The sequence below is a fragment of the Saccharopolyspora sp. NPDC000995 genome (assembly GCF_053599315.1).
Map to the genome: position 1 here is coordinate 1 of NZ_JBSFLZ010000051.1, position 43,047 is coordinate 43,047.

At 69.1% G+C, this 43,047-nt stretch carries 38 protein-coding genes and 3 pseudogenes; 17 read left to right on the forward strand and 24 right to left on the reverse strand.

Annotated features, from left to right (window positions below; genetic code table 11):
* Nucleotides 1–384, reverse strand: a 384-nt coding sequence (locus ACWDKQ_RS18210; RefSeq protein ID WP_450139911.1) for a superoxide dismutase, incomplete at its 3' end; no start/stop codon positions are given.
* A 479-nt stretch (nt 385–863) separates the two neighbouring features.
* On the opposite strand from ACWDKQ_RS18210, the gene ACWDKQ_RS18215 reads away from it, so the two are divergent.
* Both ACWDKQ_RS18215 and ACWDKQ_RS18220 read left to right on the forward strand, forming a co-directional pair.
* A complete protein-coding gene (locus ACWDKQ_RS18215) occupies nt 864–1,397 on the forward strand; it encodes a FecCD family ABC transporter permease (protein WP_450139912.1) in 534 nt (177 codons plus the stop codon).
* Nucleotides 1,340–2,092 carry an ATP-binding cassette domain-containing protein gene (locus ACWDKQ_RS18220; RefSeq protein WP_450139913.1) on the forward strand — a complete coding sequence of 251 codons (753 nt, stop codon included), beginning with the start codon at nt 1,340–1,342 and terminating at the stop codon, nt 2,090–2,092. Before ACWDKQ_RS18215 ends, ACWDKQ_RS18220 begins: the two co-directional genes overlap by 58 nt.
* 65 nt (nt 2,093–2,157) lie before the next feature.
* On the opposite strand, the gene ACWDKQ_RS18225 is transcribed toward ACWDKQ_RS18220, so the two are convergent.
* Nucleotides 2,158–3,654: a glutamate--cysteine ligase gene (locus tag ACWDKQ_RS18225; protein ID WP_450139914.1), complete on the reverse strand. Its 1,497-nt coding sequence runs from the start codon at nt 3,652–3,654 to the stop codon at nt 2,158–2,160.
* 119 nt (nt 3,655–3,773) lie between these two features.
* The gene (locus tag ACWDKQ_RS18230; RefSeq protein WP_450139915.1) at nt 3,774–4,712 is read right to left on the reverse strand and encodes an aldo/keto reductase; all 939 of its coding nucleotides are present in this window, start codon (nt 4,710–4,712) and stop codon (nt 3,774–3,776) included.
* A 226-nt stretch (nt 4,713–4,938) separates the two neighbouring features.
* Between ACWDKQ_RS18230 and ACWDKQ_RS18235 the strand changes: the two genes are divergently transcribed.
* Nucleotides 4,939–5,742 carry a TrmH family RNA methyltransferase gene (locus tag ACWDKQ_RS18235; RefSeq protein WP_450139916.1) on the forward strand — a complete coding sequence of 268 codons (804 nt, stop codon included), beginning with the start codon at nt 4,939–4,941 and terminating at the stop codon, nt 5,740–5,742.
* Nucleotides 5,742–6,353, forward strand: a complete 612-nt coding sequence (locus ACWDKQ_RS18240; protein WP_450139917.1) for a DUF2537 domain-containing protein — start codon at nt 5,742–5,744, stop codon at nt 6,351–6,353. The genes ACWDKQ_RS18235 and ACWDKQ_RS18240 overlap by 1 nt, the downstream gene beginning before the upstream one ends.
* 298 nt (nt 6,354–6,651) lie before the next feature.
* Here ACWDKQ_RS18240 and sepH read toward each other — a convergent pair whose 3' ends face one another.
* From sepH to ACWDKQ_RS18260, 4 genes are all read right to left on the reverse strand, one after another.
* A complete protein-coding gene (gene sepH, locus ACWDKQ_RS18245; protein ID WP_450139918.1) occupies nt 6,652–7,554 on the reverse strand; it encodes a septation protein SepH in 903 nt (300 codons plus the stop codon).
* A 274-nt stretch (nt 7,555–7,828) separates the two neighbouring features.
* Nucleotides 7,829–8,971, reverse strand: a complete 1,143-nt coding sequence (gene serC, locus ACWDKQ_RS18250; RefSeq protein ID WP_450139919.1) for a phosphoserine transaminase — start codon at nt 8,969–8,971, stop codon at nt 7,829–7,831.
* A gap of 258 nt (nt 8,972–9,229) precedes the next feature.
* Entirely contained in the window at nt 9,230–10,156 is a 927-nt protein-coding gene (locus tag ACWDKQ_RS18255; protein ID WP_450139920.1) for an SEC-C domain-containing protein, read from the reverse strand.
* Nucleotides 10,157–10,298: 142 nt separating this feature from the next.
* Nucleotides 10,299–11,426, reverse strand: a complete 1,128-nt coding sequence (locus ACWDKQ_RS18260) for a citrate synthase 2 (protein ID WP_450139921.1) — start codon at nt 11,424–11,426, stop codon at nt 10,299–10,301.
* Between the two features lie 896 nt (nt 11,427–12,322).
* On the opposite strand from ACWDKQ_RS18260, the gene pdxH reads away from it, so the two are divergent.
* The 4 genes from pdxH to ACWDKQ_RS18280 all read left to right on the forward strand — a co-directional run bounded on the left by pdxH (nt 12,323) and on the right by ACWDKQ_RS18280 (nt 17,051).
* The gene (gene pdxH, locus ACWDKQ_RS18265) at nt 12,323–12,976 is read left to right on the forward strand and encodes a pyridoxamine 5'-phosphate oxidase (RefSeq protein WP_450139922.1); all 654 of its coding nucleotides are present in this window, start codon (nt 12,323–12,325) and stop codon (nt 12,974–12,976) included.
* 296 nt (nt 12,977–13,272) lie between these two features.
* Nucleotides 13,273–14,571 (forward strand): MFS transporter, encoded by a 1,299-nt coding sequence (locus ACWDKQ_RS18270; protein ID WP_450139923.1) that lies wholly within the window; start codon nt 13,273–13,275, stop codon nt 14,569–14,571.
* Between the two features lie 105 nt (nt 14,572–14,676).
* Nucleotides 14,677–16,071, forward strand: coding sequence for an APC family permease (locus tag ACWDKQ_RS18275; RefSeq protein WP_450139924.1), 1,395 nt, complete (start codon nt 14,677–14,679; stop codon nt 16,069–16,071).
* 59 nt (nt 16,072–16,130) lie between these two features.
* Nucleotides 16,131–17,051 carry an aldose 1-epimerase family protein gene (locus ACWDKQ_RS18280; RefSeq protein WP_450139925.1) on the forward strand — a complete coding sequence of 307 codons (921 nt, stop codon included), beginning with the start codon at nt 16,131–16,133 and terminating at the stop codon, nt 17,049–17,051.
* A gap of 92 nt (nt 17,052–17,143) precedes the next feature.
* On the opposite strand, the gene ACWDKQ_RS18285 is transcribed toward ACWDKQ_RS18280, so the two are convergent.
* Entirely contained in the window at nt 17,144–18,289 is a 1,146-nt protein-coding gene (locus ACWDKQ_RS18285; RefSeq protein WP_450139926.1) for an acyl-CoA dehydrogenase family protein, read from the reverse strand.
* A gap of 138 nt (nt 18,290–18,427) precedes the next feature.
* On the opposite strand from ACWDKQ_RS18285, the gene ACWDKQ_RS18290 reads away from it, so the two are divergent.
* From ACWDKQ_RS18290 to ACWDKQ_RS18300, 3 genes are all read left to right on the forward strand, one after another.
* Nucleotides 18,428–19,027 carry a TetR/AcrR family transcriptional regulator gene (locus ACWDKQ_RS18290; protein WP_450139927.1) on the forward strand — a complete coding sequence of 200 codons (600 nt, stop codon included), beginning with the start codon at nt 18,428–18,430 and terminating at the stop codon, nt 19,025–19,027.
* Between the two features lie 16 nt (nt 19,028–19,043).
* Complete coding sequence (locus tag ACWDKQ_RS18295; protein WP_450139928.1) at nt 19,044–20,012, forward strand: carbohydrate kinase family protein; 969 nt, start codon at nt 19,044–19,046, stop codon at nt 20,010–20,012.
* 344 nt (nt 20,013–20,356) lie between these two features.
* Nucleotides 20,357–21,661 carry a citrate synthase gene (locus ACWDKQ_RS18300; protein WP_450139929.1) on the forward strand — a complete coding sequence of 435 codons (1,305 nt, stop codon included), beginning with the start codon at nt 20,357–20,359 and terminating at the stop codon, nt 21,659–21,661.
* 129 nt (nt 21,662–21,790) lie between these two features.
* Here ACWDKQ_RS18300 and ACWDKQ_RS18305 read toward each other — a convergent pair.
* The 3 genes and pseudogenes from ACWDKQ_RS18305 to ACWDKQ_RS18315 form a co-directional block, all read right to left on the reverse strand.
* Nucleotides 21,791–21,973 (reverse strand): annotated as a pseudogene (locus ACWDKQ_RS18305) (ABC transporter permease); the annotation flags it as partial.
* A 13-nt stretch (nt 21,974–21,986) separates the two neighbouring features.
* Nucleotides 21,987–23,561: a glycerol-3-phosphate dehydrogenase/oxidase gene (locus tag ACWDKQ_RS18310; protein ID WP_450139930.1), complete on the reverse strand. Its 1,575-nt coding sequence runs from the start codon at nt 23,559–23,561 to the stop codon at nt 21,987–21,989.
* Nucleotides 23,562–23,673: 112 nt separating this feature from the next.
* On the reverse strand, nt 23,674–24,342 hold the full coding sequence (locus tag ACWDKQ_RS18315) for a TetR/AcrR family transcriptional regulator (protein ID WP_450139931.1): 669 nt from the start codon (nt 24,340–24,342) through the stop codon (nt 23,674–23,676).
* Nucleotides 24,343–24,358: 16 nt separating this feature from the next.
* Here ACWDKQ_RS18315 and ACWDKQ_RS18320 point away from each other — a divergent pair.
* Nucleotides 24,359–25,999, forward strand: a pseudogene (locus ACWDKQ_RS18320) (FAD-binding oxidoreductase).
* A 7-nt stretch (nt 26,000–26,006) separates the two neighbouring features.
* Here the strand turns inward: ACWDKQ_RS18320 and ACWDKQ_RS18325 are convergent.
* Together ACWDKQ_RS18325 and ACWDKQ_RS18330 are read right to left on the reverse strand one after the other, a co-directional pair.
* Nucleotides 26,007–26,414, reverse strand: a complete 408-nt coding sequence (locus ACWDKQ_RS18325) for a GNAT family N-acetyltransferase (RefSeq protein ID WP_450139932.1) — start codon at nt 26,412–26,414, stop codon at nt 26,007–26,009.
* A 132-nt stretch (nt 26,415–26,546) separates the two neighbouring features.
* Nucleotides 26,547–26,723, reverse strand: a complete 177-nt coding sequence (locus ACWDKQ_RS18330; protein ID WP_450139933.1) for a hypothetical protein — start codon at nt 26,721–26,723, stop codon at nt 26,547–26,549.
* Between the two features lie 466 nt (nt 26,724–27,189).
* Here ACWDKQ_RS18330 and ACWDKQ_RS18335 point away from each other — a divergent pair, with 466 nt between their 5' ends.
* Complete coding sequence (locus ACWDKQ_RS18335; RefSeq protein ID WP_450139934.1) at nt 27,190–29,319, forward strand: AMP-binding protein; 2,130 nt, start codon at nt 27,190–27,192, stop codon at nt 29,317–29,319.
* 13 nt (nt 29,320–29,332) lie between these two features.
* Here the strand turns inward: ACWDKQ_RS18335 and ACWDKQ_RS18340 are convergent, their stop codons facing one another.
* The 10 genes and pseudogenes from ACWDKQ_RS18340 to ACWDKQ_RS18385 form a co-directional block, all read right to left on the reverse strand.
* On the reverse strand, nt 29,333–29,599 hold the full coding sequence (locus ACWDKQ_RS18340; protein ID WP_450139935.1) for a hypothetical protein: 267 nt from the start codon (nt 29,597–29,599) through the stop codon (nt 29,333–29,335).
* Between the two features lie 18 nt (nt 29,600–29,617).
* Nucleotides 29,618–29,929, reverse strand: a pseudogene (locus ACWDKQ_RS18345) (Tn3 family transposase); the annotation flags it as partial.
* A gap of 43 nt (nt 29,930–29,972) precedes the next feature.
* Entirely contained in the window at nt 29,973–30,365 is a 393-nt protein-coding gene (locus ACWDKQ_RS18350) for a hypothetical protein (protein WP_450139936.1), read from the reverse strand.
* Nucleotides 30,358–33,183 (reverse strand): FtsK/SpoIIIE domain-containing protein, encoded by a 2,826-nt coding sequence (locus ACWDKQ_RS18355; protein WP_450139937.1) that lies wholly within the window; start codon nt 33,181–33,183, stop codon nt 30,358–30,360. Before ACWDKQ_RS18355 ends, ACWDKQ_RS18350 begins: the two co-directional genes overlap by 8 nt.
* Before the next feature lie 136 nt (nt 33,184–33,319).
* Entirely contained in the window at nt 33,320–33,571 is a 252-nt protein-coding gene (locus ACWDKQ_RS18360; RefSeq protein WP_168586403.1) for a hypothetical protein, read from the reverse strand.
* Nucleotides 33,572–33,710: 139 nt separating this feature from the next.
* A complete protein-coding gene (locus ACWDKQ_RS18365; protein WP_450139938.1) occupies nt 33,711–33,971 on the reverse strand; it encodes a hypothetical protein in 261 nt (86 codons plus the stop codon).
* A gap of 236 nt (nt 33,972–34,207) precedes the next feature.
* Nucleotides 34,208–35,017 carry a hypothetical protein gene (locus tag ACWDKQ_RS18370; RefSeq protein WP_450139939.1) on the reverse strand — a complete coding sequence of 270 codons (810 nt, stop codon included), beginning with the start codon at nt 35,015–35,017 and terminating at the stop codon, nt 34,208–34,210.
* A gap of 83 nt (nt 35,018–35,100) precedes the next feature.
* Nucleotides 35,101–35,442 carry a PRC-barrel domain-containing protein gene (locus tag ACWDKQ_RS18375; RefSeq protein WP_450139940.1) on the reverse strand — a complete coding sequence of 114 codons (342 nt, stop codon included), beginning with the start codon at nt 35,440–35,442 and terminating at the stop codon, nt 35,101–35,103.
* 209 nt (nt 35,443–35,651) lie between these two features.
* On the reverse strand, nt 35,652–36,455 hold the full coding sequence (locus ACWDKQ_RS18380) for an alpha/beta hydrolase (RefSeq protein ID WP_450139941.1): 804 nt from the start codon (nt 36,453–36,455) through the stop codon (nt 35,652–35,654).
* 147 nt (nt 36,456–36,602) lie between these two features.
* A complete protein-coding gene (locus ACWDKQ_RS18385) occupies nt 36,603–37,295 on the reverse strand; it encodes a DUF4232 domain-containing protein (protein WP_450139942.1) in 693 nt (230 codons plus the stop codon).
* 372 nt (nt 37,296–37,667) lie between these two features.
* Between ACWDKQ_RS18385 and ACWDKQ_RS18390 the strand changes: the two genes are divergently transcribed.
* Nucleotides 37,668–38,450 (forward strand): GH25 family lysozyme, encoded by a 783-nt coding sequence (locus ACWDKQ_RS18390; protein ID WP_450139943.1) that lies wholly within the window; start codon nt 37,668–37,670, stop codon nt 38,448–38,450.
* Nucleotides 38,451–38,646: 196 nt separating this feature from the next.
* Nucleotides 38,647–39,798, forward strand: coding sequence for a hypothetical protein (locus ACWDKQ_RS18395; protein WP_450139944.1), 1,152 nt, complete (start codon nt 38,647–38,649; stop codon nt 39,796–39,798).
* On the opposite strand, the gene ACWDKQ_RS18400 is transcribed toward ACWDKQ_RS18395, so the two are convergent.
* The gene (locus tag ACWDKQ_RS18400) at nt 39,753–40,829 is read right to left on the reverse strand and encodes a copper resistance D family protein (protein WP_450139945.1); all 1,077 of its coding nucleotides are present in this window, start codon (nt 40,827–40,829) and stop codon (nt 39,753–39,755) included. The genes ACWDKQ_RS18395 and ACWDKQ_RS18400 overlap by 46 nt on opposite strands.
* A 951-nt stretch (nt 40,830–41,780) precedes the next feature.
* Here ACWDKQ_RS18400 and ACWDKQ_RS18405 point away from each other — a divergent pair.
* Nucleotides 41,781–42,821: a hypothetical protein gene (locus tag ACWDKQ_RS18405; RefSeq protein WP_450139946.1), complete on the forward strand. Its 1,041-nt coding sequence runs from the start codon at nt 41,781–41,783 to the stop codon at nt 42,819–42,821.
* The coding region (locus tag ACWDKQ_RS18410; RefSeq protein ID WP_450139947.1) for a glycosyltransferase at nt 42,818–43,047 on the forward strand (230 nt) is incomplete at its 3' end. The genes ACWDKQ_RS18405 and ACWDKQ_RS18410, both read left to right, overlap by 4 nt.

Genomic DNA, 43,047 nt, shown 5'->3' on the forward strand with positions numbered 1-43,047 from the left:
CAGCACGCCCCAGCCGTTGCCCTGGATCGTGGTCGACACGGCCTCCATCTGGGCGCGGAACCTGTCGAAGGAACCGAAGTCCTCGTCGATGGCCGCCGCCAGCTCGCCGGTCGGCTTGTCCCCGCCGCCCGGCGAGAGAATCTTCCACCACACCAGGTGCAGCGAGTGCCCCGCCAGGTTGAACGCCAGCGTGGTCTCCAACCCAACGATGGAGGAGAAGTCGCCCTTCTCCCGCGCCTCGGCGATCTTCTCCACCGCGTCGTTGGCGCCCTTGACGTACGCCGCGTGGTGCTTGCTGTGGTGCAGCTCGTTGATCTCACCGGCGATCGCCGGCTCCAACGCCGCGTAGTCGTAGTCCAACTCCGGCAACACGTACTGCGCCATTGAACATCTCCCTTCGCTGTCGACATAGTCTAGCTACTGCCACAGTATGGCAACTAGCCGTATGGAGGCGTTGATCTCGCCTGTCGGGCGAGTTGCGCCAACAGCCCCTGTGATCTGCGAAAACGTTGCGGTTCGGGAGGATTCGCCCGGTTGCCCCGGTTCGATGAGTCGGGCAGCGTCCTCGGCGGACCCCGCGAGTGGAAAAGCCGGTCGAAGTCCGGCGCTGACCCGCAACGGTAGGCCGCGCACCGCGCGGCGAGCCCGATCGCCCGCTCGCGAGGTATTACTCCAACGACCGCCGCGGTCTGCGCTCGGGGTCTGGGACTCGCGGCTTCCGGTGCGGTCCCGGCCTTCCCGCAGGCCGGCTCGGCCCTGGAAGGCACGATGCGTCGGTTGCTCGTCGCGTACGCCGAGGTGCCGCTGCTCGCCGACCAGTACCCGTCCTACGAGCGCGAAGGTGTGCAGCACAGACGAAGCAGGTGCTGTTCTGGATCACCGGCGGCCTCGGCGCCGCGCGGTGGGAGTCGCTGCCGGTGACGGCGTTGGTGCTCGCGATCGGACTGGTCGTGGCGGTCGCCGCAGGGCGCTGGATGAACGTGCTGCACGGCGGCGACGATGCGGCAGCGGCGTTTGGGCTCAAAACGCCCGGGCGTTGCGGATGGTGTGCCTGTTCGGGATCTCTGCTGGCCGGGACCGCGGTCGCCGTGGTAGGCGGCATCGTGTTCGCCGGGCTGTTGGTGCCGCACGCCGCGACCTTCCTGGTCGGTGCCGAAGCGCGGCGGATGCTGTCGGTGTCGGCGTTGTTGGGCGCGGTGTTCGTGGTGCTGGCGGATCTGGCTGCGCGGCTGGTCATCGCGCCGTCCGAACTGCCGGTGGGGGGTGCTCACGGCACTGGTGGGCGGGCCGGTGTTCGTGGTCATGTTGCGGCGGCAGCGGAGCGCCGCAGGAGGTGCGGGTGCGCGGGGCGCGCGTGGAGCTGGGCGGCCGGACGATCCTGTCCGATGTGGACATAGAGATGCGGGAGGGCGAGGTGTTCGGGCTCGTGGGGCCCGGCCCGAACTGCAGCGGGAAGACGACGCTGCGCACCCTGTACCGGGCGGTGGCGCCGGTGGCCGGGTTCGTCGAGGTCGCGGGTGAGACCAGTGCTGGGCGGCGTCGGCGGCCCCGGATTCTGGCCGCCACCACGCAGGAAGCCGAGAACCGCGCAGCGCTGACGGTTCGGGAGGTGGCGCAGGGCAGGCTGCCGCACCTGGGCCTGCTGGAGCGGATGCGGTCGGCGGGCCAGCACATCGTCGACGAATCCCTGCGATGCACAGTACTTCTGGACGCTGCGGAGCGAGACGTTTCGCAAGTGGTCCGGCGGTCAGCGGCAGCGAGCGGGAATTGCCCGTGCGCTGGCAGCAACTGGGGGCGATCGTCCTCGACGAGCCGACGAACCACCTCGACCTGCGGCACCAGTACAGCGTCGGTGTACCTCCTCCGCGACCTGGCGCGATCGGGTTTGACAGTGCTCTTGACGGTGCACGACCGCCGCCACGCGGCGGAGTTTTGCGACCGCCTCGCGGTCCTCCACGAGGGCCGAGTTGTCGCCAGCGGGGCTCCCGCCGAAGTCATCGACGAGCACCTCTTCGCCGAGGTATTCGGCATCCGAGCCCGTCTCACCAGCCACAACGACCGCCCGGTCCTCGACGTCGACGGAGCCCTCTGACGGCCCCAGCCCCGTGGGAGCTGCGCGATCTCGCCGTTGGGGGGATCGGCCCGTTCCAGGGAAAATCACCCCACCGGCCAGGTGTGGATCGGGTCTCCGTTGTCGGCGAGGTCGATGTAGCGGCGCAGCATGCCGGTCAGGGCGTCGTGCCGGTCCGCGCCGCGGTTTTCCAACTGCGCAACGGTTTCCCGCTGCCAGGTTGAACCGTTGCGCTTCGCCAGGCAGCGCTTCTCGATCACGCCCAGGTAGCGCTCGCATGCGCCATCCGACACCCCGCATGCCCGCAGGCCGTCGTGCGCCATCGGCAGCAGGCGTCGCAACACCAGCTCATCCGGCTTCACCCAGCCGATGCTCGGCCAGTAGAGGTGCGCGTCGAAGCCGTGCCGCGCCCCGGCGTAGAAGTTCTCCTCCGCCGCCGCGAACGACATCTGCGTCCATAGTGGACGATCTTGTTCAGTGAGCGCCCGTTGGGCGCCGTAGAAGAACGCGGCGTTGGCGACGATGTCCACCACCGACGGCCCGGACGGCAGCACGCGGTTCTCCACCCGCAGGTGCGGAACACCGCCCACCAGGTCGTAAACCGGACGGTTCCAGCGCCAGATGGTGCCGTTGTGCAACCGCAGCTCGGTCAGCGTCGGCGCCCGTCCGGCCTCCAGCGCGGCAACCGGGTCCTCTTCCTCCGGCTCCGGCAGCAACGCCGGGAAGTAACGGACGTTCTCCTCGAACAGGTCGAAGATCGACGTGATCCAACGCTCCCCGAACCACACCCGCGGTCGCACGCCCTGGTTCTTCAACTCCACCGGACGCGTGTCGGTGGCCTGCAAGAACAGCGGGATCCGCGTCTCGTGCCACAACGCCTTGCCCAACAGGAACGGGGAATTCGCGCCGATGGCCACCTGCACCCCGGCCAGGCATTGCGCGGCGTTCCAATGCGCCGCGAAGTCCTCAGGCGCCACCTGCAGGTGCAGCTGGACGGACGTGCACGCCGACTCCGGCAAGATCGAGTCCGCGTAGGAGCGCAGCTTCTCGGGCTGCGCATCGCCGAGCGGCACGCCCTCCATGTCCAGCAGCATTTCTTCGCCGCGCGCCAGGAAGATCTGCTCGTTGAGCAGCGAGTACCGCGGGTTGCGCGACAGCCAGTTCGGGTCGAAGTGCGCGCTGCGCAGCGTCGGCAGCGTGCCGATCATGGCGATCTTCGCCCCGGCGTCGTGCGCCCCGCAGTCCGCGCGCTGCAGCGCGGCCCGCATCCGGGCCTCCAGCTCTAAGGCGCTGTCCCCGGCCAGCACCTGCGGCTCGACGTTGAGCTCGATGTTCTGCTGGCCGAGTTCGGTGGTGAACACCGGCTCGCTGATCTTCTCCAGCACCACCGAGTTGGACATGGACGGCTCCATCTGGTCGTCCACCAGGCACAGCTCCATCTCCAGCCCCATCTGCTGGTGGGGGAAGGAGAAATTGCCTTCGGCGAGCATCCGGGCCAGGGCATCAAGGCCACGCTGCATCTTGCTCCGATACCGTTGCCGGTCCACTGGTTTGAAGGGTTGATCGTCCACGTGCCGTCTCATGCCGTCTCCCCGCTTGATCGGCAGCACGTCAGCGCGCAGCGCTGGGGAAACCACCGTGACACATCGGTACCCGGGGGGCCAGCGGCCAAAACGGTGTCACTGGGAGGTGCGCAGAGTGATCAACGGGAGGCGTCCGCAAGCCGCTCCAGCTCGGCGGAAGTGAGCGTGAGTTGAGCCGCCGGGAGCAGATCCGCTAGCTGTTCGGTGTTGCGGGCGCTGGCGATCGGCGCAGTAACACTGCGTTGCCCCAACAGCCACGCCAGTGCGACCGAAGGGATAGGCACGTTACGGAGTGTCGCGATTTCGTCCAGTCCAGCGAGTACTTTCACGCCACGCTCGTCCAGGTAGGCGCGGGCACCCTCGGCCCGCGGGCTTTCCGAGCTGTCGCCGCCCGGACGGTACTTGCCCGTCAGGAATCCCTTGGCCAGCGCGTAGTACGGCAGCACCGCGAGGTCTTCGCGAACGCAGAGTTCGGCGAGCTCGCCCTCGAAGTGACCGCGCTCCACCAGGTTGTAGTGCGGCTGCAAGGCGTCGAAGCGGGCAAGGCCCTCGCGGCGCGAGATCTCCAGCGCCTCGGCCAGGCGTGGTGCGGTGTAGTTCGACGCCGCGATGTAGCGGACCTTGCCCTCCCGCACCAGATCGTCGAACGCGCCAAGCGTCTCGGCCAGCGGCGTGGCCTCGTCGTCGCTGTGCGCGTAGTACAGGTCGAGGTGATCGATTCCTAGGCGCCGCAACGAATCTTCGGCTGCGGCCTTGATGTTCGCCGCCGACAGGCCGGGCCGCCGGTCCTGCCACCTGCCGACCTTGGTGGCGATCACGATGTCATCGCGGTTGCCCCGGGCGCGCAGCCACTCGCCGATCAGTGTTTCAGACTCGCCGCCCGAATTGCCCGGAGCGAAAAAGGAATAGCTGTCGGCGGTGTCGATGAAGTTGCCGCCCGCGGCGGAGTAGCGGTCCAGGACCTCGAAGGACTCATCGCGGTCGGCCGTCCAGCCGAACACGTTGCCACCGAGGCAAATGGGGAAGACGTCGAGTTCAGTGTTGCCGAGTCGAGCCATGCCGCGAACTTACCCCTCCTGGGGCACCTGATCCGGTGGCGGACGGCACAGTCGTCGATCTTCGCGCGTTTTGCCTGGAATCCCAGACGAATCGGGCTCAGGTCAACGGACGCACCTGCATCCCCGGCACCGCGGATCCCACTGGCCGAGAACGACAACGCGGTTCACCCGCAACGCGCCAGCCGGGGCGGCCAGCCCGATCGGCGGCGGGTGCGAGAATGCGGGCGTGGCGCACATTGTCGAGGTCAGCGATGCCGACGACCCGAGGGTCGACGACTTCCGCGATCTGTCCCGCGCGGACCGCCGCCCGGATCGCCCAGGCGGGCGCGGGCTGGTGATCGCCGAAGGCGTCGTAGTGGTTGAACGACTGCTCGCCTCGCCGTACCCGGTGCGGGCGCTGTTCGGGGGGCGCCGCCGGATCGAGGAGCTTGCCGAAGCCACCGCCGCCCTCGACGTGCCCGCCTACGCCACCGATGCCGACGTGATGGCGAGCGTGGTCGGCTTCCACCTGAATCGCGGCGTGCTGGCGGTCGCCGACCGAGCCCCGGTCATCGAGCCGGCGGAGCTCATCGGCCGGTCCCGCCGCCTGGCGGTGCTGGAAGGCATCGGCGACCACGAGAACCTCGGCGCGCTATTCCGCAACGCCGCCGCGCTCGGCATCGACGGCGTGCTGCTCGGCGCGGGATGCTCGGACCCGCTGTACCGGCGCAGCGTCCGGGTGTCGATGGGGCACGTGCTCCGGGTCCCGTTCGCCCACCTCACCTCCTGGCCAGAAGACCTCAAGCTGCTGCGCGACAACGGCTTCCGGATCGCCGCGCTCACCCCCCGAGCGGATTCGAAATCCCTTCGCGACGCTGAGCTGGACCGGGGCTCGGTGGCGGTGCTGCTCGGCTCGGAAGGCCCTGGGCTCACCGACGAGGCCATCGAGGCCGCGGACGTCGCGGTCCGGATCCCAATGGTCAGCGGGGTGGATTCGCTCAACGTCGCCACCGCCGGGGCGATCACCTTCCACGCGATGAGCGGAGCGTGATGGACGCCCGGGAATCCGGCTGGGAGCTGCACGCACGATCCGGTCGCGCGGTGCTGGTGCGCGGCGTCGGTCGCGAGGTTGACCCGGCCCGGCTGAGGCTGCCGGGTGCGCTGGTCGCTGCGCTGCATGAGTGGGCGCACGTGGTGGAGGCCGTGCAGGCTGAGCAAACCCCAGACAACGACGCGGAACTGGTGTCGCAGCGCGGTCGTCAGTTGGCGATGCGGCTCGCGGCGGAGACCGGCGGGCAGATCGGCTACGTCGACCCGCTCAGCGGTGAACTGAACCGCATCGGCCGACCCCGCTCGGCGCACGCGATACCTGGACGACGTAGCGGAACGCTCGCACCGGTTCCGCCTACACCGTGGGGTCCTGGCCTGGTGGTCAGCGCGATCATCGGGGCGATCGTGGCGGTGACCCTGGTGGTGGTGACGCAGGGGCTGGCGGACGTGAGCGGAATCCTCGCGGTGGTGGTCAACCTCGCGGTCGCGGCCGGGTTCACGCCGTCGATCTGGCTGGGCCGGTACGTCCCGGTCTGGCGCTGGGCGGCCTACGGAACGGCGGCGGGCATAGTCGCCGCCTGGATAGCGCTGACCCTCAGCCTCCTCGGCTGACGACCCGGCCGACTACGCAATTTCGATGAGCGTTTTCCAACCTTTTCTTGCGTTGTGGTGCGGTTACGAAACCCCAGGTCACTGAGAACCCGCGGCGGTGCAGGCTGTGAAGGTGCTCAATGGAAATCAGAACTCTGATTTCCATTTGAAATTGGGGGAGTTGTCCACACACCCGTCGGCGTGTTGTGGTCCGACACGGCGACGGAACGCAATTTCCATTGAAATCGACGTGACCGTGGAGATGCCAACGGGGCCGGGTGAGCTTGGTGTTCGCCCCGGCCCCGTTGGGTTTCTGTCGTCAGCGGTGGGACCGGACGCCGAGCAGTACGTCCTCCCACGACGGCACGATCGGATGACTCTTGCGCCCGCGCCGCGGCTCCGCCTTGCGCTGCGCGTCGTCCTCCGCCGCCTCGGTGGTCGCGCCTTCGGCGCTTTCCTCCGTCATCGGCTCCTCCACCGGCTCCGTCGGCGGGCCGGTGTCCAGGTCGAGGGGAGGAGCCTCCGGCCGCGCCGTGGCCACTGGCTCCTCCCCCCGCTCCTGCACCGGCTGCGCCTGCTGGTCGAGCTGCAGCGCTTCGCGCGCCAGCTCGGTGACCGGTCGAACCGTCCGCAGCGGGCGGTTCGGGGACGGGTCGAGCAGTTCGGCGGCGTGGTCGTCGAGCGCTGCGACGGTGCCGCCGTGCGCGCCCGGGTGGAAGACCCAGTGCGCGCGGTTTTCCGAGCGCCCGGCCTGCCAGGTCAGCTGCACGACCCACTTGCTGTCTTCGCCGCGCCAGGAGCCCCAGTTCGCTTCGGAGTACTCGTGGCCGCGCATGCCGAAGGTGTGCGCGACGACCTCGCCGAGTGTCTGGACGTCCGGGCCGTCTTCGCGGACTGGGTGAGCGCGCTGCGCCATCTCGGCGATCTGGGCGCGTTCGAGCAGTACGGGGTAGGCGTAGCGCTCGACCCGGTGCTCCGGGATGCCGGACGCCTCCGCGATCTGCGCCACGGACGCGCCGGAACGGATGCGGGCCTGGATCTCCCGGGGCCGCATCTGGGCTTCCATCTCGATCTGGACCTGGCCGAGCCTGGTGAGGTCACCGCGGGCTGCGGCACGCAGTCGTTCGTCGGCGGGCACGGTGAAGCGCTCGCCGTTCTCCGGGTCCTCGCAGATGACGGATTCACCGTCCTCGTCGAGCCCGACCACTCGCAGCGCTCGCATACGCCAGCCTCCCGCCGACCTACATGTCACCAAGCTGTGACAGTAACCCGGCGCGCCGCCTTGACGCGGGAGGCACGCCGGGCACGTCGTATCCTCGTTGGTCGCTCTCTCCGGCTCGATCTTGCCGGAAAGGTGGCACTTGAGCGAACGGGTAAAACCACTCATTTTCGGTGAATGTCACCAATAGTTGCCGACTGTTCACTTAGAGGAGTGGCTTTTGATAAAAAAGCCGCCGGGATCGGCCCCGGGCCCGGCGACTGTGCGACTCTGCGTGTCAGGAGAGCTGCGAAACTACCCAGTCGACGGACTTCGTCAGTGCGGTGACGTCGTCCGGGTCGATCGCCGGGAACATGCCGACCCGCAGCTGGTTGCGGCCCAGCTTGCGGTACGGCTCGGTGTCCACGATCCCGTTGGCCCGCAACGCCTTCGCGACCGCCGCGGCGTCGACGGAGTCGGCGAAGTCGACGGTGCCGACCACCTGGGAGCGTTTCGCCGGGTCGGCGACGAACGGGGTGGCGAACTCCGACGCCTCGGCCCAGGAGTACAGGCGCTGCGACGACTCGCGGGTGCGCTGCACGCACCAGTCCAACCCACCCTGGCCGTTCATCCACTCGATCTGGTCGGCGAGCAGGAACAGCGTGGCGACCGCCGGGGTGTTGTACGTCTGGTCCTTGCGGGAGTTGTCCAGCGCGGTGGGCAACGACAGGAACTCCGGCACCCAGCGGTCAGACGCCCCGATCTCGCCGATCCGCTCGATCGCGGCCGGGCTCATCGCGGCCAGCCACAGCCCGCCGTCGGCGGCGAAGCACTTCTGCGGCGCGAAGTAGTAGACGTCGACATCGGCCGCGTCGAAGGGCAGCCCACCCGCGCCCGAGGTGGCGTCGATCGCGATCAGCGCGTTCTCCGACCCCTCCGGACGGCTCGGCGCGAGCATCACGCCGGTGGAGGTTTCGTTGTGCGCCCAGCCGATCAGGTCGACGGACGGGTCCGACACCGGCTCCGGCGCGTCGCCCGGCTCGGCGGCGACCACCACCGGGTCGGACAGGAACGGCGCGGTCTTGGCGGCCTTGGCGAACTTCGACGAGAACTCGCCGTAGGTGAGGTGCAGCGACCGCTCGCGAACCAGGCCGAACGTCGCGGCGTCCCAGAACGCCGTGGTGCCGCCGACGCCCAGCACGACCTCATAGCCGTCGGGCAGCGAGAACAGCTCCTGCAGTCCTTCCCGGACCCGCCCGACCAGGGACTTCACCGGCTTCTGCCGGTGCGAGGTGCCCATCAGCGCGGCGCCCGCGTCGGCCAGGTGGGCGAGCTGCTCGTCGCGGACCTTGGACGGACCGCAGCCGAAGCGGCCGTCGGCGGGCTTGAGTTCGTCGGGCAGCTTCAGGGTCGTCGGATCGATGGTCTCGGCCTGCGTCATGCCGGCGCCTCCGGGCGTTGTTGTGGTGACTGTGCAGGTGGCGGGGCAGTGCCTCCCGCGCGCCAGTGGCCTGATGACCGGCGCCTTTGCCGGCTCGGCTCAAGTGTTGCAGCAGGGTTTCGCCGGGGGTGACCCCGGTGCTGCGAACAGCCGCACCGCAACTTACTGCGGACCCTCGCAGTTGGCCAATACCCCGCTGGGCGACATAACCTGATCTTGGTCGGGCCCGCGGCAGCGCACGGCCCCACGGCGCGCGGCTCAGGCGAAGCCGGGGGCTCCGCAGCACTTCTTGTACTTGCGGTCGGAGCCGCACCAGCAGGCGTCGTTGCGGCCCGGCGGCCAGGCGGTCGCCAGCCCGCGGCGGGCGGCTTCGGCGGCGAACTCCTCGCGGGCGGACCGCCCGCCAGGTGGTATTCCGCGGGATGCGGCGAAGTCCACCAGCGCCCCGATCGAGCCGATGACCACCGCAGGTGCCGGGTGCTGCCGCAGGGCCCGCTGGACCTCCCGGCGGTGCTCCAGGTGCGTGGTGCCCGGGTACCAGGTCGGGCGTCCTCGTTGGAGCTCGGCGAATTCCTCCGGCGGCCAGTAGAGGACCGCGAGCCGTTCGGTCTCGTGGTGCCGCCGGATCTCGCAGATCTGTTCGCCAATCTGGCGGCCGTGGTCGGTCAGCCGGTCGAGGAGGTCGTCAAAACCGTCCTTCGGCAGGCCGAGCTCGCGGCGCAGGAGGCTGCGCTGGCGCAGCAGCTCAGAGCCGGCATCGCCCTTCTCCAGCTCGAGGTCCAGGCTCGGGATGAACCGGTTGATGCCGACGTTGAGCCAGCGCAGCGCCTCCTGGGGTGCATCGATGAGCTGGTACGCGATCGACGCCGTCACGTAGGCCCACTCGCAGTTCGAGCCCTCGCGGAGCAGCTGCGCGAAGCGTTCCTCGGCCTCCGCGCGCCGCCCGTGGGTCAGCAGGAACTTCGCGAACGCGGCGGGGCCGTTGAGCACATTGTTGCCGTCGTCGACCTCGGCCGCGGCGCGCAGGGCCCGTTCCTCGCGCTCGTGCTCGCCCGCGAAATGCCAGTAATCCGCCGCCTCGACGAGGTCGTTGCACTGCTCGCCGCTGGTCTCCGCGTCGGCCTCCAGCGCTTCGGCGTACTCGACGTGTAACCGCCGCTGCGCATCGGTGGATGTGACCGTCACTACTCCACGCTACCGCTGTTTGGGAGGTGCTCCGGGGCGCGGTCGCAGCGAACGGGCCGTACGCCTCGGTAGACGACGCGAACACACACATCATCACTGTCCGTTCGCTTCACCTCCGGTACCGGAGACGGAGACACCGCGATCACACCGGGGCGATCAGCTGGTGGATGGAGTCCCAGCCTTCGACGTCCTGCGGGGAGCGCGGGTTCGGGCCGACGTATTGCGCCGACGGGCGCACCAGGCGGCCGGTGCGCTGCTGCTCCAGGATGTGCGCCGACCAGCCCGCGAGCCGGGCGCAGGTGAACATCGCCGGCATCATCGCCGTCGGGACCTGGGCGAAGTCGAGCACCACCGCGGCCCAGAACTCCACGTTGGTCTCGATCTGCCGGTCCGGTCGGCGCTCCCGCAGGACCGCCAGCGCGGCCTGCTCCAGCTCCCGTGCCACCTCGAAGCGCGGCGCGCGGAGCTGCTCGCAGGTGTTGCGCAACACCCGGGCTCGCGGGTCCTCCGCGCGGTAGACGCGGTGGCCGAAGCCCATCAGCCGCCCGCCGCGGTCCAGGATCGACGTCACCACTGCGCGGGCGTCGCCGGTGCGCTCGGCCTCCTCGATCATTGGCAGTACCCGGGCCGGGGCTCCGCCGTGCAGCGGGCCGGACATCGCGCCGACCGCCCCGGACAGGCAGGCGGCGACGTCGGCGCCGGTGGAGGCGATGACCCGGGCGGTGAACGTGGAGGCGTTCAGCCCGTGCTCGGCCGCCGATACCCAGTACGCGTCGAGTGCCTGCACGTGTTTGGGGTCAGGTTCGCCACGCCACCGGATCAGGAACTGCTCGGTGGCCGTCGCGGCTTCTGCGATCTGGGCCCGCGGAACCGGCGGCCGGTCACCGCGCGCGGACTGTGCCACGAACGACAACCCGAGCGCGCTGGAACGCGCCAGCTGCGCGCGGGCCTGCTGCTCGTCGATGTCCAGCAGCGGCGGAAAACCGGCGGTCGGCGCGATCATCGCCAGTGCGGCTTGGACGTCTGTCCGCACGTCGCCGGTGCGGACCGGCAGGACTGCGTCATCGGCAGCCGGCAGGCCGTCGCCGAAGCGACCGTCCACCAGCAGCGCCCAGACGTCGCCGAAGGACACCGCGCCCACCAGATCCTCGATGTCCACGCCGCGGTAGCGCAGCGCTCCACCGTCGCGGTCAGGTTCGGCGATCTCGGTTTGGAAGGCGACCACGCCCTCCAGGCCGGGGCGGAATTCGGACTGGCCCGCGTTGCTCATGGTTGCCTCGTCTCCTCGGTGTTCGGGGCCGCGCGTGCGCGGCTCGGGGGACGTGGCGGGGCGTCGTGGACACAGTGCACCCGCCCGCGTGGCGGAAGCAATCGGATTCACCGGAAGAAAGTTCTGAAATGAGATAGATCACACGATCTGCAAATAATTTAGTTAGCGGCGCAAAATTTTGAAAAGGGTCGTAATTGGTCAATTGCTCGCAGTAATAGCGGACCGGCTCGTGGCGAGCGCGGGGTTACTCGCGGGAGCGCGAGCGCTCGCGACCGAGACGGTCGTGCGGGACCACGATCGCGTCGACCCGCCAGCGGGGAGTGGTAGTAGTTGGTTCCGCCGGCCGAAGGGTGTTCGCTGGCCACCGTGCTGGCCGAGAACGTCGTGACCGCCGAGCGCCGGCTCGCAGAGGCGATCGGGCACACCCGGATGCGAAAGTTCTAGGGGCTCACAGCTGGTGAATGCCACGTAGGGGCAACGGCGCCCGCGGCACACCGCGGACCGAGGTGTTCAAGTGAAAGGCAGCCCGTTCCTTGGGCGTCCGCGACTCCCCCGAAAGTGCTCGCGGTCGGGGGCGGCCGCGACGCTCGCAGGATCCACGCAATTGGTCTGTTTTAACCGGAAGGGGCGTTTGCTCGTGCCGTGACGGATGTGCGGTTCCGGCGGTTGTTCACGGTCGTGCGGGCGTCCGAACGGGTGTGGGAACGATCACTGCATCGGTTGCGGAATCGATCGTGTAGCACCATCGATTCGGCGTCCGTTCGGATCCCGTTTACCGTCGTATGCGTGGTTGGTGCCACCAATAGTGTCGCGCCGGCCGCCCAACCCGTACCGTCCGGCGAACAGCCGGAGAAGTCGAGTCGTGCCGCTGCCGGGCGAGTCAGGGAGGAAAAAGCATGTCGGAGGCCAACATCGCGTTGCCGTCCATGCGGGTGTCCTACGAGGCTGGGGCGCTGGACGAGTCGTCGCTCGCCGCCACCTGGCACGAGCAGCTCCAGCTGTGGTTCGACGAAGCGGTGCAGGCCGACCTCATCGAGCCGAACGCGATGGTGCTGGCCACGGCCGACACCAACGGCATCCCGTCCTCGCGCACCGTGCTCTGCAAGGGCTTCGACGAGCGCGGCGTGGTGTTCTTCACCAACTACACCTCGGCGAAGAGCCACGACCTCAAGGCCACCCAGGTGGCCGCCGCGACCTTCCCGTGGCTGGGCCTGCAGCGCCAGGTCAACGTGCGCGGCACAGTGGAGAAGGTGTCGTCCGCCGAGACCGCCGAGTACTGGGCGGAGCGCCCGCGCGGCTCCCAGCTGGGTGCCTGGGCGTCGCCGCAGTCGCAGGTGGTCGCCGGCCGCGACGCTCTGCGGTCGTCGCTGAGCGGCATCCAGCGACGCTTCGCCGACGCCGAGAAGGTGCCGGTGCCGCCGCACTGGGGCGGCTGGCGGATCCGCCCGGATTACGTGGAGTTCTGGCAGGGTCGCCCGGACCGCCTGCACGACCGCCTGCGCTTCCGCCGCTCCAACGACCTCTGGACCGTCGAGCGCCTCGCCCCCTGAGCTGCGTCACCCGGGCGGTGCGCCGTTTCTGAATGCGCACCACCCGGGTCTAAACGACAGCCGCGCGAAGCGCCACCTCAGGGGTGGCGGTCGGGCGAGGGGCCGGCGCGGTTTTTCGAGAAATCACGTCCTGCAGCGGCCAGACCGGCGTTTCCGCGGGTGGTCGAGGCCATGTTGGCCCCAACCAATTTTTGCGGTGGTTTTTGTCTGGTTCGGCTGAATCTGGTTAGACATCGGTCACACGGGTCCGGAAATGGCATGCCGTTAGCCCGTCTAATCGCTAGGGTTTTGCATCCGTGCAACCCAGCAGCGGAGCCCCGACCAAGTCCCGTCGATCCATCACATCCCTGCTGAGCAAGCTCTTCCTGGACACCAGGCCGCTGCAGTACCCGGCGTACCGCCGCCTGTGGTTGTCCAACATCGTCACCGCCGTTGGCGCGCAGTTCTCCGCGGTCGCGGTGCCCAAGCAGCTTTACGACATCACCGGCTCCTCCGCCTACGTCGGCCTCGCCGGGATTTTCGGTTTGGTGCCGCTGCTCGTGTTCGGCCTGTGGGGCGGCGCGATCGCGGACACCGTCGACCGCCGCAAGCTGCTGCTGATCACCAACGGCGGGCTGGCAGGCAGCTCCGTGCTGCTGTGGTTGGTGGCTGCGGCGGACGTCCGGTCGGTTTGGCTCGTGCTGGTGCTCTTCGCCGCGCAGCAGACGTTCTTCGCCGTGAACATGCCGACTCGCGGCGCCGCGATCGCCCGGCTGATCCCCGTGCACCTGCTGCCGTCGGCGCAGGCGCTCGGGGCCACCGTTTTCCAGCTCGGTTCGATCATCGGGCCGCTGCTGGCTGGCATGTTGCTGCCGATGCTGGGGCTTTCGGTGCTGTACCTGGTCGACGCGGTGGCGTTGTGCGCGGCGCTGTGGGCGGTTTTCCGGTTGCCGCCGCTGCCGCCGCAGGAAGGCGCCCCGAAGCGCGCCGGGCTGCGCGCTGTGCTGGACGGATTCCGCTACCTGGCAATGCATTCCGTGCTGCTGGCGTCGTTCCTGATGGACATCATCGCGATGGTGTTCGGCATGCCGCGCGCGCTGTTCCCGGAGATGGCGGAGCGCACCTTCGGCGATCCGCCGGGCGGCGGCGCGGCGCTGGGCTGGCTGTTCGCGGCGATCCCGCTGGGCGCGTTCGCGTTCGGAGTGTTCTCCGGCTGGCTGCACCGGATCACGCGGCACGGCGTCGGCGTCACTGTCGGCGTCGTCGCGTGGGGCATCGCGGTGATCGGGTTCGGCTGGGCCGATTCGCTGTGGCTGGCGGTGCTGTTCCTGGCCCTGGGCGGCGGGGCGGATCTGGTGAGCATGGTCTACCGGAGTTCGATCCTGCAGGCCGCAGCCACGGACGAGATGCGCGGCCGCATCCAGGGCGTGTTCACCGTCGTCGTCGCTGGTGGGCCTCGACTGGCCGACACGGTGCACGGCTTGGTGGGCGCGGCGGTCGGCACCTCGACCGTCATCGTCGCGGGCGGGGCCCTGGTCGTCGTCGGCGCGGTGCTCGCGGCGGTCCTGTTGCCCGCGTTCTGGCACTACCGAGCCCCGGCCGCCGAGCAGGCATGACGGTGCCGGAATGGGTGGCTTGCCCGGCTTGATCCGGCCGCAGCAGTGCGGTTCGACCAAGGGTAGGCAGACAACCGGACGAACCAACCTGCACACTTCTCTGCTATGGCCAACGAACAGACCGTGAACGACACTGCGCCCGACGGTGCGCAGGAGCCTGGCCTCAAGAAGGTGATGGGCCCGAAACTGCTGCTCTTCTTCGTGGTCGGAGATATCCTCGGCACCACGATCTACTCCCTGACAGGTAAGGTCGCCGGCCTGGTCGGCGGGGCGCTGTGGATCCCGTTCCTGGTCTCCTTCGTGGTCGCCTTCCTGACCGCGTTCAGCTACCTGGAACTGGTCGGCAAGTACCCGAAGGCGGGCGGCGCGCCGCTCTACGTCCACAAGGCGTTCGGCATCCACTTCCTGACGTTCCTCATCGCGTTCGCGGTGATGTGCTCGGGCATCACGTCCGCCTCCTCGGCCGCACAAGCGTTCAGCGGTGACTACCTGGATGCGATCTTCGGCGAGGGCGTGCCGTCCTTGCTGGTGGCGTTGGGCTTCGTGCTGCTGCTTGCGGCGGTCAACTTCCGCGGCGTCGGCGAGTCGGTGAAGATGAACGTGGTGCTGACCTGCATCGAGCTAACCGGCCTGCTGATCGTTATCGGGTGCGGCCTGTGGGCGATCTTCGTTGGCAACAGCAACCCGGACCTGGTCCCGGACCCGAGCCGGTTGGGTCAGCTCAACACCGAGACCACGCCGCTGCTGGCGATCACGTCGGCGACCGCGCTGGCGTTCTTCGCGATGGTGGGCTTCGAGGACTCGGTGAACATGGCCGAGGAGACCCGCAACCCCACCAAGAATTTCCCGCGTGCCCTGCTGCTCGGGCTGGCGATCACGGCGTCGATCTACCTGGTGATCGCGCTGATCACCTCCACGCTGGTGCCCACCGACGAGTTGGCCGGGTCGAGCGGGCCGCTGCTGCTGGTGGTGCAGGCCGCGGCCCCGTGGTTCCCGCCGGTCGTCTTCTCCATCATCGCCCTGTTCGCGGTGACGAACAGCGCGCTGATCAACATGCTGATGGCAAGCCGCCTGGTCTACGGCATGGCGAACGAGGGCATCGTCCCGGCGGTGTTCGGCAAGGTGCACCGGGCCCGGCGGACCCCGTGGGTGTCGATCCTGTTCACCAGCATCATCGCGTTGATCCTGGTGAGCCTCCTGGACATCGGTTCGCTGGGCAGCACCACGTCACTGCTGTTGCTGGCGGTTTTCGCCGTGGTCAACGTGGCAGTTCTGGTGCTGCGCAAGGACAAGGTGGAGCACGAGCATTTCAAGGCGCCCACCTGGGTCCCGGTTCTGGGCGCGATTCTCTGCGCGTTCTTCGCCAGTCCGCTGTCGGGCCGTCCGGCGACCGAGTACTACATCGCCGGGGCCCTGCTGGGGATCGGTGTGATCTTCTGGCTGATCAACTACTTCATCAAGGGCCAGACGAAGTTTGATGCCGAGGCGTTGAACAAGTGAGTCCGATCGGGTCACCGTTGGCGGTGACCCGATCGCCGGACCGGCCGTACAGTTGGCAGGTGCATGATCCTGTTCCTGCTACCGGACGGCAGTTCGAGATCGCGTCCGGAGGCTCGCGCGCCGTGATCACAGAAGTCGGTGCGGCGCTTCGCGTTTTCGAGGTCGACGGCGTGCCGTACGCGGAGACCTATGACGCGGATCGGCTGCCGCCGGCCGGTGCCGGCGGAGTTCTGGTGCCGTGGCCGAACCGGGTCGCCGACGGGCGCTGGCGGTTCGACGGCGAACCGCAGCAGTTGGCGCTGACCGAGCCTGCGCGGCACAACGCGATCCACGGCTTGTTGCGGCACACCGCGTGGACCCTCGTCGAGCACGCCGAGTCCACGGTGGTCCTGCATGCGATGGTGCCCGCGCAGCCGGGTTGGCCGGTACCGGTGCTGACCTCCATCGGGTACGCCCTGGACGCGGACGGTCTGACGGTTACGCACACCGTGGAGAACCTGGGGGCGCGGGCGGTTCCGTTCGGGGTCGGCGTGCACCCCTACCCGCGCGCCGGCAACGCCGAAACCGACGACTGCACGCTCCGGCTGGCGGCGTCGACTGTGCTGCCAGTGGATGCGCAGCGGCTGCTCCCGGCGCGGCCGCCGCGTGCCCTGCAGGGTGACGAGGTGGACTTCCGCACCGGGCGCAGGCTGGCTGGTGTGCTGCTCGACACGGCTTTCGGCGGCGTAACCCCGGCGCCCGGCGACGAGTTCGTGCGGCACACGCTCACCGATCCGAGCGGGCACGGCGTCCGGCTCTGGGCAGACCCGGTGTTCAAGTGGGTGCAGGTCTACACGGCGGACGACTTCCCGGGCCGGGGCAGGGCGATCGCGATCGAGCCGATGACCTGCCCGCCGAACGCGTTGAACTCCGGCGAAGACCTCCTGGTTCTCCAGCCCGGCGAGAACTGGATCGGCCACTGGGGCCTCAACCCGTTCTGATACCAAATCCCTCCCGCAACGCGGCACCCCGGTTCACCTTCCGCGTTTCAATGAAATCGGGCCTTCGGTTTCCATTGAAATTGGGGACGAGGTCAGGGCTTCGCGAGGTGGCGGGCGATCAGCATGCGTTGGATCTGGTTGGTGCCTTCGAAGATCTGCAGGACTTTCGCTTCGCGCATGTAGCGCTCCGCCGGGAAATCGCGGGTGTAGCCCGCGCCACCGAGTACCTGGACCGCGTCGGTGGTCACCTTCATCGCCGCGTCCGTGGCGACGAGCTTCGCCACGGACGCCTGCTGCCCGAACGGCAGCCCGGCGTCCCGGCGCCGCGCGCCGTCGAGGTACGTCGCTCGGGCCGAGTGCACGGCCGTGGCCATGTCCGCGAGCAGGAACTCCAACCCCTGGAATTCGATGATCGGCCGCCCGAACTGCTGTCGCTGCTTGGCGTAGTCAACCGCGAGGTCCAGTGCCGCCTGCGCCAACCCGACCGCGCACGCCGCGATGCCGAGTCGGCCGGAGTCCAGGGCCGACAGCGCGATCTTCAGCCCTTGGCCTTCGGACCCTACGAGCCGCTCCTCGGGCACCCGCGCGTCCTCGAAGTACAGCGGTGTGGTCGGCGAGCCGGTGAGCCCCATCTTGTGCTCGGGCGAGCCCGCGGAAAGGCCCGGCGTGGCGGCGTCGACGAGCAGGCAGCTGATGCCAGACGGCCCGTCGTCCGAGGTCCGGGCCATGAGCGTGTAGAAGTCCGCGATCCCGCCGTGGGTGATCCAGGCCTTCGCCCCGTTGACGGCGTACGAGTCGTCCTGGCGCACAGCCCGGGTGGTCAGTGCCGACGCGTCGGAGCCGGCGTGGGGCTCGGACAGCGCGTACGCGCCGAGCCGCTCGCCGCCGATCATCCCCGGCAGCCACCGGGACCGTTGCTCCGCGCTACCGAAGTGCGCCAGCGGGTAGCAGCTCATGGTGTGCACCGAGAGCCCCACTCCGACGGTCATCCAGGCGCTGCTGAGCTCCTCGAGGACCTGCAGGTACACCTCGTACGGCTGGGCGCCGCCGCCGTGTTCCTCGGAGTACGGCAGGCCGAGGAAACCGGACTCGCCGAGCAGGCGGAAGGCGTCGCGCGGGAATTGCTCCGCGGCTTCGTCGCCGGCGGCTCGCGGGGCGAGCTCTTCGCGGGCGATTTCGCGGGCCAGCGCGAGCAGGTCTTTGGCTTCGGCAGTGGGAAGCAGGCGTTCGACGGGCATGGCGGTTCGGCTCCTGAGGCCATTGTGACAGCTGTCGGTCGTACTGGTTTCAGTACTGTAGGACGTACATGAGTACTGTGAAAGTTCAGAGCGAAACTTCGGGCAAATGTTCGTGAGGGCTGTGGCAGGCTTCCACCGATGACCACCTCCGAAGGCCGTCGTCGGCCGGTGAACCCGCGGCGGGCAGAGCTGCTGGATCGACTGCGCGACCTTTTCCTCGCGGAGGGGTTCGCGCACTTCACGCTGGATGACCTCGCCGGCCGGCTGCACTGCTCCAAGTCGACGCTGTACACCTTGGCGGGCAGCAAGGAGCAGCTCGCGGTCCGCGTCGTCGCGCACTACTTCAAGAGCGCCACGCGGCAGGTCGAGCAGCGGGTCGCGGCCACCGACGACGTGCGGGAGACGGTGCGGCTGTACCTGGAGGCGGCGGCCGAGGCGCTGCGACCGGCGTCCCGCGAGTTCATCGACGACATGGCCGCCAACATCGCGACCCGCGCGACCTACGAGGCCAACGCGCACGCGGCTGCCGACCGGATCCGCGGATTCATCCGCGAGGGCGTGAGCCAGGGCGTGTTCAGGGAGGTGCACGCCGGGTTCGTCGGCGAGATGGTCGGCCGCACCATCGTCGGCATCCAGCGCGGGGAGATCGGCGAGCGCACCGGCCTGTCGGACGCGGCGGCCTTCGCCGCGCTGTCGCAGTTCCTGCTCGGTGGGCTGACCGCCGGGCCGCAGGTCTAGTAACAGTGGAGGAAATGTGATCGTCATCGGCGGTGAGGCTCTCGTCGACCTCGTCCCGGATGCGTCCACCGCGGGCGGCGAGCTCGGACCGCTGCACCCCCGGCTCGGCGGGGGCCCGTACAACGTCGCGATCGCGTTGGGACGGCTGGGGATTCCGGCCGGATTCTTCGCCCGGCTGTCCACCGACCAGTTCGGGGACAAGCTGTTCGAGCGGCTGCGTCTAGCCAATGTGGACGTCGAGCTGGTGGAGCGCGGCCCGGAGCCGACGACGCTTGCCGTGGTCGGGCTGGCCGAGAACGGTTCGGCCCGCTACAGCTTCCACACCGAAGGCACCGCCGCCCGCTTCGTCGCCGCCCGCCCGCTGCCGGAGCGGACCACCGCGGTCTGCCTGGGCACCCTCGGCATGGTGCTCGAACCCGGCGCCTCGGTGTACGAGGAGGTGCTGTTCCGGGAGGCCGCGCGCGGCCGGTTCATCGCGCTGGACCCGAACATCCGCGCCGACCTGATCGACGACCCCGACGCCTACCGCGCGCGGTTCGCCTCCTGGCTGCCGTCGGTGGGCCTGCTGAAGGTTTCGGACGACGACGCCGAATGGCTGGCGGGTGACCGGGACGTGCTCGCGGCGGCCCGCAAGTGGCAACAGCAGGGCCCGGCCGCGGTGGTGCTGACCAGGGGAGCCGACGGGCTGACGGCGGTGACCGGCGACGGCGAGGTGACGGTGCCGAGCGTGCGCGCCGAGGTGGTCGACACCATCGGCGCAGGCGACACCGTGCAGGCCGCCCTGCTGGCCTGGCTGCACCGCAACGACGCGCTGTCGGCGGACGCCGTGCGGGCACTCGACCGGGCGCATTGGGAACGGGCGCTGCGGTTCGCCGCGGCCGCGGCTGCGGTCACCGTGTCCCGGCCGGGTGCCGAACCGCCATGGGCCGCCGAGCTGTCGCGATGGACCGAAACCGGCTACGACGTGCGCGGAGCCATCTTGTGAGGTAAACCGCGCGAGACCGAATGGTTCAAAACTGGTTAGCCCGATCGGATGGGCTTGTTGGTCACAATGAACGGACAGCTCGGCTCCGGAAGGTCGAAGATCATCCGTTTCGATGGGCCCAATGTGATGTGATCGTGGTCCCACCTGCCAAAAAGCCGAAACGCGATAGCTGCGCAGGTACCCCACTGCGGTCTAGCGTGGCTACTGACAGGACCCCAACGGGGTGGTGCTGCGGCGGTTCGGACACCCCGACCGGCGCGCAGGCGACGACGCAGCCCTGCCGCTTGGCCGGGCAGCGCTGGTCGTCTGGACAGCGCACCCCGACGAGCGCGAGAGGTTCCCGAATGCCCGACGACGTGACCGCCAAACGTACCGTCGCGCTGCGCTATGACGCTGGCGAGCACGAAATGCAGGTGAAGCAGCCCACCGAGGGCGCCCCCGGGGTGGACCTCGGCAAGTTGCTGGCTCAGACCGGTTTGGTGACGTTGGACCCGGGCTTCGTCAATACGGCGGCCTGCCTCTCCGACATCACCTACATCGATGGTGACGCCGGCATTCTGCGCTACCGCGGCTACCCGATCGAGGAGCTCGCGGCCAAGTCGAACTTCATCGAGGTCAGCTACCTGCTGATCTACGGTGAGCTGCCGACCCAGCAGCAGCACGACGAGTTCGCCGAGCGAATCCGGCGACACACCCTGCTGCACGAAGACCTCAAGCAGTTCTTCGACGGCTTCCCGCGGGACGCGCACCCGATGCCGGTGCTGTCCTCCGCGGTCTCCGCGCTGTCCACCTTCTACCAGGACAGCCTCAACCCGTTCGACAAGGACCAGGTGGAACTGTCCACCGTCCGCCTGCTGGCCAAGCTGCCCACCATCGCGGCCTACGCCTACAAGAAGTCGGTCGGCCAGCCGTTCTTGTACCCGGACAACTCGCTGGGCCTGGTGGAGAACTTCCTCCGGATGACCTTCGGCTTCCCCGCCGAGCCCTACGAGGTCGACCCGGTGCTGGCCCGCGCCCTCGACCTGCTGTTCATCCTGCACGCAGACCACGAGCAGAACTGCTCCACGTCGACGGTCCGGATGGTCGGCTCCGCCGAAACGAACCTGTTCGCCAGCATCTCGGCTGGCATCAACGCACTGTTCGGCCCGCTGCACGGCGGCGCGAACAGCGCGGTGCTGGAGATGCTGGAGGGCATCCAGGCCAACGGTGGCGACGTCGACTCGTTCGTCAACCGGGTGAAGAACAAGGAGCCCGGCGTCCGGCTGATGGGCTTCGGCCACCGGGTCTACAAGAACTACGACCCGCGCGCGGCGATCATCAAGAAGACCGCCGACGAGGTGCTCGGCAAGCTCGGGGCCAACGACCCGCTGCTGGACATCGCCCTGAAGCTCGAGGAGAAGGCGCTCGCCGACGACTACTTCATCGAGCGCAAGCTCTACCCGAACGTCGACTTCTACACCGGCCTGATCTACAAGGCGATGGGTTTCCCGACGAAGTACTTCACCGTGCTGTTCGCGCTCGGCCGGCTGCCTGGCTGGATCGCGCACTGGCGGGAGATGCTGGAGGACCCGGCCCGCAAGATCAGCCGCCCGCGGCAGGTGTACACCGGTTCGCCGGAACGCGCCTACCAGCCGATCAACCAGCGCTGAATCGAAACCTGAATCCAGTCGGTAGCCGACGCGACCGACCCACCAGCGGCCCCGGACACCGGCCTCTCGGCCGGTCCCCGGGGCCGATCCGTGTCCGATTGACGCTCGACCTGCCGGTCCCAGAGCGACGACCTTCCCGGCGAGCAGCTGGGTCGGCTTGATCGTGGACAGCAATAGCTCGACGACCCGGCTGACCTTCTCCTCCACGACGCCCTGCGCGACCATCTGACCAGCGAGGATCAGGAACATGTAGAGCACGACCCCGGCCGCGATGGCCAGGACCAGCCGCTCGACGCGGTGCGGGTGACCCAAGAGTTGTGTTCGCTCAGGCGGAAACTCCAGGCAGTGCGCGTTCGACGAGTTCTTCGACCACGGGGAGGGCCGATGCGCGTTCCGCGGGGTTCAGGCCGATCCGGCTGCGACGGTCGAGGACGTCCGCCGCGTCGAGGGCTCCTTCGTGGCGGACCGCCCACAGCACCTCGGCGGCCGTTAGCCGCAGGCCCGGCGAGACCGGGTCCGCCAGGTCCGGGTCGAACTCGGCCAGCGCCGCGACACGCGCTGCCTCGGTGCCGTACTTCGCGACCAGCGGCGCGGCCGCTTCGACGTTCGTCAGGTGGCGGCGCGGCGCGGCGCCGACCAGCGACACGGCCGCGGTGCGCGACGGCCCGGCGGACAGCCCACCAGTGCGGACCGCCGCGTCGACGGCGTCGGCGGCCATCTTTCGGTAGGTGGTGAGCTTCCCGCCCACCACGGTCACCACGCCTTCCGGCGAGGTCAGCACCGCATGCTTGCGCGACAGGTCGGCCGACTCCTTGCGGCCCCGCTGCTCCAGCAACGGACGCAGCCCCGCGAACGAACCGAGTACGTGCTTGCGCTCCAGCGGCTGCTCCAGCGCATCGCGCACCGCCGCGAGCAAGAAGTCCACATCGGATCCCGGTACCTCGGGAACGGACGGGATCGGCCCCGGCACCGGCTCGTCGGTCAGCCCGAGCAGGGCGCGGCCGTCGGGCTGCGGCAGTAGCAGGACGAACCGGCCCGGCTCGTCCGGCGTCGGGACGACAAGAGAAGTCCCGGCGATCCCGGCGGCATCCGCGTCGACCAGCAGGTGCGACCCGCGCGACAGCCGCAGCTGGACGTCCGGCGAGAGCTCCCCGGCCCACACCCCGGCCGCGTTGACCACCGAGCGGGCCCCGATCCGCAGCGACCCGCCGGTGCGCTGGTCCACCACGTCGGCCCCGCCGCCGTCGATCCGGCGCGCGCGAATGTGGGTGAGGATACGCGCGCCGAAACCGGCCGCGGTGCGTGCCAGCGCGACGACCAGGCGCGCGTCGTCGACGAGCTGACCGTCGAAGCCGAGCAGACCACCACGCAGGTCGGCGGCGCGCACACCCGGCACGAGGGCGAGCGCCTCCGCGGCGGGAATCCGCCGGGGAGGCGGGAGCACGCTCGACGGGGTGCGGGCCGTGCGGCGCAGCGCGTCGCCGGCGTGGAGCCCGGCGGCGAGCACCAGCTCGCAGCGGCGCGACACGCTGCCGTGCAGCGGGATGAGCTGCGGCAGCGTGCGCACCAGGTGCGCAGCGGTGCGGGTCATCAGCACGTTGCGTTCGACGGCGCTTTCGCGGGCCATGGCGATGTCGCCGTGGGCGAGGTAGCGGAGGCCGCCGTGCACGAGCTTGCTGGACCAGCGGGACGTTCCCCAGGCGAGGTCCTCGGCTTCCACGAGCGCGACGGAGAGCCCGCGGGCGGCCGCATCCAGGGCGGCCCCGGTGCCGGCGACGCCGCCGCCGACCACCAGCACGTCCACCTGGTCTTCGGCCACTGCGGACAGGTCGGCGGCGCGACGCGCGGCGTTCAGCGAGGTGGCGCGCAGCGAACCGGCGGGCAGCGGGGTGGTGATCATCGGACCTCCGTGCGGATCGGTGGGGTACCGGGGGACCGCAGTTTCAATTGGAATTGCGTACGGTCAATGGTTTCCCGCAGTTTCAGTTTGAAACTGTCGAATACGGGTTCGGTCAGGGATCGGTGGGCTGGGGGCCCAGGGCGCCGTCGAGGAGGTGCGTGAGCTCGTCGGTCAGGGCCGTCGGGTCGATGCCGCTGGTGGCAGGGTCGGCGGAGACTACGAACGACTGCACCAACAACAGCAGGGCACGGGCCTGCACGGCTGGGTCGGCGCGTCGGATCGACCCGTCCTCGTGGCCTCGCACGAGGTATTCGCGGATGAATCCCTCGGCGGCGAGCTGCGTGCTGCCGAGCCGTTCGACCAGGTAGGGCAGCAGGAGCTCGGCATCGGTGTCCAGGACCCGCCGCAGTAGCGGCGCCGATTGCAGCAGGCGAACGCCGTGGACCGTCGCGGCGACCAAGTGCTGCCGGCCGCTTCCGGTCGCGCCCCCGGCGCGGGCCAGCTGCAGGATTTCGCCGAACTCCACCGTCATCAGCGCGGCGACGAGGCTGTGCACGTCGGGGAAGCGCCGGTACAGCGTCATCCGGCTGACCCCGGCCCGGCGCGCGATCTCGGTCAGGGTGGCGCGCCGGACGCCGTTGGCGAGCACGCATTCCCGGGCGGCCCGCAGCAGTTCGGCGTCGCCGACCCGGTTCGTCGCCGGGCGGATCGCTCGGTCCGCTGCCGGGGCCGACCCCGCCGCGTTGCTGTGACATTGCGACGTGTGACATTGCGACGTCATATGTAACACTGTACTGGTGAACGGCCTGATCGAACACACCCTCCGCGGCAGCTGGACCCAATCAGGTGCGTCGGCCGCGCCACTGTCGGCACGTTCGCTGCGCTGGTTGCGGCAGCGGACCGGGCTGGCCGAGGTGACGACGCCCGCGGTCCCCGCCTCGCTGCTGGAGGTCGCCGAGAGCGCTCTGCCGGAAACGGCGCGCGCCGAGCTCGTCGCGCTGATCGGCGAGCAGCAGGTGCTGACCGATCCCGCATCGCGACTTGGCCGGGCCGGTGGCTTGTCGTACTCCGACCTGATGCGCCGCCGAGGCGGCACCGAGTTCGCGGTGCCCGACGCGGTGCTGCTGCCCACGGATCCTGAGCTGGTGCAAGCAATCCTGGAGGTCTGCGTCCGGCACGACATCGCCGTCGTCCCGTTCGGCGGCGGCACCTCGGTGGTCGGCGGCGTCGACGCGCTGCGCGGCGACAAGGTCGCGGTCCTCGCGCTGGACCTGGTCCGGTTCGATCGGCTGGTCTCGCTCGACCCCGGCTCGCGGATCGCCGTGCTGCAGGCCGGGATGCGCGCGACGGAAGCCGAATCCCTGCTGGCCGCACACGGTTTCACGCTCGGCCACTTCCCGCAGTCCTTCGAGCGCGCCACCATCGGCGGGTTCGCGGCGACCCGGTCGGCGGGGCAGGCCTCCGCCGGTTACGGACGCTTCGAGGACATGGTCGAGGGCGTGCGGCTCGCGACTCCGGTAGGCGAGTGGCGGCTCGGGGTCGCGCCGGCCTCGGCGGCCGGTCCCGACCTGCGGCAGCTCGCGGTCGGCAGCGAGGGGACGCTCGGCGTGATCACCGAGGTAGCGCTGCGTGTCCGGCCCGCGCCGGTCCGCAGCCGGTACGAGGCCCTGGCGGTGGACGGCTGGCGGTCCGGGGTCGATGCGGTGCGAGCGCTCGCGCAGGGGCGCGTGCTGGCGGACGTCACCAGGTTCTCCGATGCGGACGAAACCTAGGTGCAGCTCGAGCTCTCCGGTGTGCTCAAGGCCGGAGCTTTGAAGTCTTACTTGCGTGGCAAGGGAATCCGGCATCCTTGCCTGTTGGTGCTCGGCTGGGATGCGGCGTCCCGCGCCGAGCTCAAGCTGCGCCGATCGGCGACTTTTAACGCATTGCGGGGCATCCGCTCGGTGCGGCTCGGTCGGCCGGTCGGCGAGGCCTGGCGATCCCACCGGTTCTCGGGGCCGCGGCAGCGCGACGCGCTGCTGGATCGCGGCGTGTGCGTGGAGACGCTGGAGACCGCGACGCACTGGACCGGGCTGAGCGAACTGCGCTCTGCCGTGCGAACAGCGCTGGTGCGGAGCCTGAAGGTCGACGGCAAGTCGCCGATCGTGATGTGCCACATCTCGCACGCCTACGAGACCGGTGCCTCGCTGTACTTCACGGTGCTGGTGCCCCGGAACGCCGACCCGATTGGCCAGTGGCTGCGGGCCAAGGAGGCAGCCTCGGACGCCATCGCCGGACGGGGCACGATCACCCACCACCACGCGGTGGGTGCCGACCACTTGCCGTGGCTCGGCGCGGAGATCGGCGACATCGGAGGCGAGGTGCTCGCCGCGGCGAAGAAAGCCGTCGACCCGACGGGAATCCTCAACCCCGGCAAGCTCATCCGGCCAGCGCGGTGACCACGCGCTAGCGGTAGCCGAGGCCGCGGTAAACCCTGCGCGCAAGCTCGTTGTCCGCGTCGACCATCAGCGTCACCGCCTCTTCCCGGGCGAGTTTCCCGGTCAGGAATGCGCAGAGCATCGTGGACAGCCCGCCGCCGCGGTGGCCGGGGTGGGTTGCGACGCCGGAGATCAGCCGGAGCCCGGGAGCGGGCCAGGAGTCGGCGCCGGCGGCGAGCAACGAGCCCTCGGCGGCGCGGATCCCGGCCCAGTGGCGAGCGTCGGGGCGTCCGGAAACAGGTACGACACCGGTTTCGCTTTGCGAATCGGGCGGGCGATCGCCGTCCTCGTCGTCGGCGGTCAGCCACTTGATGTCTGGGGTCGGGGCGGCCGGCGGTTCGGTGGCGAGGTGCATCCAGCCGAAGGTGGCGCGCACCTGCAGCCCGATGCGGGCGGCGACGTCTTCGGCGAGCCGGCGGTCGCCAGCGTGGTCGCAGTAGTTTTCGCCGAATATCCGGCGGATATGCGCTTACCAGCTGCTTCGCCCTCTAATGGGCAGCAGAACCGGCTACACCGGTACCGGAGATGACACGGCGTTGTTCAGCCGGTATGCGTAGATCCGGTACGCCTTGCGCTCCGCCGAGGAAGCGCCGTCGGCGTTGAGCGCGACCGCAGTGGCCAGCAGTGCCTGGTGCACGTCGCGGAGTGCGGTGACGTGCAGGCTGTAGCCCTGGCCGCGGCGCACGGTTCGACCGTTCTGCAGTGCGTGGCGTTCGGCTTCTCCGAGTTCGGAACCCGCACGTAGACAAGCTCCGCCATGACCGCGCCGCCTCTGGCGGCCGCTGGTCGCGGCCGTTCACCGTTTTATCTGTCGGAAAACCCTGTCGTCAATTCGGAACGGACGGCATTAAATCGGGCCGACGGTTTTCCCATGATCCGTGCGGCCGGACGGCGCTGCGGGCCTCCTGTCGTCGGAACCGCGTCCGAACTGAGCGGCGGCGCCTTCAGGCCATATTGACTGCCCAAAAAACTCGAAAGAATGCGAGTTCGCCGCAACTGGCCGAATTTGATCAACAATCGTCGTTGCGCACAAAACGGAGCGTCGACACCCGCTGACGCGTTCTCCTCGGACGCAGAGCACCAGGACAGAATCCCACCCGTGTTCTCCGATTGAGGTCGCCGATCAGCTTCCGGAAGGAAAACAGCCGCTGATGTTCAGGAATCTCGTCGAACGACTGGCCTCACTGGCCGAACGCAACAACTGGACGCACCGGACAGCCTATGTCGCGGATGGCCTCCGGTATTCGTACGGCGACGTTCACGAGGGGGCCGGGCGTGCCGCCGCCGCGCTGCTGGAGGCCGGGCTCACGCCGGGTGATCGGGTACTACTGGCCCTGCCGGACGGCATCGACTTCGTCTGGTCGTTCCTGGGGGCGCTGCAGGCCGGGCTGGTCGCGATCCCGGTCAACACGGACCTGCACATCGACGAGCTACGCAAGGCAGGGGAGATCGCCGATCCCGCGGCGGTGATCTGCGCTCCCGCGCTGGCGTCCCGGTTCAGCGCGCTCGCCATCTACCCGGACAAGCTGCGCGTCCCCGGTCAGGCGTCGTACTTCACCGGCGGCACCGACGCGGCAGGCTTCGGCTTGTTCACGTCGGGAACGACCGGTGACCCGAAGCTGTGCTTCCACACCCACGCCGACCCTGAGATGTTTGAACAGGCGACGAATCCTGCGTTCCGGCTGACGGAGGACGATATCTGCTTCTCCGTGTCGCGGATGTACTTCGGGTTCGGCCTCGGTAACTCCCTCTTCCTGCCGCTGAGCCGGGGCGCGACAACCGTTCTGCGGTCAGTGCGGGCGACGGCGGAGGTAGCGCTGGAGACCATCGCGGAGCACCGGGTCTCGGTCTTCTACGGCCAGCCGAGCTTCTACGCGAAGATGCTGGAAACGCCGGACGACAGCGGCCGCCTCGCGTCGCTGCGGCTTGCCGTCTGCGGCGGCGAGGTCGTACCCGAGTCGCAGGAGGCCCAGTTCCGTGCGGCGCTCGGCAGCCGGTTCCTGAATGTCTTCGGTACCACCGAGGTCGGCTACGCGCTGGTCGCTAACGCACCAGGGGCGTGGCGGGACCGCCGCGTCGGCAAGATCCTTCCGCCGTACCGGCTGCGCGTGGTGGACGAGGATGGCGCCCCGGTGACGGCGGGCGAACCGGGCCTGCTCCAGCTCGCCGGACCCACAATCTCGCTCGGCGTGCGCAAGGGCGGTGAGCCGCCGCGTCGCCTCGTCGACGAGTGGTACGCCACGGGCGACTCGGCGACCGTAGACGAGGACGGCTTCCTGACCGTGCACGGCCGGGTCGACGACATCGAGGTCGTGGGCGGGACGAATGTGCACCCGATCGAGGTGGAGGAGTTCTTCCTGCGCCACGGCGCGGTGCGCGAGGTGGCTGTCTGTTCGGTCCGGCGCCCAGTCGGCAACTCGACACTGCGCGCCTACGTCGTGCTCGTCAGCGGCGTGAGCGACCACGATCAGGTGGCAGCGGAGCTGATCACCGCTGCCCAGGAATCGCTCACCTGGTACAAGGTTCCCGAGGACGTTGTCATCGTGCCGGAGCTGCCACGTAACTCGAACGGCAAGGTGAAGCGCTCTGCGGTGCGGAAGATGGCCGAGTTGGACGTCGGCTTTCAACTCGTGGCCCGGCACCTCGACACTACCGACCGGCCCGCCGAGTTCGACCTGCTCGGCCACAGCTGGGACCTCCTGCCGGAGGTGTTCGTGCCCATCCACACGGCTTCGACCGAGCTGTTCTCCGACTGGCTCCCTTACCCGGCGGGAGGCTCGTTCCTGGAGATCGGGTGCGGGGCGGGCGTTACGGCCGTGCTGGCCGCGCTCCGCGGCTGTGCGCGGGTGGCCGCCGTCGATATCAGCGGCCAAGCAGCAGCGAACACCGCGCTCAACGCCACCCGGCACGGTGTCGGTGACCGCGTGTCCGTCCACCAGGGAGACCTGTTCGAACCGCTCGACCGGGACGACCGCTTCGACGTCATCTTCTGGAACTCCAACGTCATCCCAACGCCCGAGCACTTCGACTACTCGCACGACATCGAGCACGCCATCTTCGACCGCGAGTACCGCGCGCACCGGCGCTACCTGGCGGAGGGCATGCAGCGGCTCACTCCTGGGGGGGTGTTGTTGCTGGGATTCAATAGCCTCGGCGACCGTGTGTGGCTCGACCGCATCGCCGCCGACCTGGGGCTTGAGTTCACCGAATTTCGGGGTGAGGCCCGCCACTCAGGCCACGTCGCGGTGACGTTCCAGCTGCTCCAGGTGGTCAAGCGTTGATACTGCAACGGCTTTAGGTGAGGGGGCGGCCGCGTCCTCGGTAGGGCCAGACATGTTCGGGGTCGGGCAGGTAGCGGTGGACCAGGTTGATTAACAATCTGCGTATCTCGGGTAACGTGCAACCGATCACGCCCTGCTCGCTGGTGACGATTCCCCGTTGGCGGCAAGAGCTTTGGTCGCCGCCAGCCATGACGTGCCTCGCCTCGTACTGCGCCACCAGCGCATCTTGGTCGAGCTCGCCGAGCCCGATGAAGTCGTGCGGGGAGAACCCGTCGCGCAACTCGATGGCCTGGGCCTCCTAGAACAGCGTGTCGCGTACCCGCAGCGGCCGGTTGCCGGTCGGGCCGAGCTGGGCGAGCTCGCCTTCGATGTCGACTTCGATGGCTCCGAAGAAGTTGATGTTCTCGCTGTGCGCCGGTGAAATGTGGGCCAGGACCTCGTCGTCGATGCGGCGTCCGGCCGCCCGCATCGACTCCACCGCCAGCCCGTAATACTCCGTCGTCCAGGCCACCACGGCGTTGGTGGTCAGAGTCAGGCACCATGCCTGTTCGGTCTGTTGCTCCAGATGCCGGGCGCGAACCGCGCCTTCGTGCGCGTACAGCAGGTCCCGCCAGAACCCGAAGATCACCAGTTCAGGAGCCTAGCGATCTGGGTCAGGAGTCCTTCTTGCGGCGGAGGCGGAGGCGCGCGGCGAAGCGGGGCTTTTCGAGGGCACTGTAGAGCGCCATGTAGGCCGCTTGGACTTCGCGGCGGGAATCGTCCGGAGTGGACGCCCGCGCCGCCGGGTCCGGGTCAGGCATGCCCTTGACCTGCATCCACCGCTCGTCCCACAGCGCCTCCATCGCGGCGTTCCACCGCTTGCGCACGTCTTCGACGACCTGCTCGCGCTGCTCGTCGGCCGCCTCCCGGCGCTGCCGCCCCGCGGCGACCGCCTCGCCGAGCTCGCCGGCTCGCTCCCGCTCGTGCCGACGCAGCTGCTGCGCGGCGGTGGTGGCCAGGGCGGTGATCTCCTTGTACCGCTCCGCGGCCGGAACCTGCTCAGTCACCGGTTTCCTCCCGGATCTCGCACGGCTCGTCCGCCGCCCGCTGCGCGGGCACCGTCGGCATTTGTTTGGCCTGGTCGCCGAGGTCGAAGGGCAAGATCACCTCGGGCCGGGAGTGCACCGCGCGGTCGAAGAACAGGCCGCGCCGCGCCCGCGGCGACCAGTTGACTATCTGCCCGGCCGCGAACGCGGCCAGCTCCTGGCCGTGCACGTCGAAGGCGACCCACGCGCCGATGTCGTCGACCGGCCCCATACCGAGGGTGTTCTTCACCCGCTGCGCGCTGCGCCACCAGCCGATCACGTGCACCCGCAGTTCCGGGCCCTGCTTGAGGATCTTCCGCAGGTGGTCCAGCCCGCTCACCCTCGTGGTCGGGTCCTTGCGCTCCAGCGTGGTGTGCGCCGCGTCGGCGGCGTAGAGCACCAGGCAGTGCGGCACGTCGGCGCCGGAGCGGCGGTCGATCGTCTCGGCCACGGCGGCCAGTGCGGCCTCGATGCCGTCCAAACCGACCAGCTCCGCATCGTGGCCGTCGTCGCGAAGGGCTTCGGCGACGCCGTGGGCATCGTCTTCCACGTCGTCCAGCAGGGCGGCGATGGTGAACTTGATGGCGCCCGGATCGTATTGGCGGGCAAGGGAAAGCGTCGCCGTGCCCAGTACGCTTATCGCGTCCGCGAGCACCGAGCCGATCACCGCGATGTTGCGCCCCGGCGATCGCGCGAGCCGCACCGCGGCGGCCGTGCCGTTGACGTCGATGATCTGACCGAGCAGCACCTTCGGCACCGCCACCGGTGCGCGCAGCTCCGCGTAATCATCCAGTGTGGACAGTTCCGGGAGGTTCGAGCCGTCGAACAACCGCGGCGGCGGGGCGGCTTTGTCGCGCTTGTTCCAGAGCGCCTGCTGCAGCGCGTCGAAGGTGTTCTTCGCGGTCGCGTCCGGGATGCGCGCGATCTTGTTGCCGTGCTTGACGCCCGACTCGTGGTTGACGATCGCGTGCCACCGGGGCAGCTCCATCGCCGCATTGTTCTGGTCGGCTAGCACCCGCCGGGCCTTGGGCAGCGCGATCCGCAGGATGAACTGCTCGAAGATCGCCGGTTTGCCCCAGAACGCCTCGATCCCGGACACGTCCTGGCTGGCCAGCACCAGGTGGATGCCCTGCGAACGGCCGCGCCGCGCGACGTCCTCCAGCAGCGAGGCGGCCTGCGCGGTCACCGGGTCGCGCTCGGCGAAGAGGTACTGGAACTCGTCGATCACGGCGACGATCCGCGGCCACCGGCCGGTCGGGTCTTCGGCGCGCAGCTCCTCCAGCTTGGTGACCTCGTGCTGCTTGGCGGATTCCGCGCGCCGTCGCATCTCGTCGGCCAGGAAGCGCAGCAGCGCCAGCCCGAACTCGCGGTCGGTGTTGACGTTCACCCCGACCAGCTTGGCGTGCGGCAGCCAGCTCGGATCCCGGCGGCCGGGGGTGAACTGGGCGAACGACACGCCCTCCTTGAAGTCCAGCAGGTACAGCTCCAGTTCGTCCGGCGAATAGCGGGCGGTGAGCCCGCCGAGCATGCCGTAGAGGAAGTTCGTCTTGCCCGAACCGCTGGGGCCACCGATCAGGGTGTGCGGGCTGCCGTCGCCGAGCGTGATCCACACCGGTTCGCCTTCGTCGAAGCCGACCGGCGCGTGCAGCCCGGCCGTCGAACGCTGCGTCCAGAGCTGCTCGGGCACCAGGTCGTCGAAGGTCCGCACCCGGGCCCGCCGGGCGAGGAACGCCTCCGCGATCGCCGAGCACGCCTTGGTGGCCTCGTTGCGTGACGGGGACTCGTCGAGCTGCACAACGGCTTCCGGGCCGGTCATGCTGGTGCGAGCGCGGTTGCTGCGGAGCAGCGTGACGGACTCGATCGCGCTGTTCACGGTCAGCGAGAGGTCCACGACGATCAGTTGGATGCCGCAGGCCAGGCCGTTGCGGGCGATCCGCTGCAACTGTTGCTGCTGCTCCTCGCGCAGCGGCTCGCCGTTGCCGAAGAGCACCGCGATGCGCCACGGCTCCGAGCGGTGCCCGGTGTCCTCGGCCAGCGAGCGCAGCGAGGTGTGGCCGCCGACCAGCGAATCGGTGTGGATCCGCCGGATGTGGTCGGAGAGTGCTTCGAGCATCTCGTCCAGCCGGGTCGGATCGTGCGCGGTGAGCAGGCCCGCGCGGGCCAGCGGGTACAGCCCCGGCAGAGTTCCGGTCAGCTGCGCGACGTCCCAGACGTGGATGCGCACCAGGCCGGGCTGGAAGTGGCTGAGCAGCCGCAGCAGCAGGTTCTGCACCAGCGCTTCGGCGGATTCAGGGTTGTCGCCGGTGATGATCCGCAGGTGTGACTCGTCCAGCAGCGGGACGGCGGCCGGGAACGGTTGCGGGGCGGGCGAATCCGGGACGGTCGCGGTGCCGATCCGCCACAGCTCGGGCGGCGGCGCGGTCGCGTCCCGGGTGCCGGTCTCGCCGAGCCACGCCGACCACGGGAGCCCGGCGGACCCGGGAGCGGCCTCCGCCGCGAGCCTGCCGAGCTGCTCCGGCCCGTGCTCCGTCCACTCCGCGTAGATCTCCGCCCGCTTGCGCTGCGCTTCCCGCATCGCGGCCTGGAACACCGGGTCCGCGGGATCGGCGATCTCCGCCGGTTGGCGTTCCGCAGCGGCCACCCCGACCTGCGCGATGCGCAGCGCGAACTCCTGCTGCGCGCATTCGGCGAGGACGCGGTCGTGTTCCATCCCGGCAGCGCCGAGCGCCGAGGCGATGCTGGTGCGCAGGCGTTCGAAAGCTGCTTCGATCCGACTCCGCCGCTCGTTGCGTTTACCCACACCTCACCTCGGAACCCGTGTTACGGACTGTGATCAAAATACCACTCGCCGAGGAACCGGGCAGTGCCCTGGGGTGCCCATTCACAAGGCCGAATACGGCGCAGTTCAGTGCCGAACGCGAGAAAGCTGCCGCGTACTACAGGCGGGTGGCGAAGTCGCGGACCGTATCGAGGATGCGCTCGATTGCCGCCTGCGTTCCCTCGATCTGGTCATCTGCGCGGGGAAGGCCCGGAGGGATCGCGGATGCGGGGTGCTCCGGGTCGAGTTTCGCCAGCGCCTGCTGCGCCTGGGCCAGCGCGGTGCGGCAGGTGGCGAGGTGGGCACCCGCGTCCTCCAGGCGCTCCTCCGCGGTGCGCAGCGTCTGGATCAGTTCGTCGAGAGTCGACACGGGCCACCGAGCCTGTCTTCGAGTCGGGTCGATTTCTGTCGTCGCGGCAGTATGGCGATTTCGCGGGAAATCGCCACCAGGCACGCGTGGGGGCGGCGATTTCGCGCGAAATCGGCCGCCTCGCAGAACGGCCGGGAGCCTACAGGCGGCCCGCGTAGCCCTCGGTGGAGTTGATCGTGGCGCTGAGCGTGCCCTGCACGCCGTTGATCGTCTGCATCACCTCGGCGAGCATGCCGTGCGCGTGCTGCATCTCCTCCTGGGTGCTGCCCTGGGTCGCGGACACCAGTGCGGCTTGCGCCTCTTCGAGTGCGAGGTTGCCCTGTTGCAGGGCTGCGATGCCCTCCTGCATTTTCTGGTTTGCCAAGGCAATGCCCGCGCGAACTTCTTCGACGCCCGCCATCTGGACTCAGGACCTCCCCGGTGCGCAACGCTGTATCGGTCCACAAGTTAGCGTTCGGCGTCGCCGACGGCGCAGGCAGGTGGGTGCAGATGATCACGGGATGATCACGGTGTGTGGCGACCAGTGGAATTGATCACCCGACCGGCATGCTCCCGGGTGGGTCGGTGGGTGTGCGCTGTGCCGGGTCGAGGGAGTCGGGCGCGGCCGGCGGCGTCCACTGTGCCCACTGTGGATTTCTATTCGCCCGTTTCCGGATCGATCGCCGAGATCTCGATCGACGCCACCCCCGACGGCGGCGTCGGGGCGGCCGCCCACCGGGCGGTGGCGCGGTGCTCGTCGACGCGCAGCCGGGACCAGCCGGTGCCGCCGAGCGTCGACATCGCGTCGAGCACGATCTCCGGCAGGTCACCGAGCACCGGCCCGAGGTCCATCGCGACCTGCACCAGCGGCGGATCGACCGCGTACCCGGTGATCGTGGCCGTCCGGGACAGGCGGCTGGCCACCGCCCGGGCGGGCCACTGCGCGCCCGCTCGCCGCTCGGTGACCACTCCCACCAGCAGCCGCAGCCGCGTCCTCGCGTTCCCGTGCTCGTCGACGTCTCCGATGCCCTCCTGGACCTGTGCGGGCGGCTCGTCCGGATCTGCGAGATCGGACCTGCCGAACAGGATCGATCCGCCGGACCACGCCTCGACCAGCATTCGCTCCCCGCCGCCGACCAGGTCACCCACCAGGTCCGGGTGGTCCACCACGGTCCAGGCCGTCGGCGGTTCGCAGGACACCCGGTGCCGGGCGTAGTCGGGGCCGAGTTCGCGGAGGAAGTTGCGCACCGCGCGGGACAGCCCGGCGACGTGCTGCCCGGTTTCTGCGCTGCCCCTGCTGATCGTGACCGACCAGCAGCCGGGCTCCTCGTCGGAGCAGTCCCCGGAGGCCACGATCTGGCCGCCGATTCGTTGCACCAGGCCACGGCACGCGGCACGTGCAGACGACTCGTCGTCGGCCGCGACGACGACGGTGATCAGCAGTTCAAGCTCGGTGTTCTCAGCCATCGCGAGACGCATTCTCCCGCACGGGCCCGGAATGTCGAACGGATGATCAGGCGAAGTCGCGCGAACCGGCGCGGTGCTCAGGCTTAGCCCTCGTCAGGCCCGGTCGACTCGCACTGGCTGAGGCCGTAGTAGTTGTAGAGGTCGCGGCCCTCCTGGTCGGAGAGGTGGCCGTGCTCGGCCTCGACGCGCGGGGCGTTCTTCACCCGGTCTTTGGAGACGCCCAGCTCCAGGCGGTTCTCTTCGGTGGTAGCGCCGTTGAGCGGCACGAAGGTCTCCTTGACGCCGAAGATGCCGATCCGGACGGTGACCCACTCCGGCTGGTGCGTGAGGTCGTCGACGTAGACGTTGCCGACCCGGCCGACCCGGTCGCCGTTGCTGTCGAACACCGGAGTGCCGATCAGGTCCTGTGCGCGCTCGACGTTCATGGCCACCTCGCTAGCTCCGCCCCGCCTGGAGGCCGACCCCCGTCGGCCTCCTCAAGCTGCATGCGGTGGACCTGAGCTGCAACCGCGCAAGCGACACGCCTCACTCGAACAGGTAATGATCGTGATTATTTCCGCCCGCTATTAACAATTTTCGGCTTTCGGCAGGAGCTACCCCAGCATTCACGTAAGACGATCCGGGAAGCTGGGCCCTACAAGTTCAGCTCGCGGCCGATGAAGGTGAGGATGTCGTTCATCACCTCGGCCTTGTTGGTCTCGTTGAGCAGTTCGTGGCGGCCGCCCGGGTAGATGTGCTCGTGGAACTCGCTGCCGCGGATGCGGTCGATGCCGGTGCGGGTGTCGGCTTCCGGCACCAGCTCGTCGTCCTCGCCGTGCACCCATAGGGTCGGCTTGTCCAGCATCGGCCCGTCGTTGATGGCCAGCAGACAATCGTCGATCGCCTGCAGCGTGGCGCGCTTGAACGGGCCGTGCCAGACCAGCGGGTCGGCGACGTAGGCCGCTCCGACCTCGGGGTCGCGGGACAACGTCGCCGGGTCGATCGGGGTGTCCGGAATCACGTCGTGCTCCAGCAGGTCCAGCACGTGCCAGGTGCCCAGCACCGGCGCGGACAGCACGACCGCCGCCAGATGCTCCTGGTGTTGCTGGGCGTAGCGGGCGGCGAGCATCCCGCCCATCGAGTGTCCGATGAGGACCACGGGCAGTTCCGGGTGCTCGGCGGCGACCTCCCGGCGCAGGGCTTCCAGATCGGCCACGATCGTCTCGGCGTTCTCGAAGTAGACCCGATCGCCGGGCGAGCGGCCGTGCCCCACGTGGTCCGGGGCGTAGACCAGCGCGCGGGCGCCCACCAGCTGCCCGGCCACCCACTGGTACCGGCAGGAGTGCTCGCCGTAGCCGTGCGCGATCAGCGCGATCCAACCCGGGTTGGTCCCCGACCACTCGCGCACCGCCAGCTCGCCGTGCCGCCCGCTGACCACTCGATCCGTTGGCTCGATCATGTCGCCACCCCAGCACATCTCATCCGGTCGGGCTATCCCCCTTGGGTTTTTTGCCGCACGGTCTTCCGATTCGCCGGTGTCGTCGCAGCTCAGCAGTGCAACGACAGCGGCGGAGGCCGATTCCGCGGGCAACGTGCCTGACCTGTGTCACTGGTGGTACGCGCTGTTGTTGATGGCGCCGAAGCCGCACACCGGGCCCAAGTTCCAGGTGACGGCTAGGGCATCGGTCTCGTCCGGCGGGATGACCTGCGCGCTGACCGGAGTCGGCTGGCACGGCCCGTCCGTCGGCTCGCCCTCGTGCGGGACCGCCGTCCAGTGCAGCGTGGCGCTGGCCGACTGGCCGGGCGCGAGCGTGATCAGGTTCGGGCCGGGATTCGGCGTCCGCTCCATGGTGGTCGGCAGCGGCTTGCCGGATTCGTTGACCAGCTGCATCCCGCCGTAGCCGTAGAGGGTGCAGGTCTGCTCGCTGGTGTTCTGCAGCACCAACTGCGCGTAGCGCTGGCCCGCCCCAGCCTCGGAATTCTGCAGCGAGCCCGTGAGCATCGAGGTGTGGCAGCGCTCCACCTTGCTCGGTTGGTGACGCACCTCGGCCGTCGTGGGCGTCGCCCGGCTGCCGGTGCTGCCGGTGCTGGTGGCGGTGCTGGTGGCGGTCCCGGGTTGGGGCGCCGATTGTTCTGCCGGACTGGCGGCCGGTGGAGCCGGTCGGACGTTCTGCGCCGGTGCCGTGATTTGGCCGCTCTGGGCGCTCGTCGCGCCGCAGCCCGCCATCAACCCGGCGATCAGCAGCGCTCCGGACGCCTGGAGCACCCGCGGGCCGAAACTCCATCGGTGCGGGGTCACGATGACCACCTCCCGTCCCCGTCCTCGCGGCGGGGTTGTCGGTAATTGCTCTGCTGCTCTGAAGACGTCCGGCTGTCGGTGTGGTTGCCTCCGCCACCGATTTTCCCGCCGCCCGCAACCGCTCGATCCGCCTGCTTCACGTGCCGTAATCGGCGTCCGCGATGGATCGAGTGACGATCCACTGAACCGAAAAGGTCGTATTGCGGCCGAGAACAAAACCCGATCTGAGTAATTTCCCGCACCGCGATTTCGCAACATCTCGCTCGAATATCGACCAAACGGGTGGTGATCTTGACCTGAACGGCGGGACTGCCCGAATGCTGGACTTCGATAGTTTGGCACCGGCAGGAGGCCGTAGTCAGGGGGTTGATCATGGCCGAGCGAATTCCCGGTATTGACGTATCGCGATATCAGGGGGAACCCGACTGGGGAGCGGTTCGGGGAGCTGGATACGCGTTCACCTACATCAAAGCGACCGAAGGCGTCGGATACGTGAGTCCGACGCTTGACTCCCAGCTGGCCGGTGCGCGCGGTGGCGGGCTGATCACCGGGCTGTACCACTTCGCCCGCCCGGACACGAATTCCGCGCAGCAGGACGCGGCCGATTTCGCCGCTCAGCTCGGGCGGTTGAACTCCAGCGCGGCGGGCAACCTGCCGCCGTGCCTGGACCTCGAAACGGATGCCCCGAACCTGGGTGCCTGGGTCAAGGGATTCATCGACGCGATACGCGGGCACACGGGTCGGCACGAGGTCGTGGTCTACGCCTCGACGTCCTGGTTCCAGGGCAAGCTCGCCCCGGAGACCTGGGTCGACCCCGGGGTGTTCCTGTGGGTCGCGCACTACGGCCGCCCACCGGGTGAACCCGGATACCTCACGGACCGGGTGGCGATGCACCAGCATGCCTCGGACGGGCAGGTTCCGGGGATCGGCGGCAACACCGACCTGAATGTGTCGATGGTTCCGTTGGAGGTGCTCACCGGGGCCGGTGCACCGCCTCCGCCGCCACCAAAGGAGACCTACGTCGTGCAGCCCGGCGACACGCTCCCCGAGATCGGGCAGCGATTGAGCGTCGATCGGCGGGAGATCGCCCGGGTCAACGGCATCACCGACCCGGCCCTGATCTACGTCGGCCAGGTGCTGAAGATCCCGCGCTGACCTAGCCGTCGTTCGTCGCAGAACACCGTTCGTTCCGGGGAGGGGGCGAACGGGATTCCGGCTGCTCCGGCCCGTAGTGCGCGGACCGGGCGCACCGCCAAAATAAATTCCATCGAGTATGTCGTTGCGCCCCGCTCGCGATCAGTACCGACTACCGTTTTTCGGGTGAACATCGCGAAGTGCGGAGGTGAACGCGATGGCGAGTACAGCGGAGCTGCTCCGTCGCCACTGGACGCGTGGTGAACCGGGTCGCGACGCTCCCCGGGAACTCGTGGTCGCGCTATACCGCTGGTGGGTGGCCGCGATGGTGCTCAAGATCGCGGGTGCCACCTGGGACATCTGCTGGCACTTCCGGTGGCTGCGCGACGATTTCGCGCCACCGCACCTGATCAACACGGTCGGCACCGTGATCGTGATCGGCCTGGTGGTCTTCCACACCTACACCGGGACCGGCGTCGACCGCGCCACGCTGCGCTGGATGCAGTGGGGGCTCGGCATCTTCCTGGTCGCCGCTCCGCTGGACGTGATCAACCACCGGATCAACGGGCTGGACATCACCGCGTGGAGCCCATCGCACGCGTTGCTCTACCTCGGCACCGGGCTAATGAGCGCCGGCCTGCTCCGCGGGTGGGCCCGCTACGGCGGCGGGTACCGCTACTTCTACCCGATCACCTGCTTCCTGTGGTTCACGGTGCTCGACAACTTCCTGTTCCTCAACCAGCACCAGGAGTACGGCGTGCTCGGGTTGGCGGCCTGGGAGCGCGGTACTCCATACGCCGACGACACCCTGCTGCAGTTCGCCGCCGACGACCTCGGGCGGCCGCTGGACTGGATCGCGGTCAAGTCCTTCACGCTGCCGGTGCCGGACTGGGTGTACCCGACGTGGGCGACGGTCACCGGGCTCGGCACGCTGGTGCTCGCCCGTCGGCTGGCCGGGCGCCAGTGGACGGCGACCACCATCGCCGTGGGTTACCTCGTTTTCCGTTGCGTGGCTTGGGCATTGCTCGCGGCGGCGGGCTTCCCGATCTCGGCCGTGCCGTTCTTCCTGCTCGCAGGGGCCATGGCGATCGACCTCTCGTTCCGGCTGGCGCCGGCGATCCGGCCGTTCGCCGGGGCGGCGGTCGTGACGGCGGTGACCTATCTGGCGTTGTGGATGCAGCAGATTTACCTCGCTTCGCCGCCGATCGACTACTGGTCGGTGCTGTACGCAGTGTTCCTGTTCGCCGCGGTGTGGTGGCTCATCTCTTACCTGCTCGACACCGAGAGCGGTCGCCGGAGCTGGCGGCGGTTGGTGTCGCGCGGTCAGACGATGACCGGGGCACGGGAGAGCACGACCCCCAAGCCGTAGGCGATGCCCATCACGCCGACCTCGGCAGCGGCCCAGCCGATCAGTGCGGTGCGCTGGTGGCGCGCGATGCGGGGCAGCATGCGCAAGCGCATCTGCGACGCCACCGCACCCAGCACCACCAGGCACCCGGCCTTAGCCAGGATGATCTGGCCGTATCCGGTGTTGATCAAGCCGGGCAGGCCCACGGCCGGCGTGATGATCAGCTCCATCAGGCCGTTGAACAGCCCGGAGATCCCGACCACGACGATCGCGATGGTGGCGAGCTTCGAGAAGCGCGGCAGGGCCTTGGCGAGCAGTCCGCGGCGCGGCGCCACGAACAGCGCGAGGGCGGCCAGGCCGCCCGTCCACATCGCCGCGCCGATCACGTGCAGCTCCATCGAGATCATGCTGAAGTCGTGGTACCGCCAGTCCGTGGCGTGACCGGTCAGCGGCATCGGGAGCAGGCCGAGCAGCGCGATGATGGTGCGCAGTTCCGCAGGGACCTTCTCGCCGAACCGGACCGCGACCAGGCCCAGCGCCGCGCACAGCAGCCCGGCGCCGGCGCTGGCGAGCAGACCGGGACCTGCCGGGACGTTCGCCACGTAGTCGATCACCAGCCCGGTGGTCAGGGGGCGGTCCGGGCTGAGCTCCGCGGTGTGCAGCACCAGGGACAGCAGGGCGCTGAGCATCCAGACCAGCGCGGTGATCACCGTGAACCGCCTGGCAAGCGCCATGACCGGCTCGGTGTGCTTGGGGCGGTCGAAGCCCAGCAGCTTCGGCAGCAGGCTCAGACCGACTGTCGCCAGCGCCGCGACGTCGAGCAGGGCTCGCGCGGCCGGCAACCCGAAGCGCACGAGGGGCGGCAGGTCGGGGAGGCCCGGGATGGTGCCGACGGCCGTGTAGGCGGTCGCGGCCAGCGCGGTCAGCAGCGCACCGCCCAGGAGTGCTGCCACCACGGCGGCCTTGGCGCCGACCGCATTGCGCTCGTCGGTGTCGGCGGGCGCTGGCTTCGAGGACCGGCCGTGCTGGGAGACGTCGGAGTCGGCAGCCACGAGTGCATAGTCTCACCTGGATAGGCGAACATTGCCGCTCGGGCCGGGGTACCGCCGGATTTGATTACTGGTCGTGACCGATTTGTTTCTGTGCGCGAACGGTTTCGCGGGCGTGATGTTGTCGTGGTGTCGCATTCGTCACCGTTTCCGCCCGAATAGTTGATCTTCGCCCAATGTGATTTCCCTGCTGGCGGGGTGTCTTCACCCGGGTATCGATAATTCGTGGGTTTGCCCACTGGGCAGTGCCGTTGTGGTCCGGCCTGGGTGGGAAGTGTTGCTGACAAAGTCCTCAGCAACGCTGTTCTACAGTCGTGCATGTGTATCCGGCGGACAGTGCAGAAGCGCATGCGAGGGGTGCGTCCGGCGCACCTTCGTCGTGCGCGGGTGCAACGATTCCGAAACTTGCTGGGTTCTTTCCGCACGTTTCGTCGAACAGTCGACTTTCGTTCACCGGATCGGTTCGCACATATTCGTCTGGCGTTTCACGAGCCGCCGCAATTACGTGCTTTGCTTTAATGCCCGGTGGGCGCAGCGAGGCTGGCATGCGGGCTTCCCGGAGGTTTGACCGGGGCGGTGCCGAACCTCGTTTCCGCAGGCCCGGAGGGGTTTCGGGGTCGATCCGGGGGTGTCGCGACCCAGCGGCCCGGCGGGCGCCCCAGGGTGCGAACCTGACACGTCTCAGGGAAATTGGGGGTCCGGACCCGGATGTGAGCCGGACTCGCGAGACGCGAGATTGAACGGTGTGGACGGGCAGCGAAGGCAGGAATCGGCGGGTTCGGAACCTGGCACTGGCAGTAGGCCGACGTGGCGGACGCCGCGGGGCTCGACAGCGGGACGTGGCATGGATCGCGCACTAGGGTGTTCGGTAGTCGAACGTTCCCGCAGCCTGGTGAAGAGGACAGACCCGGTCGTGCACCGCCATCCGACCACACCCGCAGGGAGTGGTCTGCGATGACTGCACTCGCTGTGCTGCTTGCCGCGCTGGGGGCCTGCGGGTACGCCGTGGGAGCACGACTGCAGCACGCTGCGGTGCACGACGCTATGGACGGCGGCGGGCTCGGCCTCCGCAGCCAGGCCCAGCTTCTCCGCAACCCCCGCTGGTTGGGGGGCTTGGCGGCACTGGGCAGCGGCACCGTGCTGCACGCCTGCGCGCTCGGCCTGGCACCGCTGAGCGTGGTGCAGCCGGTCGGCGTGCTGGCGCTGCCGATCACCGTGCTGCTGAACCTCCGGCAGCAGGGCATCCACGCGCGCGACCTCAAACCCAGCGTCGCGCTCTCGGTGGTCGCGGCCACCGGAGGCGTCGGCGCTTTCGTGTTCCTCGCTGCTGGCAGCGCCACCGCCACCCCGATCGCCGGCGGCGAGCAGCTGCTAGCCACCCAGCTGGTGGCCGGCGCGATCCTGATGCTGGCCGTGCTGGCCGTGCTGACCCGGTCGAAAGCGCGTTGCGTGCTCTTCGCCGCCGGCTGCGCGGTGGCGTACGGGTACGTCTCGGTGCTGATGCGGGCAGTGGCGCAGCAGCTCGGCACGACCGAACTGCTGGACATCAACCCGCTGCCGCTGCTCGGCATCGTGGCCGCGATGGTGGTGGGCGGTTGGCTGCTGCAACACGGGTACGCCAGCGGCCCGCCGGACCTCGTGGTGGCCTGCCTGACCGTGATCGACCCGTTGGTGGCCGTGGGCCTGGGCATCGGACTGCTCGGCGAAGCCGACCACGTCAGCATGTGGACGGCCGTCGGTGAAGCCCTTTGCGCCGTGGTGGCCTGCGCCGGCGTCTTCGCGCTGGCCCGCTACCACCCCGACACCCAGGGGTGCCGCGCTCCCGTCGCCGCTGCGGCCACTGTGTCCTCTGCTGTCGTTCTGCCTTCTGCGACTACCGTGCCTTCGACCGCTGTGCCCCCGACGAACACCGCGACCTCCACGACCACTGCGACCGGCAGCAGTGATCTTGCCGGACCGAGTTCGACAGATCGTCCTGACGGGAGTTCCACTTGACTTCGCAACCGTTCAGCAGGCGCCCGCTGCGGATAGTGGTCGGCGCGACAACGTACCCCCCCGACGTGAACGGGGCGGCGAACTTCGGCCACCGCCTGGCGACCGGGCTGTCCGGTCGCGGCCACGACGTACACGTCGTCTGCCACTCGACGGACCGGGAGTCGCGCACGGAGGTCGAGGACGGCGTGACGGTGCACCGCGTCGCCTCCTACGGTTCGCCGTTTCA

Excerpts from the sequence above, each read along its gene's own strand:
- ACWDKQ_RS18290 (WP_450139927.1), top strand. The coding sequence starts at position 18,428 with ATGACCACCTCCGAAGGCCGTCGTCGGCCGGTGAACCCGCGGCGGGCA.
- ACWDKQ_RS18395 (WP_450139944.1), top strand. The coding sequence starts at position 38,647 with ATGGCGAGTACAGCGGAGCTGCTCCGTCGCCACTGGACGCGTGGTGAA.
- sepH (WP_450139918.1), bottom strand. The coding sequence starts at position 7,554 with ATGCGAGCGCTGCGAGTGGTCGGGCTCGACGAGGACGGTGAATCCGTC.
- ACWDKQ_RS18380 (WP_450139941.1), bottom strand. The coding sequence starts at position 36,455 with ATGATCGAGCCAACGGATCGAGTGGTCAGCGGGCGGCACGGCGAGCTG.
- ACWDKQ_RS18370 (WP_450139939.1), bottom strand. The coding sequence starts at position 35,017 with ATGGCTGAGAACACCGAGCTTGAACTGCTGATCACCGTCGTCGTCGCG.
- ACWDKQ_RS18375 (WP_450139940.1), bottom strand. The coding sequence starts at position 35,442 with ATGAACGTCGAGCGCGCACAGGACCTGATCGGCACTCCGGTGTTCGAC.
- ACWDKQ_RS18260 (WP_450139921.1), bottom strand. The coding sequence starts at position 11,426 with ATGAGCAACGCGGGCCAGTCCGAATTCCGCCCCGGCCTGGAGGGCGTG.
- ACWDKQ_RS18225 (WP_450139914.1), bottom strand. The coding sequence starts at position 3,654 with ATGAGACGGCACGTGGACGATCAACCCTTCAAACCAGTGGACCGGCAA.
- ACWDKQ_RS18240 (WP_450139917.1), top strand. The coding sequence starts at position 5,742 with ATGGACGCCCGGGAATCCGGCTGGGAGCTGCACGCACGATCCGGTCGC.
- ACWDKQ_RS18230 (WP_450139915.1), bottom strand. The coding sequence starts at position 4,712 with ATGGCTCGACTCGGCAACACTGAACTCGACGTCTTCCCCATTTGCCTC.
- ACWDKQ_RS18365 (WP_450139938.1), bottom strand. The coding sequence starts at position 33,971 with ATGGCGGGCGTCGAAGAAGTTCGCGCGGGCATTGCCTTGGCAAACCAG.
- ACWDKQ_RS18315 (WP_450139931.1), bottom strand. The coding sequence starts at position 24,342 with ATGACGTCGCAATGTCACACGTCGCAATGTCACAGCAACGCGGCGGGG.
- ACWDKQ_RS18285 (WP_450139926.1), bottom strand. The coding sequence starts at position 18,289 with ATGCCCGTCGAACGCCTGCTTCCCACTGCCGAAGCCAAAGACCTGCTC.
- serC (WP_450139919.1), bottom strand. The coding sequence starts at position 8,971 with ATGACGCAGGCCGAGACCATCGATCCGACGACCCTGAAGCTGCCCGAC.
- pdxH (WP_450139922.1), top strand. The coding sequence starts at position 12,323 with ATGTCGGAGGCCAACATCGCGTTGCCGTCCATGCGGGTGTCCTACGAG.
- ACWDKQ_RS18335 (WP_450139934.1), top strand. The coding sequence starts at position 27,190 with ATGTTCAGGAATCTCGTCGAACGACTGGCCTCACTGGCCGAACGCAAC.
- ACWDKQ_RS18300 (WP_450139929.1), top strand. The coding sequence starts at position 20,357 with ATGCCCGACGACGTGACCGCCAAACGTACCGTCGCGCTGCGCTATGAC.
- ACWDKQ_RS18310 (WP_450139930.1), bottom strand. The coding sequence starts at position 23,561 with ATGATCACCACCCCGCTGCCCGCCGGTTCGCTGCGCGCCACCTCGCTG.
- ACWDKQ_RS18405 (WP_450139946.1), top strand. The coding sequence starts at position 41,781 with ATGACTGCACTCGCTGTGCTGCTTGCCGCGCTGGGGGCCTGCGGGTAC.
- ACWDKQ_RS18390 (WP_450139943.1), top strand. The coding sequence starts at position 37,668 with ATGGCCGAGCGAATTCCCGGTATTGACGTATCGCGATATCAGGGGGAA.
- ACWDKQ_RS18275 (WP_450139924.1), top strand. The coding sequence starts at position 14,677 with ATGGCCAACGAACAGACCGTGAACGACACTGCGCCCGACGGTGCGCAG.